This is a genomic window from Dysgonomonas sp. 511 (genome assembly GCF_010501105.1).
In the GTDB taxonomy this organism is placed as follows: domain Bacteria; phylum Bacteroidota; class Bacteroidia; order Bacteroidales; family Dysgonomonadaceae; genus Dysgonomonas.
Genome location: NZ_QVMQ01000017.1, coordinates 1 through 57,671, shown reverse-complemented (window position 1 = coordinate 57,671; position 57,671 = coordinate 1). Strand labels below are relative to the sequence as shown.

Annotated in this window: 35 protein-coding genes (1 of these 35 running past the window's edge); 10 read left to right on the top strand and 25 right to left on the bottom strand. The window is 43.0% G+C overall.

Translation table 11 applies throughout. The annotated features are described in order from the left end of the window. The 21 genes from D0T57_RS09315 to D0T57_RS09215 all read right to left on the bottom strand — a co-directional run. Positions 1-93, bottom strand: the 5' portion of a protein-coding gene (locus D0T57_RS09315; protein ID WP_163273175.1) for a glycoside hydrolase family 2 protein. The gene continues 1,695 nt to the left of window position 1, outside the view; only the first 93 of its 1,788 coding nucleotides appear in the window; its start codon is at positions 91-93; the stop codon falls past the left edge of the window. A 73-nt stretch (positions 94-166) separates the two neighbouring features. Then, on the bottom strand, positions 167-1,453 hold the full coding sequence (locus D0T57_RS09310) for an acetylxylan esterase (RefSeq protein WP_163273173.1): 1,287 nt from the start codon (positions 1,451-1,453) through the stop codon (positions 167-169). Between the two features lie 7 nt (positions 1,454-1,460). Next, complete coding sequence (locus D0T57_RS09305; RefSeq protein WP_163273171.1) at positions 1,461-3,527, bottom strand: alpha-galactosidase; 2,067 nt, start codon at positions 3,525-3,527, stop codon at positions 1,461-1,463. A gap of 137 nt (positions 3,528-3,664) precedes the next feature. Continuing rightward, complete coding sequence (locus D0T57_RS09300) at positions 3,665-5,551, bottom strand: FAD-dependent oxidoreductase (protein WP_163273169.1); 1,887 nt, start codon at positions 5,549-5,551, stop codon at positions 3,665-3,667. Between the two features lie 129 nt (positions 5,552-5,680). Beyond that, a complete protein-coding gene (locus tag D0T57_RS09295) occupies positions 5,681-7,288 on the bottom strand; it encodes a DUF4832 domain-containing protein (RefSeq protein ID WP_163273167.1) in 1,608 nt (535 codons plus the stop codon). A 125-nt stretch (positions 7,289-7,413) separates the two neighbouring features. Then, positions 7,414-9,030, bottom strand: a complete 1,617-nt coding sequence (locus tag D0T57_RS09290; protein WP_163273165.1) for a SusE domain-containing protein — start codon at positions 9,028-9,030, stop codon at positions 7,414-7,416. A 145-nt stretch (positions 9,031-9,175) separates the two neighbouring features. After that, positions 9,176-10,894, bottom strand: a complete 1,719-nt coding sequence (locus D0T57_RS09285) for a RagB/SusD family nutrient uptake outer membrane protein (RefSeq protein ID WP_163273163.1) — start codon at positions 10,892-10,894, stop codon at positions 9,176-9,178. Between the two features lie 12 nt (positions 10,895-10,906). After that, positions 10,907-14,200 carry a TonB-dependent receptor gene (locus D0T57_RS09280; RefSeq protein ID WP_255490558.1) on the bottom strand — a complete coding sequence of 1,098 codons (3,294 nt, stop codon included), beginning with the start codon at positions 14,198-14,200 and terminating at the stop codon, positions 10,907-10,909. Between the two features lie 260 nt (positions 14,201-14,460). Further along, positions 14,461-15,471, bottom strand: coding sequence for a FecR family protein (locus tag D0T57_RS09275; protein WP_163273159.1), 1,011 nt, complete (start codon positions 15,469-15,471; stop codon positions 14,461-14,463). A 71-nt stretch (positions 15,472-15,542) separates the two neighbouring features. Next, on the bottom strand, positions 15,543-16,100 hold the full coding sequence (locus tag D0T57_RS09270) for a sigma-70 family RNA polymerase sigma factor (protein ID WP_163273157.1): 558 nt from the start codon (positions 16,098-16,100) through the stop codon (positions 15,543-15,545). 226 nt (positions 16,101-16,326) lie between these two features. Continuing rightward, a complete protein-coding gene (locus D0T57_RS09265; protein ID WP_163273209.1) occupies positions 16,327-17,553 on the bottom strand; it encodes a glycoside hydrolase family 88 protein in 1,227 nt (408 codons plus the stop codon). Positions 17,554-17,588: 35 nt separating this feature from the next. Then, positions 17,589-19,253 carry a glycoside hydrolase 43 family protein gene (locus D0T57_RS09260; RefSeq protein ID WP_163273155.1) on the bottom strand — a complete coding sequence of 555 codons (1,665 nt, stop codon included), beginning with the start codon at positions 19,251-19,253 and terminating at the stop codon, positions 17,589-17,591. Continuing rightward, the gene (locus D0T57_RS09255) at positions 19,250-21,988 is read right to left on the bottom strand and encodes a hypothetical protein (protein ID WP_163273152.1); all 2,739 of its coding nucleotides are present in this window, start codon (positions 21,986-21,988) and stop codon (positions 19,250-19,252) included. The genes D0T57_RS09260 and D0T57_RS09255 overlap by 4 nt, the downstream gene beginning before the upstream one ends. Positions 21,989-21,990: 2 nt before the next feature. Further along, a complete protein-coding gene (locus tag D0T57_RS09250) occupies positions 21,991-23,916 on the bottom strand; it encodes a glycoside hydrolase family 127 protein (RefSeq protein WP_163273150.1) in 1,926 nt (641 codons plus the stop codon). A 13-nt stretch (positions 23,917-23,929) separates the two neighbouring features. Beyond that, on the bottom strand, positions 23,930-25,357 hold the full coding sequence (locus D0T57_RS09245; protein ID WP_163273148.1) for a glycosyl hydrolase family 28 protein: 1,428 nt from the start codon (positions 25,355-25,357) through the stop codon (positions 23,930-23,932). Between the two features lie 37 nt (positions 25,358-25,394). Then, a complete protein-coding gene (locus D0T57_RS09240; protein ID WP_163273146.1) occupies positions 25,395-27,383 on the bottom strand; it encodes a glycoside hydrolase family 97 protein in 1,989 nt (662 codons plus the stop codon). 68 nt (positions 27,384-27,451) lie between these two features. Then, entirely contained in the window at positions 27,452-29,065 is a 1,614-nt protein-coding gene (locus tag D0T57_RS09235) for a hypothetical protein (protein ID WP_163273144.1), read from the bottom strand. A gap of 76 nt (positions 29,066-29,141) precedes the next feature. After that, positions 29,142-30,533 carry an alginate lyase family protein gene (locus D0T57_RS09230; protein ID WP_163273142.1) on the bottom strand — a complete coding sequence of 464 codons (1,392 nt, stop codon included), beginning with the start codon at positions 30,531-30,533 and terminating at the stop codon, positions 29,142-29,144. 36 nt (positions 30,534-30,569) lie between these two features. Then, positions 30,570-32,138: an Ig-like domain-containing protein gene (locus D0T57_RS09225; RefSeq protein WP_163273140.1), complete on the bottom strand. Its 1,569-nt coding sequence runs from the start codon at positions 32,136-32,138 to the stop codon at positions 30,570-30,572. 30 nt (positions 32,139-32,168) lie between these two features. Then, on the bottom strand, positions 32,169-33,929 hold the full coding sequence (locus D0T57_RS09220; RefSeq protein ID WP_163273138.1) for a RagB/SusD family nutrient uptake outer membrane protein: 1,761 nt from the start codon (positions 33,927-33,929) through the stop codon (positions 32,169-32,171). 11 nt (positions 33,930-33,940) lie between these two features. Beyond that, on the bottom strand, positions 33,941-37,165 hold the full coding sequence (locus tag D0T57_RS09215) for a SusC/RagA family TonB-linked outer membrane protein (RefSeq protein WP_368666912.1): 3,225 nt from the start codon (positions 37,163-37,165) through the stop codon (positions 33,941-33,943). A gap of 666 nt (positions 37,166-37,831) precedes the next feature. Here D0T57_RS09215 and D0T57_RS09210 point away from each other — a divergent pair. Beyond that, complete coding sequence (locus tag D0T57_RS09210) at positions 37,832-40,555, top strand: two-component regulator propeller domain-containing protein (protein ID WP_163273134.1); 2,724 nt, start codon at positions 37,832-37,834, stop codon at positions 40,553-40,555. 323 nt (positions 40,556-40,878) lie between these two features. Continuing rightward, positions 40,879-41,889 carry an NAD(P)-dependent oxidoreductase gene (locus tag D0T57_RS09205; RefSeq protein WP_163273132.1) on the top strand — a complete coding sequence of 337 codons (1,011 nt, stop codon included), beginning with the start codon at positions 40,879-40,881 and terminating at the stop codon, positions 41,887-41,889. On the opposite strand, the gene D0T57_RS09200 is transcribed toward D0T57_RS09205, so the two are convergent. After that, complete coding sequence (locus D0T57_RS09200; RefSeq protein ID WP_163273130.1) at positions 41,890-43,506, bottom strand: phosphoethanolamine transferase; 1,617 nt, start codon at positions 43,504-43,506, stop codon at positions 41,890-41,892. A 351-nt stretch (positions 43,507-43,857) separates the two neighbouring features. Here D0T57_RS09200 and D0T57_RS09195 point away from each other — a divergent pair, with 351 nt between their 5' ends. The 3 genes from D0T57_RS09195 to D0T57_RS09185 all read left to right on the top strand — a co-directional run bounded on the left by D0T57_RS09195 (position 43,858) and on the right by D0T57_RS09185 (position 47,834). Continuing rightward, positions 43,858-46,065: a bifunctional (p)ppGpp synthetase/guanosine-3',5'-bis(diphosphate) 3'-pyrophosphohydrolase gene (locus D0T57_RS09195; RefSeq protein ID WP_163273128.1), complete on the top strand. Its 2,208-nt coding sequence runs from the start codon at positions 43,858-43,860 to the stop codon at positions 46,063-46,065. 255 nt (positions 46,066-46,320) lie between these two features. Next, positions 46,321-46,782, top strand: a complete 462-nt coding sequence (ndk, locus tag D0T57_RS09190; protein ID WP_163273126.1) for a nucleoside-diphosphate kinase — start codon at positions 46,321-46,323, stop codon at positions 46,780-46,782. 5 nt (positions 46,783-46,787) lie between these two features. Further along, on the top strand, positions 46,788-47,834 hold the full coding sequence (locus D0T57_RS09185; protein WP_163273124.1) for a peptidoglycan DD-metalloendopeptidase family protein: 1,047 nt from the start codon (positions 46,788-46,790) through the stop codon (positions 47,832-47,834). A gap of 84 nt (positions 47,835-47,918) precedes the next feature. Here D0T57_RS09185 and ung read toward each other — a convergent pair whose 3' ends face one another. Continuing rightward, on the bottom strand, positions 47,919-48,581 hold the full coding sequence (gene ung / locus D0T57_RS09180; protein ID WP_163273122.1) for a uracil-DNA glycosylase: 663 nt from the start codon (positions 48,579-48,581) through the stop codon (positions 47,919-47,921). Between the two features lie 167 nt (positions 48,582-48,748). Between ung and D0T57_RS09175 the strand changes: the two genes are divergently transcribed. Together D0T57_RS09175 and D0T57_RS09170 are read left to right on the top strand one after the other, a co-directional pair. Continuing rightward, the gene (locus tag D0T57_RS09175; protein WP_163273120.1) at positions 48,749-50,044 is read left to right on the top strand and encodes an MATE family efflux transporter; all 1,296 of its coding nucleotides are present in this window, start codon (positions 48,749-48,751) and stop codon (positions 50,042-50,044) included. 33 nt (positions 50,045-50,077) lie between these two features. Further along, positions 50,078-50,575 carry a flavodoxin gene (locus tag D0T57_RS09170; protein ID WP_163273118.1) on the top strand — a complete coding sequence of 166 codons (498 nt, stop codon included), beginning with the start codon at positions 50,078-50,080 and terminating at the stop codon, positions 50,573-50,575. Between the two features lie 67 nt (positions 50,576-50,642). On the opposite strand, the gene D0T57_RS09165 is transcribed toward D0T57_RS09170, so the two are convergent. Then, complete coding sequence (locus D0T57_RS09165; RefSeq protein WP_163273116.1) at positions 50,643-51,338, bottom strand: YjjG family noncanonical pyrimidine nucleotidase; 696 nt, start codon at positions 51,336-51,338, stop codon at positions 50,643-50,645. 12 nt (positions 51,339-51,350) lie between these two features. Further along, positions 51,351-53,648, bottom strand: a complete 2,298-nt coding sequence (locus D0T57_RS09160) for a DUF3836 domain-containing protein (RefSeq protein ID WP_163273114.1) — start codon at positions 53,646-53,648, stop codon at positions 51,351-51,353. Positions 53,649-54,546: 898 nt separating this feature from the next. On the opposite strand from D0T57_RS09160, the gene proS reads away from it, so the two are divergent. The 3 genes from proS (at position 54,547) to D0T57_RS09145 (ending at position 57,476) form a co-directional block, all read left to right on the top strand. Beyond that, positions 54,547-56,028: a proline--tRNA ligase gene (proS, locus tag D0T57_RS09155; protein WP_163273112.1), complete on the top strand. Its 1,482-nt coding sequence runs from the start codon at positions 54,547-54,549 to the stop codon at positions 56,026-56,028. A gap of 96 nt (positions 56,029-56,124) precedes the next feature. Continuing rightward, positions 56,125-56,838, top strand: a complete 714-nt coding sequence (locus D0T57_RS09150) for a hypothetical protein (RefSeq protein WP_163273109.1) — start codon at positions 56,125-56,127, stop codon at positions 56,836-56,838. A gap of 158 nt (positions 56,839-56,996) precedes the next feature. Beyond that, entirely contained in the window at positions 56,997-57,476 is a 480-nt protein-coding gene (locus D0T57_RS09145; RefSeq protein ID WP_368666913.1) for a DUF3836 domain-containing protein, read from the top strand. The last annotated feature ends 195 nt before the right edge of the window (positions 57,477-57,671 follow it).

The window sequence follows — 57,671 nt, the reverse complement described above, 5'->3', positions numbered from 1 at the left end:
ATATACATTGGCAATTGCCTGTTGAGCTTGTAGGTCGGCGCAGGTCATGCAGCAGATGATAAAGCAGGAAAAGATTATTTTCGTCAGTTTCATAATCATAGGAATAATATATTGTTTTATATATGGTTTATTTCTCTTTTACTTGGATAGGGGCGGGGAGAGGCGATTATTTACCGAAGAACTCCTTAACCCACTTCCACGACTCGCTTCGCTGTTCGGGATAGGCGTAATGTGCCGTATTCTCCATAATGCAGAACTCCTTGGGCGCGCCGATAGCATTGAATGCTGCATACATAGTAGTCGGCGGACATACCATATCGTTGTATCCGAACGAGTAGAAGCCCGGTACATTTATCTGCCGTGCAAAATTTACAACATCGTAGTATTGTGCAGTCTTTATTTTCGCGGGCGTATTGTTCACCTCCTGCCTGAACATATGCGGCCATCCTCCCGCCCTGCCATGCAGGTATCCTGTTAGGTCGCAAAGCGCAGGATAGAATGCTACCAACCCTTTGACCCTGCTGTCGAGCGCAGCTGTGACGATAGCTAATGCTCCGCCCTGGCTTCCTCCGTAAGAGATCAGGTTTTGCCTGTCGAACTCCGGCAATGTGTATATAAAGTCGATAGCGCGTACACAGCCCAGATATACCCGTTTGTAATAGTATTTGTCGCGGTTGTCCATATTGAATGTATGGTAACCTTTCAATGCCCCTGCATATAGATTAGCATATACATCACCCGGCAGGTTTACAGGAATGCCATGTATGCCGATTTCGAAAACGATGTAGCCGCGCGAAGCACTTTCTATGTCGCCGCCGTATGCCCTGATGCCTGCTCCCGGCACTTTGAGTATAGCCGGATACTTTCCTTCGCCGCGCGGTACGCATAGCATGCCGTACAGGCGGTTTCCATCTTCGAAACTTTGTAAGCTGACATGGTAAACATTTACTTTCCCGGTACATCTTTCGGGTACGAGTGTCATTTTAATATCCATAGATACCTTAGCGGCTTTGGCTTTTGCCTGTTCCCAGAACTCAGTGAAATCGTCCGGCAATTGGGTCACGGGTTCTATCTTTTGAGGCGAAACCCCGGCTGTAGCTACGCTTGCATATTCCCGGCCGTTGTGTTTGGCTACGACCCGGCAACGCAGGAATCCCGGTTTTTTCATCGCTCCGGCATTGATAACAGCCGTGCCGTCTTTCAGAACCATATTTTCCGATTTATGCGGTTGCATCATATCTTCTGATATCTCGTAGCGTATTTCCGCATTTTCGACAAGGTTTCCGTTTTTGAAGACAGATACGGTGAACTTTATATTTTGTCCTGTATCGTACAGCATATCGCTGTGGTCGGCGCCTACAACAACTTGTAGAGGCCTTTCTGCCGGTTGTGCCGATAAGAGAGCGGTAATAGCCAGTAAGAACAGTAGGCTTATAATTCTAAGATTTTTCATAAGCGGGTTATTTTTTTATAATTTCATATTTATACAATGCAAAATCATTAATATTCTCCAATTGGGATTCTACTTCTCCGTTTCGGCCTACAACTTGTATCATTTCTTTGCCATTGCCCAATATAGGCGAGCATTTGATCTTCACTCCTTCTTTGAGCCATGTATTGATATAGCCTGTTTTCTCCCTGTTATTTTCCCTGAAGAACAGGAAATAACCGCTGTTGTTGTCTGCGATGGACTGGAATCCTGTCCAAGCTGTGCCCGAAGGCTCGTTGCCAACTGGCAATATAGTTCCCATGTGGAAATGGTGCTGTATCTTTTTATATCCATTGATAAGGCTGCTTATGCCTAGTGCCTCTTTGGGCAGGCCGCTTCCTTCGAACCATGCTAGCGGTTGCCCCGCCATAGTGATGGCAAACAGGTATTCGAACGAATAATTAGCGGGTGCAAATATATCGTTGCCATATTTGCCTGCATTGCGCCACTTGTTGAGGAACTCTATTTGTAGTTTCTCTGCCGGAACATATCTGGATAGCTGCCACAGGTTGCGCAGGGTGTGATAAGGATAATAGTTTTGCCAGTCCGAATAGCGGTTTTCGAGGAAGATATTCCCGTATTCGTTAAACATATGATACCCGGCGCGTCTTCCGGCTGTGGCGTCGAGGTTGAAAATCACATTATACCCCGTCTTTTCCAATACCCTGTCGAATAGCTTTCTGAGGTTGATTTCCGATTCTTTGGTCGGTATTGCCAATCCGTCTATCTTGAAGGTGCGTATGCCGTATTCGTTATAGAGGTCTATCATGGCCTGCGCATCCTTTTGCCAGTCGGCATAATCGTGCTGAACGCTGGGGTTGAACCACAGGCATATCTCCACGCCGAGCTCTTTCCCTCTTTTCACTACAGGATGTAGCCCGTTGGGATACTTCACCGGATCGGGTTTCCAGTAGTCGGGGTTGTCCCATATATTTTTGAACGATCCTTTTGCCACTGCCGAATTAGGGCTTTTGCCTACCTGCCATCCATCATCTATCTGGAAGTGGGTAACGCCCAATTGCGCTGCCCTTTCGACTTCTATGATGCTGAATTTTTCGTTTACTTTCGAATCCTGGCTGCGGTCGCCCCATGTATTCATCATCACCATTTCGTCGCGGGCGGGCAATAACCTGCGTATGTTTTTCTGATAGGAGCGTAGGGCAGATAATGCTTCCAGTTCGCCGCCGGAAAATATACCCGTAACGCACCCGTATGTTTTTACCCATTCATTGGGTTTAATATCTTTTTCGCTGATACCAAGCCCTGTTGCGCAGAAATGCCCAAACTCGGCAGTGAAGTCGTTGCCGTTGTACGCCAGTTGCACGCTCGAGCAAGGAGCTTCTTTCAGAAAGAAAAATCCTTTTTGCTTTTCCGGGTTGCGGGCTAGCAGTATATTGCCCCTGTAAGAGTTTTTGCGGTATGGTATCACATTGGTTTCGAAGACCAGATTGTTGTTCCAGTCGGTAACATCGTAGAACTCAACGGCGCGCATCTGCCAGTGTTTTCCCCCGAAATTGAACTGATCAAGTATAGCCGTTACCTGTCTCGACTTCATATCTTCGCTAAATTCAATATTCTTTTTATCAGCAAGGTTCTCTGGGCGTCCTCCGAAGATGCTGTTAGTTTCGCCTTTGAGGTATGTATCGCAGGCAATAGCCGGACAATCTTCGTAGATACGGTAGATACGTCTGATATCGAGGCTTTCTAAAGAAAAAGCGATCGTCACCTCCAGATAGGCAGGGTGTATTGATGTTTGTGCAACGATGTCCGAAGAATATTCCCCTTTGGCCGTTTCTTTAGCTTTGCTGATATGGAAATCGGGTTTGAGTGTATTATTCATCCAACTCTCGTTTCCCATTTTATCAGTCAGGCAGAAAGAGATGAGGTTTCCCTTGTTCCAGATAAATTTCCGTTCCACGAGGCTGTTCCCGATTACCAGCGTATCGTTTTCGAGGCGGGAATAACACCCTTTTTGGGCGAAAGCCGGTATCAGGGACAATAATGTAAGGAAAGTTACCGTAAAAATGCGCTTAATCATGGTCTGTATATTGGTTTTTTAATTAAGTTACAAGTAGAGTAGGGGTATGAAAGAGATCTTTCCTACGGCTAGAAACAAAGTTCGACAGAGTGCAACGTAGTCAACGGCAAAGAATATATAAATTCAGGCACGCAACTTTATTTGCTTTTCCCATCAGATAACCCACGCGGAGCAGGCAGTGGTTTTTGTTCATTGAACCGTTGGTTGTCCGGCACATCGTGTTTGCCGGCACCCGCTTGCATAAGTGTTTTGAGTTCGGGCAGGTACGATTGGTAGACCCTACGCGGAGTAGTGCCATGTTTTTTGCATATGGATGCAGCCATACCTACTACTTCGCCCATCATAGCTGTTGTGCGCATTACCCGTACTGTGCCCAATGCTACGTGAGTGACGCTGATATCGCGCCCTGCCATGAACAGGTTGTCTACATTGCGCGAGTACAGGCAGCGGTAAGGTACAGCATAGGGATATATGCGTATATGCTTGGTTGCTGCTTTGAACTCCTGTCCGGGAAACTTCTCTGAATTGGCAGGGTCGGGGAAGTGAAGGTCGATACTCCATGTAGTAGCAAACGAAGCATCTTCGTGGAATACATTTTTGTCTATATCGTCCTGCTTGAGTATATAATCGCCCAGCAGGCGGCGCGATTCGCGTTTGCCGGCGATGTATGCCACCCATCCGAGTTCCCTGCCTTTATATTTATCGTTATCCTTCAGTTCGTTTTTCAGGAAACTCCAGTTGGAATAGACCACCATAAGCCCGTAGTCGCGTATGCGCTCAAATTCATCGACCTGATCGAGATTCATGCCTGTCTCCCATTTCCATTCGCCCATCGTAACCTTTTCGCTGTTGTCGTCATCGAAATTTACGCCATACTTAAAGACCGGGAAAACGGCTTTCTTACCTGCATCTACAGAGTACCATTGTACCGATGCACCCATTGTCATGTTGTCGGCTGTTTCGGGAGCAAGTTCTTCACCAAACTCCTCACGGCTTTCGCGTCCGCTGGTATAGTCTGCCCCTGCCAGATATCCGATGGTGGCATCGCCTGTACAGTCGGAGAACAAAGGTGCTGCGAGGCGTATTTCCTTACCTGTCTCTATGTTCTTGATGACGATAGAAGCTATCTTATCACCTTCTTTTCTGACGGAAATGGCACGATAGTTGGCAAACAATGTGATGTTGTCTTCTCCTGCAATGAAGAGGCTCTTTTTCTCGTCTTCGTAATAATCGCCGGGTTTGGCATTACCTTCGCGGCTGTGCCCAAATTCGCGTATCATGCGTCCCAAGCCTTTATTTGGCCCCAGTTCGATAGAGCCGCCCAGGTGTACCCTCACTTCAGAACTGTTGTTGCCCCCCAGTACCGGGCGGTCGTTGATGAGTGCTACGCGACATCCCAGTCGGGCAGCGGCAGCGGCAGCACACATGCCGGCAGTACCACCTCCGACAACTACAAAGTCGAAAGTTTGTGCATCATTCGGTTCGAGAGGGATATTAAGCATCTTCTTGCGGAAGACCGCCAGTTCTGTAATGTCCGATGGCGGCAATTTGCCTTCCTCCGTGGTGAAATAAATGGCGTCGCAGCGTCCGTTGAAGCCTGTCAGGTCGATAAGCGACAAAGATGTTTGCCCTTGTTTGACGGTTACTTTGCCTGCGGGTTGCCAAAACCATTGGTTGCCAGTGTCGCCTAATACTATAGGTAGTTTTTTTCCTGCTACTTTGATGGTAAACCTACCTGCTCCGGCAGTTTGTGTCCACGGAGATGTCCAGTTATAGGTTCTGGCATATACGTAGTAAGTCCCAGCTTCGGCGAAGGTGATGGAGGTGGTAGCGTCGGCTACGGGTTTTCCCATGCCGTGCGCCATCAGGTAGGGCGAACCCATCTGATCCATAAATTGTTGGTCGAGTACCCATCCTCCTTTATTCGTAAAGCTTTCGGCTTCGACTAAAATATTGCCTGCAAAGCTTAAATGGCTTATAGTAAGCAGAATGAAGAGCAGGAGGGTCGGTTTGATTCGTTTCATATCTGATGTTTAAACTGATGCTGATAGGGTATTTTAGAGATAAGAATCCCCGGTTACGATGATAATCGTAATAAAATCAGGTTTATCCTATCGGTATAGGATGCCCTATCAGCATCGTTGATTATAAAATTATTGTACGGTTACGTCACACAGCGTCAACCATCCTTCGGATGTAATATCTTCTCTTGCCGAAATTTGTATTCCTATTTCGTTGTTGTTGCTGGTGTCTACTATGCCTACCGCCCAGATATAGTCGCCGGAGGCAACATTTGAAATATTCTGGGTGAGCCTGTAGTTGCGTGGCCTGCTTTGTAAGCAGTCGGACAGTTCAGGTTCTTGGTTTACATATACATGCTGAGGAAGCAAGGTATTCTTGTCGAGCAGGGCAAAAGCGATTTTATACCTGTCTTTCCATTGCGGTATATTGGTAGGGCAATATCCCCAGCCCAGATTGCACCAGCGATGTGTGATGGTTATAGTAGACCCGTTGCTGATATTCTGAGGCAAGGTCAGCCTATCCGGATATAACCTGTAACCTCCTTCGGCAATAAATTCTTCTACTAGCGGGAAGGCATCGTTGAACCATGAGTAAGTTTCGCCGTTTACTATATCCTTTGAATAGCGAAAATCCATCATGTTTACCAAAGCGCCCTTGGCATCGTTGTATTCACCCTTGCGTACATCAGCATAGGTTGCATAACCATCGCCTGTAATTGAGCTTCCGTGCGAGTTTTTAACCCATCCGCCTTCCATCAGTATAGGGCGTTTGTATTTCTTGCCGCGTGCATAGTTGCGTTCCCAGTTTTTATAGTAAGATTTCATGCCGAAAGCATCGTGGCGCAATGAGTATCCTTTGTCTACGGCACGGTTCAGCAATTTGAGCGATTGGGCTATTTCTGCGCTGCCGTCATCTACCCAGTCGGTACGCGATAGCATACAGCGATGATAGTTGATTACAATAGGTACTTTTTTGAACGCATTTGCATATACATCTGTTACCCAGTCGAAAACCCTTTCTTTTGGTTCGTTGTTTTCGGTACTATAGCGTAGCGAGTGTGATTCGCCCCATTTGCCCAGTCCGGTTCCGCTTATAAATTGCACGAGGTGAGGATCGTCGTATTTCTGTGCAACTGCTTCTACGAATTTCTTATAATATTCTTGAAATACAGCATTGTCGGGATATGGCGACCAAACTGTTACCGAACCTGTCACTGTTTCGTATCCTTCGATGCCCGGAGCATCTTTCACATAGTTGGGAGTGAAGTTATAATGTTTGTCGCGGCTATCGACAATGAACGAAAAGGCAAGTTTCAGGTTTCGTTCTTTCGCTCCCTCTACCAGCCATTTGAACCTTTGGGCAGGTTTGGTATTAACGTCTTCGTCCCATACATATTTACCTTCTTCGGGATTGAAATCAGACCATGCACCACGGATGAATAATGTGGTAGCATAATCGGAAACTTTTACCTTCCCTTTCGGAGAATTGAAATTATCATATTCCTCCCAGAATTTGTCGGACAATCCATCGCCCAAGCCGGTATATATAACCCAGCCGGTCATGGGGTTTTTCAACAATTTGTTCCTCTCCGGTTGAACCAGAACGACATGGTTGCCGGCCGGTTCGCCGGTTTCGATATTATCATCGTCGTCGCTACATGCCCCGAAGGCGATGAGTAGCGCAGTAATAAGACTGTATATCATAAACTTTAGTTTATCTTCTTTAAATGTGTTGTACATAACTAATAGTTTTTTTAGGTTTTACTATTGAAACAGTTACCACCATATCACCTTTACCCCTCAATCAATCTTCATGAAATATTCCCGATCGGATATGGCAATAACTGTTTGCTTTTAGGTGTTCTTTATTGTTTATTATCGAAAACAATAACAAGTTTTTCGATATCCACCATTATATAATTCGTATTCTCAGGAATTCTGAAATATGAATACCTGTTGTCGAGCTGCCCTTCATACAATGTATAAGAACCGCCGTGTACCACATCGAGGAATACCCCTCTGGTGGAGGCTGAGCTGAAGGCATACACATTGCTCATCTTGTTTGTTATACAGAACTTAACGCCGCCCGATTCTTTTTCTCTCGGAAGCACATCTCCTTTGTAAACAAATATGTATGGGTTGGCGAGGCTTGGTGTTAATTTGTATTTTTCGCTGAATCCTCTTTCTGTGGCACTGCTGCCGTCACCAGTCCAGTTGTTGAATCCGCCCCACATCCATAGGTTTGTGATATATACATCTTCCAGTACAGTGGTGCCCGATGAGGTATCTTTATGGCCTGTTATCAGTTTTGGCTGCGGGTCGGTTGCCTGAGAGTAAATGGTTATCATCTTAGTGTCAGCGTTAACTACTATGCGGTAAAGCCCTGCGCTTGGTATATTCCAGTATTTGGTTTCCGCAGCTACATCTGTATCAGCCTGTCCGAATACTACAGCATTGCCATCGCTTATTTCCTGGCTGCTGCCTGCCGGAACAAGGGATTTTTCTTTCTTCTCTTCGAAAAGCATAGGCAGGTATAATTTGCCGGCATTCAACTGGCCGTAGAAAGCATAACAGTTTTCATCTTCGAGCGTTTGGGTCATTTCTATACCTATGTTGCCTACTGCTGTTCCGGCAAGATATATCTTATCAAATTCGAGTATATCGCCCATAGCAATGATGGTTACGGTTTTGGTAGCCGTGTTGACACTGACTCTATATTCTCCTGCTTCGTCGACAATCCATGAGCCTGCTTGGGCATTCTCCATAATGTCTGCATCCATAGCGTCGGGAACAATTGTTTGATCTCCGGCAACAGGGGCGATTGTGGTTACTTTAAAATCTTCGCTATATATTACAGGGAAATTGATTTTTCCTTTAGCCAAGAAACCTTCCCACATGAATAGGGTTTCACTTCCGTTTTTCTTGAATATTTCTACCTCGTCACCTAATGCATCGCCGGCCATGAATAACCTGTCGGCAGCGAATTGCAATGGGCCATAAGTCTTAATCTTTACAGTTATGGTCGATATTTCGGGCAGAACCAGTTTTGGCCCTCCGTAAGTAGCTGTAACGCGGAACTGCAATGTCATAGTTGTACTCGTAGGTTGCCCCCAATGGTCTATCAATAAGTCTTGCAGGTCTTTGTGCGTATAGCTTCTTTTGAATATAAAGTCGTCTTCATATTCTTTGATCACGCTTCCGGTATTGTTCTTGTTGTTTACAAGGTCAACCTCGTACGTGTATGTCGGTTTGTAATCGAGTCCGAGGTCGGTCGCAGGTGTCCAGTTCAATACAAGGGCAATATCTTCGGGCGTGTTTTCATCGAGTATGATGTGCCCGGTCGATGTTGTCAGTTCCAGATTGTACTGGTTTTTTGTATATGCGTTGTCTATTTCATCTTCGCAGGCTGCAAAAAGGCATGGAACCAACAATATACAGGCTAGCTTGATGAAACTCTTCCTTATTCTAAATAGTTTTTCCATAATAATTTGTTTTATGTATTTTTCCAGTCGAATGGAATTTTCTCGTTATCGAAGGTTGTTATTAAAAAGGCCGCCCCGTAAGTGATATATGGAAGAAATCATAAGACGGCCTGATCGTCATAATACCTATGTTGATAACCTTAAATTAATAACCTGGGTTGTTTGGTTTCAGATTAGGACAAATTTCAACTTCTGAGGTTGGAAGAGGCCATAAATATTGGCGTTCGTTCCATTTGCGTTGCGATAATACAGATATTTGTCCGGCAAACTCCATTGCCGAAAAGTCGGCAATACCATCATCGTCGATTTGCGGAGTTGTTGGCCAAAACCATAGGCCCTTAGATGTTACTTGCTCTCTCAAGTCCTTAGCCGGATACAATATTCCGTAATTCTTGGTATTCAGAGCCTTTGTAGCCAGCCGCCAGCGGATAAGGTCCATATAGCGCAAGCCTTCGTTTGCTGTTTCCATGCGGCGTTCTATCCTCACTGTTTTCCTCAATTCTGTCTGGTCGGTACTTGTTACGGCCGGGTATTTTGATACTTCGGCCAGGGAAGCTTTGTAAGCACGTGCGCGTACTTTATTTATGGCATCGAGAACGGTCTGGTCTATTTCGTTCAGTTCTATTTTGGCTTCGGCATACATGAGCAGCACATCGGCATAACGCATGATAAGGTAATCGCGTTCTACCTGTTTCCCGTTTTCTGTCCAGCTTATATCAATACCTTTTTTCCAGTTCAAGGCGTTGTATGAGGCATATTGGTTGTTGGCGCGGTTGTCCTGGTTTGTTTGTTCCTTGCCTGTAGTGTAATTCATTACAGTGATGGCATCGGGATGCGGATTGTACTCGAATCCCATATGTTCCGAACCGAACTCTACTATAGTTTTTGTGCAACGAGGATCTCTGTTTTTAAAAGGATTTTTAGAATCGAAGACGTTTGATTCGTCGATAGGCAAACCATCGGTACACAAGAATGCAGCAAGCAAATCCCATGACGGGCAAGCCGATCCGTAGCCACCCGGGTTGCGGGTCATTTCATTGTTTACAACCCACTGGTCGAGTACTATCGCGTTTGCTATAGAACGAGGTATTGTGAATACTTTTTCTTTCGTTTCATTTTTGGTGCTTTGCAAAAACAGTTCTGCAAAGTCGGGATGAAGGTCATATACGCCCAGATCCATACAGTCTTTAGCTGCTTTGGCTGCTACAGCCCAGTCGCCCATATAGAGAGCGAAGCGGGCTTTCATGGCATAGGCCGCTCCTTTGGTAAAGAGTACGGTTGCCTTGTCGTACGATGTAGGCAGGCCGGCTGCAGCATTGTCGAAGTCGGCATATACTAAAGGTATAACCTGGTCTTTCGCAGTCCTGCCTTTCTTGAACGCTTCTTCTACGGTGATGTATTTGTCTATATATACCACATCTCCGTAATAGGCAATCAGGTCGGCATATTTGCATGCACGTGCAAAATAAGCTTGAGCCTTATACCTGCTGATTTTGTCGGCAGCCACACCATTTTCTTCCGCCCGGTGGATATTGTCGAGCAGGCTGTTGGCTCTGGCTATCAGTTTATAGCTTTGTTCCCATAGCCTGGCAATTTCCCATTGTGTGCCATTTAAAGTTCCATAAAGAATGTCCATCCGGTGAGTATTGCGGTACGAGAAGTTGTCGGTCCATTGTTCCGAGCTTTCGAGAGGGTCTCTCCAATATCCAAGCAGGTGATATTCGTTTACAGCCATGTCCAGCTCTTCTTCTGTGGAGTACCACGACTCGCTGTTTCCTTGTGCAAGTGGCGTCAGGTTCATGTCGACACATGAATAGAGGCTGGCGATAAACCCTAATATGAGTATTGTTATTTTATATTTCATTATAGCATTGTTTTAAAAGTTAACAGATAGTCCGAATACCAGTGAAGTAGTAATAGGATATGCCTTTACTCCCATTTCAGGATCCCATCCTGAAGGATATTTGCTGATGCAGAACAGGTCGGAAGCACTTGCATATACACGTATCTTATTTATTGATATTTTCTGGGTCAGAATTTTAGGAAGGGTATATCCCAATGTCAGGTTTTTGAGGCGGAAATAGCGCCCGTTGAAAATCCAGAAATCAGACATTACATAATTGCTATCCCTGTTGGCGTGCGTGAGACGTGGGTATATTGCTTTTGCGTTTTCTTCGTCGGTATTGAACAGGCTCCAGTATTTTCCGTCGATAATAGCCGGTATATTGCCATAATTGCTGCGTAAAGGCTCTACCATAGCCCTTTCGAGGCGTACGTTTTGCTTGCCGATGCCTTGGAACGATACCGACAGGTCGAAACCTTTGTAGCCTACATTGATATTACCTCCGTATTGGAAACGAGGCAATGAATTGCCTAGCGGAACCATGTCATATTCCTGCGAGATTATTCCATCAGGCACTCCATCGGGACCGGATATATCGCGATACCATAAGTCGCCGACCATGACTTCATCGTTCAGCCTTGCCGAGTTGTCTACCTGGTCTTGAGTCTGGTATATTCCTTCGCAGATGTAGCCATACCATTCGTTGAACCCTACGCCGTCTACTTTTATCTTATTGTCTTTTATTATTTTTGTGTTTTGCATATAATCTACAGTAGAGATGAAATCGGATAGGTTGGCCGATATACCATAGCTCCAGTCTCCTTTCCTGTCGTTCCAGCCTATTTCGAGGTCGAACCCTTTTGTCGACATCTTCCCTGCGTTGGTCATAGGATCGTTGTATCCCATAAATTTAGGGATTTTGGTTTCCAGAAGCATATCTTTAGTCTGTTTCCAGTAATAATCGGCTGTTACGCGCAATCTATTGTTTAAAAATGCAAGGTCGATACCTATATCGGTCGATTGTGTCTTTTCCCAACTGATATCTGCTACAGCCAAGACACGTTGCGATGCAGTCTTGTCCGATATGATAATCTTGTCTTGATAAAACATTGTATTGCCAAATGTCATAAGAGCCATATACGGGAAATAGGAGCTTCCGATACGTTCGTTGCCAAGCGAACCCCACGATGCTCTGAGTTTGAGGAACGAGAGCCAGTCTATCCCTGCATTTTTGATAAATGGTTCTTCGCTGGCAACCCATCCGGCAGAGAACGAAGGGAAGGTTCCCCATCTGTATTTTTCTGAAAAACGGGATGAACCATCGCGCCTGACATTTGCCTGGAAAAGATATTTGTTGTCGTAATTATATATCACACGTCCGAAAAACGAATTGTAGGTATATTCGGTTCCTGTTCCATTGTTTCCCCAAAATTCTTCGGGGCCGACATTGAGGTACGGATATTGGTCGAGTGTATATTGGTCTCTGTATGCACCGAGCTCTTCCCATTTTTGGTAGAAATTTTCGAAACCTCCCATCAGGGTGATGCTATGGCCGTTGATGGTCTTCATATAATTGGCGATCACCTGCGAAGTTACGCGGTAGTCGTCGTTGCGTTTTTCAGATAGTTTTGTTGTACTATATGATTTTCCTCCATCTTCGAACCATCCGCCAAATACATCGGGATCGTCGGCAGAATTATAAAAAGCTTTTTGTTGAAACTCTTTTTCTTTCGTGTAATTGATATATGGAGCAACAATCCCCGAGAGGGTAAATCCTTCAAAAGGCTTGAAGTCGATCGAGGCTTTTCCTCCTATTTGCGTGCTCCATGCGTCAACGCTTCCTCCCATTTCCATAAGACCGTATGGGTTTCCTCCCGATTTGCCGGAAGCCAGGCGTCCGTCCTCCCATGTTGCCGGATAGATGGCGGGGGTTAGGCGCATAGTCGAGAACGGGCTATAAATCGGGCGATGGTTTTTTGCACGCCTTACGCTGAAGTCGAGTGTAGCGCCCAGCATCTTGTTTATCGTGAAGTCGTTGTTTACACGCAGCATATAGCGTTGGAAATAACGGTCTGAGTACAACCCGTCTACATCATCGTATGTCAGTGAGGCTTTTGTGCGGACAGTTTTATTTCCTCCTGAGATATGCACCGAATGAGTCTGGCGCGGGGCCGAACTTTTCAATATAAGATCTGTCCAATCGGTAATCGGATAGTTGTTAGGGTCGGTTTGGTTGTATTTCACCCAGTTCTTAACTTGGTCGGCACTGTAGGTCGGAAAGAATCCTCCCGCCGGGTTATCGTTATATCCCAATTCGTTTACCATTTCGAGATAGCGGGTCACACCTACCATTTGTGGTTGTTTGGCAGGTATTTCCAGTCCAAACTCGCCTGTATATGTAAGGTTGAGGTCGGTTTGGTTGGCCCTCTTGGTTGTTACCAGGATAACCCCGGCTGCTGCCCTCGAACCATAGATGGCGGCCGAAGCGGCATCTTTCAGTACCGATATGCTTTCTACATCGTTAGGGTTTACATGGTCTATATCGCCCGGTACACCGTCGATAATAACCAGTGGGCTGGAGTCGCCTATTGTTGTTACACCACGGATGTGCATACTTCCGGCCGATGCTCCCGGTGCGCTACTTTCGCGCCTGACCATCAGACCGGCTACCGAGCCTTGCAAGGCTGACGACAGGGTTGTTGTCTTTTTCACAGCCAGATCGTCGCCCTTTATTGCTCCAACAGCTCCGGTAAGGTCTTTCTTCTTTACTGTTCCGTATCCGATAACGACTACTTCTTCGAGCCCGTGGGTGTCTTCCTGCAATGTGATATTGACCGAAGACTTGTTTGCGACATTGATTTCCTGTGTAACCGAACCTATATAAGAAACTACAAGTACCGACTTTTCGGGAACTTCTATCTGGTAATTCCCGTCTAGATCGGTCACTGTTCCTATATTTACGCCTTTTACGCGGACAGATACGCCGATCAGTGGTTCGCCGTTTTCGTCTATAATTCTTCCTGTCACAGTCTTCTTCCTGTCGGAAGGCGACTGGTTGTTCCCTTGCGATTTGAGGAATAGCAACACTTGCTTGTCTGCTTTTATTTCGTAAGAAATGTCGGTTCCTTGCAACAGTTTGTTCAAGGCATCGTTGATGGTTGTGTTGCTTAGATTAAGGTCCTTCTGTAGATTAAGATCAGGCATTTCGTTTGTGTAAAATACACTGTAGCCACTCGCCTTTTCCAGTTGTGGAATAATTTGCTTAATAGTTTGTTTTTTAACGGATAAAGTTACTTGAGCAAATCCATTTACAACGATAAATAGCATTAGTAACATTAAAGCGCATGTCTGTTTTACCAATTGTTTTTTTCTCATGCTACGAATATTAGATTTTTTATTAACTTTACACTTTACAGAATAGCAAAGAGAGCCTGTCTCTGACGCGAATCAGAGTCTAAATCTGTGTTTTTCTGTAAAATACTTAACTAAATTTGTTACACGGAGCCAGCTTTATCAGGGGTGGTTCCGTTTTTTTTGTCAGGATTTTTAGGTTTTCATTTTTCAATATAGATTTTAAGTTAGGTCTTTTATTTTTTGTAAATTATAATAGTATTTTCCGATGGTATAACTTCGTATTTTATAGGTGTGGTCTGGCTGATAAATTCCATAACATTGTCGAGGCTGTTGTTCTTTATCATACCCGAATAAGTATAGTGTTTGATAGATTCGGATTTGAAAATGAAATTCCAGTTGTACATACGGGTCAGGGTCTTACATATTTCTTCGAGCGATTCGCCATAGAATACCAGTTCCTTGCTTCTCCATAGCAGTTGGTCGGTATTCGGGTGCAATTCGGTCTTTTGAGCCGATTTGGTCAGCAGGTTATATTCCAGCCTGTCGTTTGGATTCAGGTATTCTTCTTTATTATCATATCCTACTTTCACTTTACCCTCTATCAGTACTACAGCTACCGATTTTTCGTTTTTGTGGGCTTTTACGTTGAAACTGGTTCCGATGGCTTCTACCTCTATTCCGTTTGCTTTTACTATAAACGGATTGTTTTTGTCTTTTGCCACCTCAAAGTATGCTTCGCCTTCGAGTACGAGTGTGCGGTTTGTCTTATTGTAAGAGTTGTCGTATGTTATTTTCGAGTCGGAATTGATATATACATGGGTTCCGTCGGAAAGGGTGATGTCTGCCTTTTGCCCGTTTTGTACAGCCATAGTGATAGGAGCATCTGCCGAAAGCATATTTTTTTGTCCGAAAAAGTATGCTCCTATTCCTACTACGATGGTTATGCAGGCAGCGATCGCCGCGTAGCGCAGCATTGTAGTGTATGCTATTTTCCGGTTGTTCCTTTTCTCTTTATTGTTGGTGTTTATATTACCGATTTCGTCGATAATATTGGCGAATATATCATTTTGGATAGTGCGATCCATAGTATCCGAAGCCAGATGCCAGCATTTACGATAATATTCGTTGAAAATATCTTTCGCTTCGGGCTGTCTGATCCAGTCTCTTAAGACGTCATTTTCTTCTTCGGTGGCTAATCCCTGGAAGAAACGGTCGAGTAATTCTATGTAATATTTTTTGCTCATCTATATTTAATATCTTTTGAGGAAGGTGAATACTCAAAAAAAACCGATAATTAACTTTCGTTAACTGTTTGCTAGAATAAAAGCATCATATAATCTTTGAGTTTCTCCTTAAGGATTTTCAGTGTCCTGTAGAAATGAGCCTCTACCGAACGTTCGGTAATGCCTAGTTCGTCGGCTATTTCCTTGGTCGAGAGGTTATCGTCTTTTTTCATCAGGAAAATCTTTCTGGGTGTTTCGGCCAATTCTTCTATCAGCCGGTTTATGTAGTCTTCGAGATAGGTGTTATTTACATCTTCGACAATGTTGTCTTCGAAAATATCGGAATGGGTTAAGGTTGTTTCTACAAATTTATGCTTCAATACCAGGCGTTCGGTTTCTTTGTATAATAGGTTGCGGGCAATGGTAAACAGGTATGCCGAAATACTTTTTTCGGGGTCGAGCAGGTTTCTTTTTTCCCATATCGTCAGGAAACTGCTCTGGGTTATATCTTTTGCAAGGTTTTGGTCGTACGAAATCAGTGATATGGAGTTGTACAGCTTCGCACTATATTTTTCGTATAGTACTTCGAAAGCAAGCTTATTGTCTTCTTTTAGCTTGGTAACCAGAAAGCTGTCGTCATTTCTCCGCATAGTTTGATTGGATACTATTTAGCAAATTTAATGCTAAATATACAAAAAAAATGACTTTTGTTTTAAGTAGGTATTATAAAAGAGTACATTAACAGAATAAAGGGAAGCTATATGTGTATTTGGTAACAGACTTAATAGTGTGAAAAGTAGAGGGATACCTCCGGTCTGGCACCTGTAGGTATCCCTTTGAAAGAATTATTAGTTTTTAAGTAACTGTTATCTGATGTTATGCGTCCTTGAAGTTTTCCGTCACCTTTATTCCGCTAATCAATTTCTTATACCTCACCAGTGCCTCGATATAATAATAATCGGCATAATTAATGGCAGCGTCCACTTCCGATCCTTTTGGCCAATGCCCGGTAGAATGCAAAAGGAATGAAGGCTTGCAATCTCCTCCTTGGTATTTGTCGGACGATAATTCTACCAGCATATTTATTGCAGCGGTTTTATATTCTTTTGCTTTTTCTTTGTTGTCTTCCAACTGAGATAGTTCGAGCAAGGCAGATGCCACAATTGCTGCCGCCGAAGCATCGCGAGGTTCGTTTGGTATATTCGGCGCGTCGAAGTCCCAGAAAGGTACATACTCATCTTTTGGCAGGCGGCTGAGATACAGGTCAGTTACTTTTTCTGCGAAGCGCAGGAATGTTTTGTCCTGTGTTTCGCGGTAAACCATCGTATAGCCATATATCGCCCAAGCCTGCCCCCTTGCCCAAAGTGTGCTGTCTGCATATCCCTGATGAGTAACGCCTTTAATGAAGTCGCCTGTAATGGTGTCGTAAACAGCTACATGGTAATTGCCCCCATCTTCACGGAAATGGTGTTTCATCGTGGTTTCAGCATGTTTTGTAGCAATATCATAAAGCTTCTTGTCGCCACCGTTTTTGGCAGCCCAATACAACATTTCCAGATTTATCATATTGTCCATGATGGTATTGTGCGGCCAGTTGTTAGGTTCTACTTCGCGCGGCCACGACAGTATTGTACCCACTTTGGGGTTGAATAACAGAGCCAGCGTATCGGCAGCATTGAGGACGATCTGCTTGTATTTTTCGTTCCCGGTCAGGCGATAGGCGTTTCCATAGCTGCAAAATATCTGGAATCCGAGGTCGTGGTCGTATGGCGGCAATACGGTCAACGGTTCCAGCAGGTCGGTATAGAATGTAGCGGCATCGGCATTGTTCATGTTTTCCGTACTCTCGTAGTTGTACCAGAGTATCCCCGGCCAGAACCCTGCGGTCCATTCGCCTATTCCTATTGGTACTAGTTTCCAATGGGTAAGGCTGTCTGGGATATTGCGCGGCATCATCTTGCGATTGCCCAGCTCGGTCAAAGTCCTATGTACTTGTTTGTCACAATAAGCCAAGTGCTTATCCACCTCAAAAGCTTCTGTCTGTTTCCGGTTGCACGCCGAAAAAATTATGATAAAAGCTAAACCCCAAATAACATTTTTAATATTCATATGATATGTTCTTCTATTTATTTTCTTTCTCATTTTTCAATCCTGAACCAATCTATGTCAATCCACGAGCGCAGTGTCTTTTCTGTTTTGTTTAAGATAAACATACCTGTTTTTGCTCCGATCCACTTCCCTTGCCTTGCTATAAACTGTTCGCCAATCTTTTGATATTTCTTTCCGTCGGTACTATAAGAGAATGTGCATACTCCTCCGTCTTTAACTTGTATGCGGAAATAGAATTCTGTATTTTCAATCTCGGTCTGGTAATTGTATTTTATTTCGGTTTTCAGGTTTTTCAGGGGAACTCTGGCTATTTCTGTTTCCGGTGTTTCCTGTTCGGCATCCTTGCATTCTATTTGTTCAAGCTCATAGCCGTCTTTGGTTTTTACCAGTGCGATGTATGAATAATCCCATCCCATCATAATCAGTCCCGCTTTATCCCCTTCATTCCGTAGTACAGCGGTTGCTTTCATTGTAGCTGTAAATTCGGGAGCCGCGAGTTTTTGCATCAGCAGGTTTGGTATGTCCCAGAAGTTTGTGAAATTTTCAGGGTAATATTGTCCGTACATCCGGTAATAACCGAGACTTGATGCATAACCCCAAGTCTGTTTCGGATTGGCGTGCCATGACCATTGCAGGCCTAGTTTCGGAGAATTAAACTCATCGCTTTCCTGCGGTGTTTCTATCGGATAGGTTTTTCCTACGTTTGGTTTCTTATATGTTAGTACGGGCTCGCCGCAATAATCTTTATCATTTATACCCATTACAGGCCAACCGTCTTTCCATGTCACAGGTTGCAGATGAATAATGCGGCCATATACCCCTTTATCCTGAAAGTGCATAAACCACCATTCGCCTGTCTGGGTTTCTACCAATCCGCCTTGATGAGGCCCATTGATATTCGTATTGCCTTGATGAAGGACTTTCTTCATTTCGTAAGGGCCGTATATGTTTTTCGAACGGAGGGCTATCTGCCAACCCATTGCAACTCCTCCGGCGGGAGCAAGCAGGTAATAATAACCGTCTTTCTTATAGAATTTACCACCTTCTGTTGTATGGTTGCCATGCAGTAGTCCGTCGTAAATAAGGCTTTCTTCACTGATGGCCTTTGTTCCGTCTTCATTCAATTCGCAAAGTGTCATTATACTGTTCAAACTGGCACGGCTGCCTGCCCATGCGTGGGTGAGATAGACTTTGCCGTTATCATCAAACAAAGGGCTTGGGTCTATCCTCCCTTTACCCGGCAATACAAGGATTGGTTTATCCCACTTACCTAAAATATCTTTTGTCTTCACTACGTAGATACCAAAATCGGGATCACCCCAATAAATCACATATTCGCCTTTGTGGTAACGAATACAAGGAGCCCATACTCCTTTGCCATGCTGTGCCTTATCGAAGAAATTAGCTGGCTCTATGCCTTCCATGTATATGTTTGTAAGGGCATAGTTGACAATTCTCCAGTTAACTAAATCTTTTGAGTGAAGGATAGGTAATCCCGGTACACAGTTGAAGCTGGATGCGGTCATATAGTAATCATCGCCTACTCGTATTACATCGGGATCGGAGTAATCGGCATATAAAACGGGATTCTTATATGTACCGTTACCTTGGTCGGATACCCAAACCTGAGATTTGTATTGGGCATTCAGCAAGGTGCATATTAACAGTCCTGTTATGATAATTAGTTTCTTCATAGCTTTATCTTCTGATACGTAGTTTTATTTTTTTTGATTTCTTTCCCTTTTGCTGTTCTTATAATTACAGGCTTATCACAAGAGATGTAATATTCTCCGTTCTTATATTCGAAGATTACATTCGCTTTTTCACTAGTTTCTATAGCAATACCTTTGGCTTGGATATATGTTCCATTGCCTAAGAACAGCGTAAAATCCTTTCCATTCTCACTTATCACCGCATAAGTACCATTTGCAGCCATGTTGTTATAAAGCACCCTTTCATCCTTTACCGAAGAGAAAATATAATCGATCCTGCTTGATTTACTTTTTACTACCAGTCCGACAAAGTCAGGAGATGCGTTAGCCACCTCAAATGATTGTATTGATTCGATTGACTTTCCTCCCTTCTCCGTTGTCGGTTCAAATACCGATACAAACGGTTTGTTCCAAGCTTCGCCATGCTGACGGGCAGCAATAGTAAGGTAAGGCGATTTATTCACTTCATAAGGGAAATCATTGTTGTAGCGGAAAGCCTTACATGAAGGTGCTTTTATAGAAAATACTTCTCGCCCTTCCTGCCCTTTCATCCACAGATTCATGTAGATATGGTTATTGTCAGGAAAGCTCATTTTCCATACGGCCTGATAGTCTTCATTGGTCTTTGCCGATTGCTTATCCCACATATAATCCAGGGCAAAGAGATGCCCTCCTGCAAAGGCCATTTCTTCGTTTGGTTGCAGGTCGAGGTTTTCGCCTTTCGTGTTTTGGATAAAAAGCTCCTGCCCCAGATTATGATAAAAATAATCATGGAACTTATCGCCTTTTCGTTGCTTTTTCGAACGGAAAATATCCACGTAATATCCTGTTGTTTCTCCTGTACTGACAATACTCAATAAACGGTTCTGGTCGCTGCGGCTTTCGGGTTCGAGGAAATAGACTTCCGAATAGGTTATATCTTTATAGTAACCGTCTTTTTGATTTGATTCGGGATAGTATGAGAGCAAGTCAAACGGATGGTTACTTAGCATTTCGGGATATTTGGATATACCGTCCACCATTACCGTATTGTGAGCAGGGAACTGCGAATAATATTCCAAATACGGCTTTTCGAAGTAAGAAGAGCCGATACCCGATTCTGCCCCCAGTATATATCCTTTGCCATATAGTTCCATTGCTACGCCATTGCTGTGCGCATGATTGCCATACGATGCATATTGCGATATCATCAACCCGTTTTGCTTGTCATCGTATTTATTACGCTGAACAAACCAGCTTACATTCGGTGCATAGAAGGTCTGGGTAATATAATCGCTTAATTTGCCTTTTTCGATATTCTTATCTAATGCTAGTGGCTTGCTTGTAAAGAATGAGGCTACCTGTGGGGCTAATTTTTTAGGTGTCGTGCTTTGCTGTCCGGCATTTGGCTCGAACAACTTGTACATTTTAGTAAATAACACTTCATTATTCTTGTTGCCATACTTCTGAGCCATTCGTACCATATCGCTCATAGCTTCCGTGTTTATACCTCCATAATAGGTATCTCCGAATGCTGTGATCTGATTGTTGGGGAATAAGTATTGAGGCAGTACTTCCACTGCTTTTTCCATTACAGGGGTATATGCCAATAAATTTTGATTGAAAGTATTGTCATAGTCACGGATAAAATTGGTCAGGTCTTTTGTTACTCCCTGGGCATACCCTGGGCATTCGTTCCAGATGCCCGTATTGTAGTCGTACCCGTATTTCATAAAGTCGGTTAATGACCATTGGCGGGCGGATGTTTTATTCAGTATATAGTCGATATAATATTCCCGTCCTTTATTGTCTGCATAGTTTTTATTGTCCTCCAGAACCATTGCTACTTTAAGGATAAATTTGGATTTATGCAGATTCCAGTTATTATGCGGTACACCGTTCTTTATACTCAAGTCTATCCATTTTTTTAATGTAGCGGCATACATATCCATCTTATCGCTATGTTTCGCTTTTACATAAGGATAGGTAAAGTCGTAGAGGTAAGCTAGTTCGTTCAATATCCTTTCCTGTATCACCTCGAAAGTGGAAAGTCCGGCCAATGTATTGGCATGGCCGTTACCTAAGTCTATCGGCTCGGTGCGGTAAAACATCCCTGTTATATAGGTGTCGAACAGGTCGAAAGCAAACTTGGCATATTTCTCATCACCTGTTATCCAATAAACAAATGCTGCGTCTTTGCCTATTCGCATTATCTCTTCGTTGACACTTTCGATGCTGGAACCGGACACATTGGCTTGTTCTGTCCATTCAAGGGGGTTGCCTTCTTTGGATGAGTTATGGAAATATACACCTTTGGTATCGTCCATATAAGGGATAATATCTTCTATCTTCGGACGCTTAAAAGATGATGAAACTCCACGTGTACTGCCGAAACGTACGGTAGGCACGGGCGCTTCGCCGTCAGCGTGGGAATAGACTCCTCCGTTGATATATACCTGTGTAGCATGGCTTTTCCAGTACATCATCAGCCGGGAATAAAGCCAGTCGGGCTCTGTCTGTGTTTTTTCTACATACGGGTTTATCCTGCCTAATATACCCTGCATCACTTCTTTTGCCCATGCTTCTTCCTTAATCTGTTTTTGTAATACAGTCTTATTTTCCTGAGTAGTCAGCAGGCGTGGATGGCCTTGCGGCAGGTTTTCGGGCAATGGTATTTGCTGCCCGTAAATCAGGTTACAGGCAAGGATTAATAGTAGTATGGCGGGTAATTTTTTCATGGTTATTTATTTTTCACATTCCAATAAACAACATAGCGTTGATGGTGTATTTTATGAATCGGTTCTAAACGGATATTATCTTCTGTAATAAAGGCAAGTCCTTCTCCCGGGATTGGTTTTATGCTCTGAGTAATATTATTTTTATTGACATTCAAGGTTGTTTTAAAATTGCCCGGCACTTTATAATCATATGTATAATAATCGTTTCGAACGTTGGGGTTCGAGAAAGGGGCGGGAGCTATCATCCCTTCTGTCCCCATTGCTCCTGCCAGGACAAGCGGGCCATACATTACGGCAGCCATATCTGGATTATCATTTGTTTCTGCCAGATACAGGTTCATCGGGTAATTTACTTCTATCTTGTCCCCGTTCTTCCAGATTCTTTCTATTGTAATATAGCTTGACGGAATTTGTTTTACCTTAACCTTTTTGCCATTCACTTTCACTTCTACATTATTGGTCCATTTTGGATAACGGAGGTAGACAGGCATTTTAATGTCCTTATCCGTATTGATTGTCAGTTTTACATTTCCATCTTCAGGAAAAGCTGTCTCCTGCTTCATTTTCACTCCTTTTTCTTTCCATGTCAGTACGGATGGGATAAACAGGTTTACATACAATCCGTCATTATCGTGATAATAAATAGCCTCCCCATATTTCGCATGATTTTCGAAGCCTGTGCCCACACAACACCAAAATGAATTTTCGGGGGTGCTGTACACTTTATGAGCACCCGGTAGCATCGGCAAGAAATATGCAACCATTCCCGATTGTGGGTCCTGTTGCCCGAGAATGTGGTTATACAACGCCCTCTCGTAATAATCGGCATGTTTTGGGTTTGTATCCCAGCAAAACAAGTGACGGGTAAGCTTTAGCATATTATTGGTGTTACAGGTTTCCTGTGTGTAACCTGTCAGGTTTTTCGAAATACTGTCGGAATGAATAAATTTTTCTTTATGGCTATTACCTCCTGTACAATAAGTCTGATGGTCTATTACTGTATTCCAGAAGAAGCTGGCTATATCTTTAGAACGGTCACTATTATGCAGTTCGTAATTACGGGCTTCACCTATCACTTTAGGTATAAAAGTATTGGCATGTTTGAAATAGAGATCTGCTTTATGTTCAGCCAGTGGGTCGATAACTGCCGAATGATAAAAGAACTCAGCCAGTTTCTTATGCTCCGGGTTTCCTGTTATCGCATATAGATTATAAAAAGCTTCGTTTACACCGCCAAATTCGTTGCGTAGCATAAGTGCGCGTTGTTCTTCGCTTAATGGCATTAATTTCTGGTATGCCCATGAAGCGGCTTTTTCCATAATATCTAAAGCCTGTTTGCTATCGCAATAAAGATATTGGTCGATGAGCCCGGCATATACTTTATGTAGGGTGTACCACGGAGCCCAGACACTTTTGCCTGCAATATTGCGGTTTATGAGATTTTCAGGATAAGCACTGATATATCCATTTCGAGCAAGGGTTTCTTGTACCTCAGCTAATCCACCAACGATGCTATCTGCTTTAACTTTATACTTTTCATCGCCTGTAGAAGCATATAAATATGCTAATCCCGACATGATATGGCCAGTACTATGTCCGCGTAGTTCACAATCGAGAGACTCCCAGCCACCCAATTTTTTTATGGTCATATAGCCGCCTTCACGACCGGCATACTCCCCGGCCGTATTGCGGAAGCTATGCAGAAGCCTGTCTGCACCGAGAGATAAAATCCACTTGGACTCACGTTCCATATTCTGGCGGAAAGGGGAATTTAAAAGACGCACATCTTTCAGGTCGAAACTGTAAGCTTTTATATGGCCTGTCAACGGCTGTTTTATCTTGCCTTCGTGCTGACCGGGGTAAACCGACTGGCCTTTTATGGCAAGTTGGAAAAAAAGGAATAATATTATGATGTATATATATTTCATATTGTTTATAGTCTTATTTGCTAAAAGTTACATTCTCTACATGTTCGCCGACAAAGAAACGTGCAAGGTCGGCTGTCTTGTAAAAACCGGGTTTGCCGGGCATATCATCATAGATAAGCTGTCCGTTGATATTCAGGTTTTCGAAACGGATATTCTTCACTTTGCGATTTTCATCATATCCTGCAATTATAGATATTTCAGCATTATCGCCTGTATATGTTATGCCTTTGAACAAGACATCCTCAATGCCTCTTCCCGGAGCTTTACAATACTTCGGATTGTAGAAAATACGCACATTGACCAACTGTCCTTCTCTGAAATTCTCAACACGGATATTCTCGAAACGCACTTTGCGGATCAGGTTGTTGTCGCCTGCGTTGATTGCCATGCATCCCTGATAATCTATCTGTGTTTCCCTATGATCCAGAATATCTATATTTATATAATTCAGGTTTTCCAGAATTTCAGGATTGCCAGCATTGCCATGTATGCCGATAAAAATAGGATGGGCTACATCTGCCCAAAGTACAGAGTTTTGCATCGTGATGTTTTTACATCCGCCTTCGTAGCCTTTTCTTGTTCCATACACTGTTGTGCAATCGTCCGAATTGCGGCAGAAAACGCCATCGTGCAACACATTGTTGCTGGCAAATACATTCATGCCGTCTCCCCAACTATAATAGCTAATGCTTTTCACGTTGCGGATTGTCACACCATCCGATCCGCCTGCCGAACATTGCGTCAGGATTATTCCTTCCACCAGAATGTTTTTAGAGTTAGATATTTTAACTCCTCCTTTTATAGTATGACATATCATTCCTCTTCCTAATATTTTTACATTTTCGACGCTATCAACAGCTAAGCGAAATTTTAAAATAGCTCCCCCTGCCAGATATACAGTTTTTCCGGATGGGATTTTGAGTTCCTCGTTCGCTATTTCGTGTATTCCCGGGGCAAAATAAATAAGGTCGGGATCTTTGAGATCGGGGATGTATTTGTCTATCGGATTGGCAAAAAGATGCAGGTTGTGGTAAATATCGCCGTTCACTTCTATCGACAGGTTACGCGGCCGATCTAACCTGAAAGTTATGGTGTTGCCTTCTATCCGGTGGGCTATTCCATAAGACAGAGGGCGAACTTTAGCCGAATTTATAGCCCCTTTATTATAAGTAACAGATATTTCAACCTCTCCTTCGAAATCGAAATAGGCGGCAGACGCATTTTCTACGGTACGTTTCAGTTCTTTTACTGCTTGTACTTTAATCAAATATGAAGGGATTTCATGCCACTGTAGCCCCGGTTGCCTTACCTTTATGGTAAAATCATCGTTTAGCATAGCCCCTTTGGGGGCGGGTGCTGTAACGAGCTTATCTTTTGCATAAGTTTGCAAAGGAATGATTAATGCAACGAGTAATAACAGGGTTAATAGTTTTCTTTTCATATTCTTAAATCATCGTTGTTATGGAAAAAGCGGATGCTTAAAGCAATTGGTTTTTCTTATATGGCTTATATTTTTTCAAATCCTCTTTTGTAGCCGGAGTAAGGTAAATGGCACATCCCCCGCTAGGTTTTAAACTGAATGAAAGAACAGATGTACTGTCTACAATCAGACGTGTAACCCTAACCTTCGTTTTCGTTTCTGCCTTATCGTCGTCGGTATAGATGCTGGCAATATATTTTTGTCCGGCATGGAGAAAGGAGAGGGGTGTAGCGATATTGCGGGCGTCGTTATTGCCTAATGTGCCTAAAAACCAATCTTTGTTGCTGCGACGGGCAATCGTCACATACTCCCCTATATCTCCGTCTATAACCTTTGTATCGTCCCAAACAGTTTTTACTTTATCGAAAAATTCTATTTCGGGTTCGCCTTTGTATGCCGATGGCTGATCGTACCAGTACATAAACTGTAGCGGACTGTAATAAACTGCCGCCATAGCCAGTTGGTGGGCGTGGGTCGTTTTTATCCTGTTGTTGTAGTAACAGATCGTATAATCTCCCGCCCCTGCAAGGAAACGTGTGAACGGTAATATCGTATTGTGTGTTGCATCAGGAAATTCTTCGTTGCCACGGATACCTTCCTGTGTCATCAGGTTGGGATAAGTACGGCTGAATCCTGTAGGGCGGTATTCATCGTGTATATCTACCAGCATTTCATATTCGGCACATTTCTTTATCGCATCGTGCAGCCATGTGCTCCAGTGCTGGTTGCCTATCTGTACAAAGCCGAACTTTATACCTTTTATTCCCCATTTCTTGTAAAGAGGAAGAATCTCGTCAAGTTGTTGTACAAGTGCGCGTTGATTTACATATACCATCAGCCCGATGCCTTTCGATGCTGCATAGGTTGTTAGTGCAGGTATGTCGAAGTCTCTGTTTTCGGCTACGGTAGTAGCGTCCGAGCTCATGCTCATCTCTGGGCCGTACCAACTGGCATCTATATGGATGTATTGCAGTCCGCGTTCGGCGGCAAAATCGACACATTTCTTAGCGTCTTCCTGTGTCAGTTTAGATACACGGATTACCTTTCCGGGTTTGATCCATGAGGTGTCTTTTATCTTATTTTCAGGGTTGAGGTTTAGTATTATGTCATTATTTACTATCAGTTCGGTAGCCTTTTCGGCTGCCATAATCACTCGCCACGGAGTATTATATGGGGTAATCGCATCTACTGAACTATACAATGAAGCCTGCAATGTATTTGCGTTCTTATCGTTCAGGCGGAATTTCATCCGGGCATAATCGACCATCTCTGCTTCTGCAAGGGCTACTGTAAGTCCGTTTTGTAACTTCATTGTCAAAGGGCGTTCGCATTCATCTCCCCAATCTTTCAATGGTTTTAAGGAATATGCCCCTTGTGCCCAACGTTCGTAATATGCCATTGTACCTTCGGGTAGGGTAAACTGTGTTTGTTCGCCTGTGATGTGAAGGAACAAGCCGTTTGTGGCCTCAGGAAAGTGATAACGGAAAGCTACCCCTTCGTTATAGGCGCGCACAACGAAATCCATCATATAATAACGTCTTCTGTCATATCCACCTTCATGCCCGCCGGGATTATCTTCTCCTTTGAGAAATTTTAGGGTCAATTCGTTATAATGATTTCTTATTGTATTGCGTTCGCCATATACAGGCTTCCATGTTTCATCTACAGTATTTGTCTTTTTATCAGTCAGGTTTAGATTTTCGCCCCATATTTTGCTCGTGTCGTTTGGGATGCCCAGAGCCGATTCGAACAGTTGGTTTTCGATTAATACTCCTAGCTCCGATTCTTCAACTACTGTCTTTCCATTATATGCCAGGGTGTAGTATAATTGTTTTGTCCCTCCCGGAAATTCTTTTTGGTAGACTTCGAAAGAATATTTGCCATCGGGAGAAGTTAGATGCGAATGGGTGGAATTGATGACGGCTTGTGCCGATAGTGTTCCACTGGTGATTAGAAAAAAGGATAATATGGATATTAATTTTTTCATGAAAACAAAAATATAATGATTATCTGTTAGGTTATCTGTTAGTTTGTTGCAGATATATAGCCTATTTGTTACTTTATATAAAAACTTCGTTCCACAGCCTCAGCTGTTTGTGTTTTTTCGCCTGTAAGCCGTCCGTACTGCCATGCTACAACGGAAACTTTCAGTGGCAATTTGGCGCGTGGCGGCATTTTAGTGAAAATGAGTTTATTCCCTTCTATTCTTGCCGGCCCTTCTTTTACATAATAATAGACGGGTAGTCCGCTATCTGCAATAGCATCCAATGATATGGATTTAGTACCTTTCTTTACATCCGCCGGAGGCGTAAATGTTATATGTTGTTTTTTCCCTTCCTTGTTGGGATATGGTATGCGTATGTTGATCTGCTGCACTGCGCTTTTGTAAATCTTGTCGCCATCGTGGTGCGCAATCAGCCAGATATCGCCGGTGCGTTTCGGGTTGTTTAACCCCATCCGGTAAAACTGCACCATAAAAGTGGTATCATTTGTTTTTTTTATGGGGCCGTTTATCCGGTCTATCTTTATTTTTCCTTTCGGGGAGTGGCCTGCGGTTTGTTGCCTATGCAGTGAATCGGTAAAAACAGCAGACAGATGGAAAGTCAGTCCATCTTCTTCCGGTATAAATTTAGCATTGTAGCGCGAATGGGATTTTTCGTTGAAATTCAATAGCTGTCCATTCTGCACAAAGCCTATATATTGGTCTTTCTTTCCTCTTGACTTTTCATAATATTTTTCGGTCAGTTCTGCCATTTCTTTGTCAAAATACCAGAATGCGTCATGACGATTGCCTTTATACTCCGCATATGGAGCGGTATCGGCTCTTCTTTCCTGATTCGGATGCCAGCGTTGTGCCAGCCAGCCTTTTTGATTATTAATCTTCGCTAAATCCGGTTGCTTATCTGGTGATTGATTGTCCGGTAACCTATATTGCGCTGCTTTCTTCAAAAACAAGGAAATATAACTTACAACTTCATCCGATACATCAAAATGGCCGCGTCCGGCATCACAAAGAAACGAAATGCAACTTTCGGGATACATCATCCTAAAGGCTAAGGCAGGGTTTACCCGGGCTTCCCACCATTCATATTCACCCTCTATCATCAGTCCGGGTATGCCATCAATATTACGGGTTCTTCCCCATTCCAGGTTACTACCTCCATAGCCGGTCAGATTTGTACGTGGAGCATCTCCATGATATGAAATAACTGCTAATGTCCGTTCTGGATTCCATGCAGCAAAGTTCCATGGAAATGTGGCCAGAGCTGAATGGCCTAAAGGAACAATTGGTATGTTTTTAAGTTCAGAATAACCACTTACTTCCGCCAGATCTGCCAGCATGGTGTCGAATTGCGTTTGACAACCAGACGATACATCCCAGGACTGGTTGATGATAGGAGTTATCCAGATAATAGCAAACCCCATGTCAGCCATTGTTTTTCTGAAAACAGGATGTTCGAATATGGTTTCTTCGCACATATTATGTTGTCCGACTATAACTGCCCTTACTTGTTTGCAATTGGAAGGTATCCATAAAAAGGCGCGTGGATTACTATTCGTTTCGCCCGATATGGCATTCTTTATCTCTACAGACCATTGCCATTCGGCAGCCCATAGGTTGTTGAATATAAGAAGTAGTATGAGGAATGAAAGTATTTTTATTTTCATGGCTTTTTATGTTTGATAAGCAAGGGGCTTCCCTATAAAGGCTCGCCCCTTGCCATGCTAATTATAGAAGATTGCCTTATGGACGATACATCATCAGGGTACCCCATCCCAGTTGGTCAAATGCGCCACTGTTGGGGCCATAGCGGTTGTCGCCAGATCCACCTTCCGGACGTATTTTGTCCGATATTTGCTTGGAATAATGGAAGCCACTGCTCAGTCCTTTTACTTTGGCATAGTGGTTATATAATATCTCCCATCCCGGACGGACACTGCCACGCCCGGCATCGTCGGCAACAGATGTATGTGTTGCTCCGTGATTCTGATCCCTGCAACTGCATCCTATACAGTACTTATATTCATTAAATGGCATTTTGGTTGCAGTAATTAGCCACGAACCTGTTGCATTTGCATTGTCATTTCCATTCCTTAAGTTGAATAGAGCTGTATATTCGCCCATTTTCATTATGGCATTGTCGTTGGCAGCAAAGAAATCGAGTTTCGATACCGACTGATTGTTTTGGTAAAGCGTATAAGCCATCTGGCAGAGATTGGCAGCTACAGCTACCGACATGGAAGCATGGCCCTGGTCGCGACCGCTTTCCTGATTCTGGCTGATAAATACGCCTGTATTCAGTGGGTCGGCAAATGTACCTTGTATCATATTCTTGATGCAGCCATTGCCTACGCCATTGTGAAAATAATTCACGATATAGTTTACCATATCATCATTTTCGGTAAGGATGCCGATGGCCAGATATGAACACATATTCACCAAATCCCAGTTCGACCAATAGTGCAGGGCGCAGTTGTTTGTACCTTGATGGTTGGTCAGGAAGTCTTTGTTTTTAGAAGCAAAGACGCGTACAAGCCACGACTTGACAGTAGCAAGGTCGTTGGCGTTCCATCCATCATAAGTTTGCATTATTTCGGCAGCATTGGCAAATGTATAGCCCTGGCAACCTGCAGCAAGCATATGGTTGGCGTCGTTTGAAGCAATTTCGGTACATGTTGCCGCCCAGTCGTTCATTATTTTTATAGAGCCTTCGGCGTATTGGGCATCACCTGAGAGTTTCCACAAAAGAGCCTTTTGGTATGCCGCAGCGGCATCGCGCATCGCATAACCGTAATTCTCGCCGGGAAAACCTGTACCTGTAGCATCGCCACGGACTATTTTCGTTTGCGGAGTATGTACGTATCCAGGTGCAGCAAATGTGCTATTCTTCAAATTCTGGAACTCATCTTTTACTGCCTGTGGAGCAGTACCATCGTCTAACATCGCTTTTACGCGGTCGAAATCGGCCTGGTTGAACATCGCACTCGGGTGATTGTAGGTATACTGTGCTTCTACCGGTTTTTCCACGTCACCGGGCATTGTCAGGTCAACTGTGCCATGTTCATTTTCCTGACAGGATGTGAGTACTGCAAAAAGCAGTACCACACCTGTTATTATAATAGAGAATTTATTCATAATTTTTTTCTTTTTCGATTAAACAACTCTTTGTAATTATTTAATGATATCGTAGGTTAATCCTTCGGATGTAATATAGGCTTTTACTTCGTCGATGGTTTTGAAAGTTTGCACCCAATGTACGTCATATGTGATCTGCTCGGTCAATGTGCGGATATCAGCGTACTTAAATTGAAGTGTAGGGAAAGTTGCGACCTCATTTGTAGGTAGCTTACCTCCATTAGCCCAACCTTGCGCAGTCATATCATAAATAAATACATGCGTACCATCGCTACATTTATAATCGTGAAGCCATTTATTATTGTTTCCATTCAATCCACCACTGAATGATGCTCCTCCACAAGTCCCTGACCCATCCAATGTAATGGCACGGTAAGTAACTTCGGCATATAAATCCATAGCATCTTGCATACGAACTGCAATAATCGGATAATTGCCTGCGTGCAGCCATGTCTTAGGACTCCAGCATTTGAAGTCGGCACGCTGGTTCGTTGCATTTTGCTTATAAGTCTTCACTGTTACTTTGCCATAGCTCCATACATGCGAAGAAGATGTTCCGTTGCCCGATTGAGATGCGTTGTACCATGTGTAGTTGTTCTGGTTGTGGAATAGTTCGCGTACCAGTCCTGCTGCCAGGTTCAACTTGATAGATGCACTGTTGCCTCCCGGACAAGTAGCAGTAATCGTAACATCGCCGAATACACCATCCTGATTATAGGTAACTACACCACCCGATACAGTAGCAATAGCTTCATCGCTCGACTCCCATTTTACCAACGATTGGGTAGCATCTGCCGGTACTGTAGTGAAGTCGAGGCTCAGCCCTTTTTCGTTAATAGCACAGAGGTAATTGTTGATAACCGAATATGTCTGGTCTATAGTAACACTTTGAGGCTCTATGATCTGCTTGATCGTAATGGTTTTAGAGCCTGAAACCTGAGCGCCATCCAGAGAAGTAGCTGTTATAGTAACAGGGGTAGCGGCAGCTCCGGTTTCTTTTCCGGTAACCAATCCATTGTTGTCTACTGTGGCTACAGCTTCGTCGGAGCTTGTCCATTTTACGGTCTTGTATGTGGCATTTTCGGGCAAAATCGACGCCGTGAGCTGTAATGCCTCTCCTGCAAATACATCGTCTTCGGTAGAGCTGACAGTAATAGATTGAGCCTTCACTAAGGTGTTGGAAACAACCACTTTCAATGTGCCATAAATATCGCTGCCGGCAAAAAGAGGATCGGGGGCAACTTGTATAATTGCATAGCCTGCACCATCGCCACTAAAGGCTGTCAGGTTGTTATTCTTATCGACCGAAGCTACGTTGGCATCGCTCGAAGTCCAGTTTACATCTTTGAAAGTGACGTCTTCCGGAGAAATGGTATAGCTCAATGCCACGCTTTCTCCTTTTACCATAGGCAATACCTTGATGCCCAGTCCTTCGTCGGTATAGACATACTGCTCCAATTCTGCCGGAATATTTATCACTACGGATTTCGGATAAATAGCAGAGGTGAGATTTGAAGACGCATCGTCGTCGCTACAAGAAACCATTGCTATTAAGATTGTTGCCAAAAGCAAGCAACCTAAACTATATTTCAATATATATTTCATAAATATCTTATACTTAAAGATTAAACATGTTTAGTTTCCCCATCCCGGATTTTGTCCCAATTGTGGATTCAATTGTCGTTGGTCGGACGGTAACGGATAAAGATAGTGCTTACTTTCCCATACTCTGTCATTATATAGAATAATGCAGCCATCGTTGTTCAGTTGGCGGCTTTGTGCAGCCCAGTTTGCTTCGAACCATGTGCCGGTAAATTTAACGCCAAGTTGTTCTTGCGGCATTTCGGTAGCAGCAGTAGCCCAACGCTTGAGGTCGTCGATACGGAAACCTTCGAGGAATAGTTCGACTGTACGTTCCCTGCGGATTTCGTCGCGCATCGACAGGCCGTTGGCGGAAACTAAATCGGTGCTTAATTTCGGCATATTTTTATTTACACGCTGGCGAACAAGATTGAGAGAATAATCGAGGTCGGTATTCGAAATAGAATGGTTCAATTCGTAAACGGCTTCGGCATAATTCAGCAACACTTCTGCATAGCGGATAACGGGGAAGTCTATCGACTCGTAATAGTCGGCTACCTGACGTTCTACAGCCCATTTGTTGTTTTGGTAACCACTGTTGGAGCGGACGTTGGCTGTCAGATATCTAGACTTACCCTCATTGTCTAATCCCTTATCTTCGTCGTTCCATTTTGTGCGCCATTTACCATCGTTGTTCCAGTATTTTTGCCCGTTTTGCAACATTGTATTGCTCATACGCATATCGCGGTTTTGGAACTCGTCGGTTGCTCCTGTATATCCTATGGTAAAACGAGATTTGCCTATAGGCAGCCCATCGGCACAGAGATACGTATTAGCCAGTTTGCGGGTGATATAAACTACATTGCCTTGCATGGCGTGTGTAATGTTGATTGCCAATTTATCGCCCTCGCGGTGACGGTGTGCCAGAATATACTCTGTGTTGTCTTTCTTTGTCAGCCCGGCAGGGTTACACTGGGCATCTTCGAGAATGAACATATAGCGATAGCTTTCGTCGCCCAGTATTTCGTTATAAAACAGCTTGTACTTATTATCTTTTATTACATCATTGGCTGCATTTTTGGCTATAGTCAGCAATTCTGTACTACGTGTAGTGTTGGTCATTGTAGTGCTACCCCCGGTGTGGAATTTTTGCCATGTACCTTCGTATAATGCTACGCGCGACAACATAGCCAGTGCGGCATATTTGGTCAGCCTACCTTCTTCTGTAGCTGTTTCGGGGAGAACATAAGATGCTTCCTGCAAATCCTTTATAATGTGGTCTATTACTTCACTCCGGCTATTGCGTGGGGCGTATAATTCCGGTGCGTCGGTATCCAATACCTTGGTTGATAGTGCGACGTCTCCCCATATCTGAACCAGTTCGAAGTGCAGATAGGCGCGGAAAAACCTGGCTTCGGCAATAGGGATTGCTATTGCACCCTTGTCGCCAAATGATTCGGCCCTGTCGAGCAACAGGTTTGTATAATATATACGCCTGTAAAGTTCCTCATAGTTCTTATCTGTAGCCGGAATTGTGTTCGTACCCTGGCTATAGGTGTTCACCGACGAAGTAGCTATCAGGTCGGAGCGGTAATCGCTATGTACGCCATCACTTAAGCCGGATCCATAGTCTACACTCATTTGAAAATCGCGTGTCCAGCTGTAAAACTGATTGGCAAACAATTGAAAGTTCTCAGCTTTATTCCAAAGCAGGTTATCACCCAATTGTGACTTTGGGTCAAGATCCATGCAGGATGTCAAAGCCCAGGTTACGAGGGACAAGCAAGCTATTTTTATATAATATATTTTTTTCATGCTATTTATGATTAGAAAGTTAAGTTAAGACCAAATGTGAAATTACGGGTAAACGGATAGCGTTTCACACCTTTTCCTGCCGATCCTGAGTCTGTTACAGCTTCAGGGTCCCATCCGTCTTTTATTTTGGTTGTTTCCCAGAGATCTGCACCTGTTACGTAAATACGGGCACCTTCAATGGACTTCGTTTTCATTAGCAGGCTGCGAGGGAATGTATAACCCACAGTTATGTTTTTGAGGCGGAGATAGCGGCCATCCTGTGCAGTGAGAGTCGATGCCTGATAGTTATAGTTGTTTATATTGCCATCGTTGGTATAAGGTGCATAATACGCGTCGCGGTTGTTTTCGTTCCATGTATTGCCAATGGAAGACGTAATGGTATTGGTATAGTTGGCACGGAACGGAACAGTCCAGTTATCGATGCCGCGATATACGAAACGGTTAGCAGCTCCTTGAAATATTACATTAATATCGATGCCCTTATAGCTGGCGCCGAAGTTGAAAGAGTAAGAGATTTCGGGAGTATCGCTGCCTAAATGTATAAAGTCTTTTTCGTCGAGAACTCCATCCCCGTTTTCGTCGCAATACATATTGTCGCCTACGCGCAGGTTGCTTGGCATATTTATGCCATTGTTGTTATAATACTTAGCATGGTATGCCGCCAATTGTTCTTCGTTTTGTATCTTGCCGGCATAACGAAGTCCGAAAACAGACTTCAACGGGTATCCCTGCATTTGGTTTATAAAACCGGATCTGATAACAGTAGTACCGCCATTGTCAACTAATTTATCGCGGACGAAAGTCAGTGTTCCTCCAGCATGGTAATTGAAGTCACCGATCTTGCCACGGTAAGACAGATTTCCGTCTACCCCCCATGTCTTAAACTTACCTTTGTTGGCTGTAGGTGCTTTATCTCCTAATATTGCAGGATAAGAGACATCTATCAGCATATTGTTGTTGCGCTTCATAAAGAGGTCGACAGTACCACTCAAGCTACCTCCTAGAAATCCGAAGTCTAATGCGATATTGTAATTCTTTACGCGTTCCCATTTGCGATCTTTTGTAGCCAGATTGCCATCAGTTTTGAAATAAGACGCATTGTTGGAACCTAAATATGCGCCCGAATTTGTCATTAAATCGTAGAATATAACACCATCATAATTGCCCACTCCGCTTTGATTACCTACCTCGGCATAAGATAAGCGGAGTTTGAGATCGTGTAGCCAGCTTACATCTTTCAAGAATGCTTCTTGTTGTATTCTCCATCCCAGTGATGTGCCCCAGAAGAAGTCCCAGCGATTTTCCGGTTGGAATTTGGAAACTCCATCGTAACGTCCGTTTAGTTCAAATAAGTACCGTTGATCGTAATCATAATTGAAACGCCCGAAATAAGAAAGGATTGAAGTCTGCCACCTGGTTTTATTATCTTTACCGACGTTGGTTTCTGATTTGACTTCGCCCGAACCGTTTATTATTTCCAGCCCATCCTGAATACCCTTTACTGTAGTACCATAATATACATATTCTTTAAATTCGTATTGAGCACCTGCCGTGAGGCTGAAATTATGCTTTTTGGCAAATGTGCGGTGTGCATTCAGGTAACCTGAGAATGAATAAAAGTCGGTGCGCGCATCTGTTTGGAGGTAAGAAGAGCTTGCCTGTGTAGGGGTTACCAGCACTTTCTTGTTGCCGGCGTAGTTGTAATATGTTATCGAATTTTCTACGACGCTGCGGTTGGCAGAGTTTGTATTATAACCAACTTCGCCCGTAGCATTCAACCAATCTGTTATATTGTATTTCAACGATTCGTTGATGTTGATGGCCGATACAGAAAGCTTGTTGTCGCCGCCTTCTTCGAGTTTGGCAACCGGCGATCCCCATGTACCCCAGGCATAAGCCTTGCCATTTTGCGAGCGGAAAGGCAGGCCGGGCATAGGCATACTGGTAGTCAGCACCGAGCCAATGCTGGTAGGTGTAACCTGCTGTTGGCGATTGTAGGAAATAGAAGATTCTAAAGTTACCTTATCGCTAAGCTTGTAAGTGTTGTTAACCCTGAAATTGTAGCGTTGGTTCTTGTTGTTCCCATATTGCAGGGTAGAGCCATCGTATAGGTAGCTGAACGATACGCGGAACGACGAACGGTCTGAACCTCCCGATACGCTCAGGTTTTGCTCTGTAGACCATGTGTCGCCAAATAGAGAATCGAGCCAGTTGGCATCGTTATCAAATACAAAGTCGCTAACATCGGTAAATGCCGCTGTGCCGAAAGGGTTGTTGCTTGTAGCCAGGTCTATATAAGAACCTTTATATTTTTTTGCCAGCTCGGCAAAGGTGTACCAAACATCGGAGGTCTTATCATCATTCCTCAATGCAGTCATCACACCGTCCGACCATTGGTCGATACTCATAGCCGAAGGCATCAGCCCGACGGTTTTCAGTGTGGCCGAACCGCTATATTCTATTTTGGTCTTTCCTTTAGCACCTTTCTTTGTTGTGATGAGGACAACACCGCCGGCAGCCCGCGAACCATAGATGGCAGCCGAACCGTCTTTAAGGAAACTGATAGTTTCGATATCGTTTGAGTTGAGGTTGCGCAAATCGTTTACGCTACCAGATGCTACCCCATCTATAACAACCAATGGTTCGGTCGAATTTTTGGAAGATGCGCCGCGCAGGCTCATGCTCCAGCCTTCGTCGCCGGGAGCAGAGGATGAACGGGTAACCATTACTCCGGCCACTTGTCCCTGCAATGCCTGCAACGGGCTCGAAAGCCCTCCTTTTTCTTCAAATGCTTTGGAGTCGACAACTGCAATGGCGCCGGATAGCGTTTCTTTTTTCTGTACACCATAGCCTACAACGACTACTTCGCTGAGCATTTCTTCGTTTTCGCGTAGTACAACGTCTATTACAGATTTGCTTATCTGTATTACCTGTTCTGTGTAGCCTACATAGGAGAAGCGCAGGCGGGTTGCTTTTTCAGATACATTGATGGAATAAAAACCATCGACATCTGTCATTGTCCCGTTTGTAGTCCCTTCCACAACTACCGAAACCCCGATTAAGGGTTCTCCGGCGGCATCGGTAACTTTTCCTTTTATAGTCCGGTTTGTTTGGTTAGTTACAAGTAAGTCGTTGGTAGACGATTCTGCATATAGGGACGAACATAACGTTCCTCCGAGCAAAATTGCAAAAGCAAGTAATACCTTGCGTTTTAAGAATTTTGATTTAAATTTCATATTCATACATTCTTTGCTTAGATTAAAGATTCCTTTTTTATTAAACTATGCCCGGTTCGAGGATAGTAATATCGTATTAGATAGAGTGGATGTGCCATATCAGCATAATAATATGCCTACAGATTTGTTCGTTGTCTTGTGCATGGTAATAGGGTTTATGAGTCATTCATTTTATTTTTTTTGATAGTTTGATGTTGATTGGTTAACAAAACAAAATTAATCGTACGGATTTAATAATTGCTTTCTGAAAAAGCCTAATGAGTCCGTGAAAAATATTCTGGATTAAAATTATAGAGTGCAAAAATATTTACGGACTAATGTAATGCGTTTAAAAACAAGTGGTTCGGGAAGGGTGGAGGTGGGGTGTTAAACATCCTGATAGATAATCTCTTTTACCATAGCTAAACCTGTTTTGGGCAAAGGAAAGCATATTGTAGGAAAGTGCCGTCAGGTCGTTGCCGAAAATGGATGTAAAAGTGAAAAAATCATATATACATTGATATCAATAAAATATTTCCTAATTTAGATTCTTCTTTGGTCAGAATATTCTTCTTCGAATACTAAATTTGAAGTACAAAAATATTTATGGAACAATAAAAATGAAATCCGTCCGGTGATATGTGCAGTTTTTAACTCCGAAAGCTTAAATTTGCGAGACTGAAAAAAATGAAAAGAGCAATTCTTATATTTCATACTTTATTGTTTAGCCTGGTTCTTATTTCTTCTGTGAACAACACCTTCGTAAAACTCACAACAGAACAAGGCCTGACTAGCAATACCATTAACTGTATATATAAGGATAGCCGAAACTTCGTCTGGTTGGGTACGGCCAACGGGCTTAACCGGTTCGATGGCTTTAATACCTTGTCTTTCGGTGAGTTTAAGGATAAATCCATTGTCGATATACAAGAGCCTGATAGTGTAGTCTTATATATCGTATCCGAAAACGAACTGTACAGGTACAACCGGAAAATACGCAGCAATATCTACATACCGTTTGGTACAGACGCCAACATTAAACTAAAAGCATCATCGCTCGATAAGGATAAAAACCTGTATATCATAAGCAACAAGGGCTTGTTCTGCTACAATAGCGATATGGAAACTCCCCGGCAGGTGACCGATAATGTATTGCAAAATAAAGTGTTGACAGGAATCTGTATCGACGATGGCAATATATGTTGGCTAACTACTTCCGATGGCTTGGTAAAATACGACCTGAACACAAAGCAGATGTACAACTATAAATGGCAGGGAGAAAATAAATTCCTAAGCCTGGCCCGGAACGGGACAACTCTTTATATTGGCACTCAAAACAACAGGATATTATCGTTCGATACCCGTAATAACAGTTTTTCGCCGGCAATACCTCTCGATGCTACTTATATACAGACTATTTCGTACCACAATAATAAGCTGTATATCGGCACAAATGGAGATGGGCTCAAAATACTAAACCTTAAAGACAAGGCCATATCGGAAATAAAACATGATTCGAACAACGCTCAAAGCCTGAGTGCAAATGCTGTATATTCGATATTGGTAGACGATAACTCCCTATGGGTGGGTACTTTTTCGGGAGGTTTGAATTATATCCCTACCCAAAATACCCTTTTCAAAACATTCTATATGCCCGGCGGTATTGATACCCGAAACATAAATATCCGCTCGTTTAGGATATGTGAAGACGGATGCGGTATTTTCGGTACGCGAAACGGACTCATATACAATAAAGATGGCAATATACGCTGGTATAAGACAGATAATACTCCAGAATTAAAATCGAACATCGTACTTAATATTTATCCTTACAACGAAAATTTCTTTATCGGCACATTTGGCGGAGGACTGAATATATTTGATACGAAGACAAAGACTGTCAGGAATTTTAAGGAAGAAACGGTCTTTACCGAAAATTCCTTTTATTCCATTATCCGCGACAGCGAAGGCTTTTTCTGGTTTGGTACATTGTCGGGATTGATAAAATACGATGAGCGGAAAGATGTATATGAGATTTATAATACCTCAAATTCAGATCTCCTTTCAGATGATATATATTCTGTGCTGGAAGACTCGTTGGGCAGGATTTGGATCGCCACGCGCGAAGGGGTATGTTATATCGAAAACGGGAAAATAAAGAATCTGCCGTTCCACGAGTTGCTGTCGATAGGTATCACCCGTTATATTTACGAAGATTCGCGGCAAAACATCTGGCTGGGATGCGAAAATCAAGGGTTGATAAGAATAACAAAAGACCTGCAATCTTTTGCTCAGTACACCAATCAGGATTTCCTGCCCGACAATTACGTATCTTCGATAATAGAAGGCACGCCGGGGCAGATTTGGATAACCACCACCAAAGGTATTACATTGTATGACGACAATACGTCCGACTACTCTATATTCTCGCTATACGATGGCATTCCCAATTACGCATTCAACGATGGTGCAGTACAAAAAACAAATAATACGATCTGGTGGGGCAATGAACGGGGACTTATCTATCTAGCTTCTCTTGACACAAAAGAACCTTTCGAAAACAAAATATACATAACAAAGATAGTGGTTGACGGTTATCCCGAAGATGTAGCGATCAAAAAGCTGGAGTTTGCTCCCGAATATCTGAGTAGTATAAAACTGCCGGCGTCTCAGAAAAATTTTATATTCAGGTTCTCCGATTTTATATACGATTACCCGTCCTCTGTTGTATATGAATATAAGTTGGAAGGAGTGCAAGACAGGTGGCAGAAGGCTTTGGTGGGCAATGATATCTTAATTACCGATGTACCTGGCGGTAGCCATGTGTTGAAAATAAGAAAGGCAGGGAATGACGGGGCAGTAAAAACGTTTCTGATAATCAAAGATAAATCATATATTCTCTATTGGGTAATCTTTTTGTTTATAGCGATAGCTACTGTTTTCTTTTTCACGTATAAGTGGTTTATCAAAAAACTGAGAAAGTATAAAAATTCGTTGAAAGAACGCGAAGCTTCGAACAAGGCCAAATATCAGAACCAGAAAATAGAAAAAGACGAACTGGAGACGATACAGTTGCAATTGATGAAATATATGGAAGAAGAAAAACCATATCTGAACCCTGAATTGAAACTGGATGATATAGCCAAAGCCATAAATTGCTCTAAATCGAAAATATCGCAAGTGTTGAACCAACATCTTGACACCAATTTTTCAAATTTTGTTTCCAAATACCGCATCGAGATGTTTAAGGAGAAGGCCGCCGAGGGGCTGCTTCAGCAATATACATTAAGCGCCCTTGCCCGCGAGTGTGGTTTTAGTTCGCGAAGTTCATTCTTTTCTACTATGAAAAAACTGACGGGGCAGACTCCTTCCGAGTTTTTGAAGGATTCGGGAATCAATGTAAACGATTGACAGGAAATTGGCATCCGGATAAAAAACAATCAGAAAGAAACACATTCCTGTAATTTTATTTTTGTAGCTTTATCTATATAGTGCGGATAATAAGCGTATTGTCGGGTAAAAAGTAACAGCGTAAAAAAACGGGGAATAGTGTTACTTTTGTTACTTTTTTTACCACTCTCCCTTTGGCGCAGAGCTGCAAACCGCGACAAGAAAGAGAAAAAAGGAACAATAGAAAAAGGTGCGAAGACTGTTACTTTTGTTACTTTTTCCGTTTTCGAAAACCTGACAGGCGAATGCCTTTTCAGATATTTATAGTTAAATTTGCCACCGATATGGAAACAAAAAGAATACTAATCACCGGCGCCAGCGGTTTTATAGGCAGCTTCCTTGTAGAAAAAGCGTTGAGCGAGGGCTACGAGGTGTGGGCAGGCATACGCAAATCAAGTAGCAGGGAATATCTGAAAGACAGCAGGATCAGTTTCATAGACCTGAATTTCGGCGACGAAGATATGCTTATGCGGCAACTGGTAGAATTTGTATCGCAACATGGCCGATTCCATTACGTTGTGCACAATGCAGGTGTTACCAAATGCTTGAACCCGGAGGATTTCGACAAGGTTAATTTCCAATATACGGCAAACTTCATAGATGCCCTAGAAACTGTAGCGGCTGCCGACAAGTTCGTCCTGATGAGCAGTCTCAGCGCATTTGGTGTAGGCGATGAAATAAATTACACACCCATAAAGCTGACCGACACCCCTAATCCGAACACGGCTTATGGCAGGAGCAAACTAAAAGCCGAGCAATATTTACAGGCGAAAAAAGATTTTCCTTATATCATCCTCCGCCCGACTGGTGTCTATGGGCCGCGCGAAAAAGACTATTTCCTTATGATAAAGACCGTGAGGTCGGGATTGGATGTAGGCGCAGGCTTCAAGCCCCAGCACCTTACATTTATATATGTAAAAGACCTTGTGGATGCTGTCTTCCTGGGGTTGGCAAGCGAGGTGAAAAACAAAGCTTATTTTGTAGCCGATGGTGATGTATATACCGACAAAGAATATACCCGGCTGGTAAAAGAAGTTATCGGCAAAAAGCATGTGCTAAGCCTCAAAGTACCGCTATGGATACTGAAAGGGATATCTGCAATAGCCGAAGACATGTCGAAAATCACCAAAAAGCCTTCGACCCTCAACCGGGATAAATGCAAGATAATGAAGCAGCGCAACTGGGAATGCGATATCGCGCCGCTGGTCAATGACTTAGGGTTTTCACCAAAATATAATCTTCGCAGGGGACTGGAAGAATCGGTAGAGTGGTATAAGGAGAACGGCTGGCTCTGATCAGTCCTTTATCTCGCTATATGGCGAAAAACTTTGGTCGGCATGCCTCACAAAGCGTCCGTCCGAAACAGCCTTTTCTATATATCTGTGAGGAATGGAATAGCCCATTGCTTCGGCTAATATATAAACGATATTTGAATTATTTACCAACCCGGTTTCCTTATCCTGATATTTTGCGATAATGCGGCCGGTTGGCTGCACCCCGTTTTCGATGGCTACAAACGGTATGTCAAACTGGGCTACGCCGTCTTTCCACGGGCCATGCCCCTTGCCTACTATTTCGCCGTGGTCGGAAAAGAACAGCAGCAATGCCGTAGAGTCTTGTGTCATTACCTGATATATTTCGCGCAATACCCTGTCGGTGTGATGTATAGAGCGGTCGTACTGGTTTGTTACAGTATTGTTTCCGGATATGGTTTCGGCATCTGTTTGGTCGTACCTGTCGGAATAATCATTGTGGCTACCCACCAGATGAAGGACAAAGAACTGCTTTTCCTTCTCTTTACGTTCTGCTCGAAGTATGGAGAGTAAGACGAAGTCGTCGTTTGCCATATAATTGCCTTTGGGATAAATAGTATGGTTGGCACTCGCCGCGATATAGCCCAGATAGGAATCTTCGATAGCCGATGAGCCCTGGTTCGAAATCCAATAGGTAGCGTAACCGGCATCGTTTGCCATATTTATCAGCGTCTTATTTTCATAAAACGGCTGCAAATCGACCGGCGAGGCAAACGATAGAGCCATGCGCAAAGCGTTGCGGGTAAAGGGTGCAGAGGCTATGCCATCGTAATAATACATTTGCTGTGGTTGCACTTGCGAAAGACTGTCTATAAAAGGGGTCGTCTTTACCGGATAGCCGTATAGTGACCAATGTTTGCGATAGGCGCTTTCACCTATTACCAGGTATATCTTCTGGGGAACGGGAAGGGTGTCATTTAATACGATGCCTTCGGGCAAAGTCTTATTCGTGGGATCGGAAAACTCCCTCAGCATTGCCATTTCTTCCTGATAAGCCAATATGGTGAGTATATTGCCATATAATATAGGGGCATACATATTCACTTTGTCCTGAACCACTTTTAGCGGAGCCTCGGCCATAAACTCAGCTTGCCTGTCCCACTTTATCCGCTTGTAGCAAACTATTGGCAAGAACAGCAGCAGATAGGCTAGCAACAGCCCCAACGAAACTTTGCGGGATAGGGGAGAGCCTTTCAATTCCCTTTCTGCCAGATAAAGCAGACCTGTGGTAGCAGCCAATCCCAGCAATGCGCCCAAAAGAACGCCCCCTTTGAGCATACTCACGGCCTCGGCTGTGTGCGTCTCGAAGATGGAAGCCATCACCTCCAACGAGACATCTGTGCCCAGAGCGAAAGCAAAGTAAGCGTTAAATGCCAGTATAAAAGCCAACAGGAAAGTGAGGATGAATGTGTAGCGGGTTTTCGCCAGAATATTGACCAGAGGTAAAAAAGACAGTACGAGAAGCAGCATAGGGATACTGGGCGCAAACCGGATAGGGATAAAGGCTATCAGCCCGATGTATGCCAATGCAACTATTGTGAACTTGTATTTATAGATTGCCTCTCCAAACTTTTTGGCAAGGTGCTTTTTCTCAGGCATGATATGTAAAGTCTATTTATTCAGGTACGAAGATAATACTAAATTTATTTCCGCTCGTAGTTCATTATAAATTCTCTACAAGAAACTCCCTTAATGAAGGGACACAATGACATTCTATGTATAATTTACATTTTGGCAACATTCGTTAAAAATCAATCCTGCCGCCGATATATTTTATCTATATAAAGTCCGGTTTTTCAGGAAGGAAATCAAAAAATAAAAACCTGTTTAACGTGAGTTCGATTCAATTTGTTTACAAAAGCATAAGCAGAAAACAAGAAAAGCATTAATTTTGCTATGTTTTATGCTGTGAGACAAGCAATATTTTCTAAATAAGGGCAGATAACAATTATGAGCAACCAATCTACATATAACAAAAGCGGGCTTACACTTTCCAGATTCAAGAGGCTGATGAAAGGATTGTGTGCAAACCTCACCGCCGATGAAATGCAAAAGTTGAAAAAGGTTGTAAAAAAGGCTATTGCCGCCAAAGCCTACGACGACAACAAACGTATCGGCAGCATCGCCGACCTGACCGTCAGCACTTGCATCATACTCTTAGAAGAACTGGGTATGAAAAGCCCTTCCGTCATAGCCCTCATACTATACCGCCCTATTGTAAGTAAAACGACGGATATAGAAGAAGTTAAAAAACTCTTCGGGAAAGATGTCGCAGATATTGTAACAGGGCTGATAAAGGTAAATTCGCTGGAAGCTACCCAATCGGCAATGGCTTCCGACAATTATATAAAGCTGCTGATATCGCTGGCCGAGGATATGCGGGTTATACTCATCAAAATAGCAAGCCGCCTTTACGAAATCAGGTGTGCCGAACGATATAGCGAGCAGTACCGTATGCGTCTGGCGATGGAAGTGTCGTACCTCTACACACCTCTGGCCCATAAGCTCGGACTGTACAATATAAAGACCGAAATGGAAGACCTCTACCTGAAATATACAGACAAAGAGGCTTACAACTATATAAAGGAAAAAATAAGCGAGAGTAAGGCTGCCCGTGACAGGTATATCGACGAATTTATAGCGCCCATCGACGAGAAACTAAAAGAGACAGGGGTAAAATATGACATAAAAGGACGTGTGAAATCTATATCGTCGATCAACAATAAACTGAAAAAGCAGAAGGTGGATTTCGAGTCCATATACGACCTGTTTGCTATCCGTGTCATCCTCGATTCGCCGCTGGATAAAGAAAAAGCCGAATGCTGGCAGGTATATTCCATCGTTACCGACCTGTACACACCGAACCCCAAACGGCTGAAAGACTGGCTCTCGATACCTAAAAGTAATGGCTACGAATCGTTGCACATCACAGTGATGGGCCCGCAATCGCGTTGGGTGGAAGTGCAGATACGGACACGCCGGATGGACGAAATTGCGGAGCGGGGGCTTGCCGCACACTGGAAATACAAAGGGGTGAAAAGCCAATCGCGGATGGACGACTGGCTGACCAACCTGCGCGAAATGCTCGAAAATAAAGATATAGAGAGCGACGAAAAACTCGAAAACTTCAAGCTCGACCTTTACGACGACGAGATATATGTCTTTACCCCCAAAGGAGACTTGCATAAATTGCCTAATGGTGCTACAATACTCGACTTTGCATTCTCGATCCATTCGCGCGTCGGTTCTACCTGTGTGTCAGGAAAAGTGAATGGAAGGAATGTGTCTATACGCCACAAGCTGAAAAACGGCGACCAGATAGAGATAATAACTTCGCCAAACCAATCGCCAAAACGCGACTGGCTCAACTTTGTTGTCACCTCGAAGGCTAGGAACAAAATACGCCAAAGCCTGAAAGAAGAAGCAAACAAACAAGTTGAAATAGCCAAGGAGCAATTCAAACGGCGGGTAAAAAACCGCAAGATAGAAATAAGTGAAGGCACACTGATGCGCCTGATAAAAAAGATGGGTTTCAAGACCATTACCGATTTCTATATTAAGATTGCCGAAGAAAGCCTCGATGTAAATTCGGTGATAGACCAATATCTGGAACTGGAACGCAAAGAAACCGAAATACACGAAAAGCACGAAACTGTAAGTGCCGATAAGTTTGTTCCGCTCAATATCGAAACGGAAAAAGATCCCGTCCACAGCGAAGAACTGGTTATAGACCAGAATCTTACAGGAGTAGACTACAAGCTGGCTAAATGCTGCAACCCTATATACGGGGATGAGATATTCGGTTTTATCTCGTCGCAAGGCATCAAGATACACCGGCGCAACTGTCCCAATGCCAACGATATGCTGTCGCGGTTTCCGTATCGTATGATCCCGGCACGGTGGTCGGGCAAGTCGGGATCTACCTATACAGTTACGCTCAGGATTATAGGCAACGACGATATTGGGATAATCAACAACCTGACATCCATTATAGCCAAAGAAAACGGCATCTCGATGCGTTCTATCAGTATAGATTCCAACGATGGGCTTTTTCATGGTAATATGTCCGTTACGCTCAACAATACAGATATGCTAAACGGGTTGATTAAAAAGTTGCGTGCCGTGAAGGGGGTAAAAGATGTAAGTCGTTTAAATTAAGTATTTTTCACCTAGGAGGAGGGTTTTGATTGAGAAATGTGGAGTTAAAAAAAGTTAACGAATAGAACAATAATAGTGTTGTGTCAATTGCTTGATTTTTAGTGTGTTGATAGCGTGTTGCTGCAATTTGGTTCTCAATCCTCTGCTGTTAAATACCTTTTACTTTTCCCTATTGGCCTTGCATACCTCTGATATATATTTTATATTTGAAGATTACATAAGAATCAATCCTAACTTAATATAAATAATTAAAATATGGAGAAAACCCTTGTCATTCTGAAACCTTCATGCGTACAGCGCGCATTGATGGGGGAAGTTATTTCCCGTTTCGAGAAAAAAGGTTTACGTTTGGCCGGGATGAAAATGATGCAATTGAGCGATTCCATATTAAACGAACACTACGCACACTTGAAGGATAAGCCCTTTTTCGACCACGTGAAAAAATCTATGCAAACAACCCCCGTCGTAGTACAATGCTGGGAAGGAATTGATGCAGCCAAAGTTGTACGTTCTCTGATTGGTGTCACCAATGGACGCCAGGCAGCAGCCGGAACTATCAGGGGCGATTTTTCGGTGAGCGCACAAGAAAACATCGTTCATGCTTCCGATTCAGCAGAATCGGCAGAGATAGAACTGAAACGATTCTTTAAAAAAGACGAGATTTTAGAATACAAATTATCTATACTTAACAGCCTATACTCAGGTGATGAGATTTAAATAATATGAAAGAATTTAGAAACATTCTGGACAAAAATTGCAAAATCCTAAAACTATTACCATTAGCAGCTATTTTTTTATTGCCGATGAGCAGTTTTGCCCAAACAAATACAAACACAGAAGACCAAAACAGGGCGGAGCTTAAATACAAGCAACGTCACAGCCGTTCTACAGGAAACAATTTGTATGCCGACGGAATAAAGATAAAAAGAGACCTCTCCATCCTAAAGGAAGCACAAGAGGAACGCATCCTCAGCGAAAGCGAAATACCTGCCGACGAACTTTACGGAGGGATGTGGAGCAATACCGGTGTAAAATCGGCTTATACCTCTTTAACCAATTTTCCCGACACATTCACAGTCGATCTTGGTAACTTCTCGATGCCTACAATGGGGCATGTAACATCTAACTTCGGTGCGCGCAGGATCGGCCGCAGGGGAACCCGTATGCATTATGGCATCGACCTCAAATTGCAGACAGGCGATACTGTTTACGCCGCGTTCGAAGGCAAAGTACGTGTACGCCAATACGAGAAGCGTGGATATGGTTACTATATCGTTTTGCGCCATCCTAACGGATTGGAAACTGTGTATGGCCACTTATCCAAGTTTCTGGTGAATGAAGAACAGGTTGTAAAATCGGGCGAGCCTATCGGTTTGGGTGGAAATACAGGACGTTCGTTTGGTTCGCATCTACATTGGGAATTGCGCTATTTAGGACAGGCCATCAATCCGCGCGATGTAGTGGACTTCGATAACAAGGTTTGCCACAAAGACAGTTATACAGTTACACCTGCAACATTCAACTATGCCGGGTTAAGTTCGAAGAGTTCGGTACGCGCTGCAAGCTATGCCAATTCGGCCACACGTACCAAAGCAAATGCTACCAACAAATATGCAACCGGTAAAGTTAACTACCACCGCATAAAGAAAGGGGATACGCTGGGTGGAATAGCCCGTAGGTATGGAATCACAGTCAGCAAACTTTGTTCGTTGAATGGTATTTCTACCAAATCTGTGCTAAGGCCGGGTAAGACATTAAGGACTTCGTAATAACAAAATCAATAATAAAACGAAAGCCGCAAGAACAATGTTACTGCGGCTTTCGTTTTTCGTAAGTGTGTTATCGTCAGTGTATTACCACTCTATCGGAGTGAGCCCTTTCGACTCCAGGTATTGGTTCGCGTTGCTGAAATGGTTGTTGCCAAAGAATCCGTTGTGTGCCGATAGCGGCGACGGATGTACCGATTTAAGTACCAGGTGTTTATTCGGGTCGATAAAGGCAGCTTTCTTCTGTGCATAAGCACCCCATAGGATGAATACAAGATTTTCGCGCCCTTCTGCCAAACGGTGTATCGCTGCATCGGTAAAAGCTTCCCACCCCTTCCGCTGGTGAGAACCTGCCGTATGAGCCTGAACAGTAAGTGTGGCATTGAGCAGCAACACCCCTTGGTTAGCCCAGCGGGTAAGGTTGCCCGAAGGAGGAACGGGAATGCCCAAATCGCGGTTTATCTCTTTAAATATATTCACAAGGGACGGAGGAGCGGGTATGCCATCGGGCACAGAGAAAGAAAGCCCATGCGCCTGCCCGTCGTTATGGTAAGGGTCTTGGCCGAGAATAACGACCTTCACCTTGTCGAAAGGGGTATGCTCGAAGGCATTGAATATCAGTTTGGCAGGAGGAAATATCTTCTTTGTCCGGTATTCTTCGCGCACAAAGTCCGTCAGTTTCGAAAAATAGTCTTTCTCAAATTCATCTTTCAGCTGCTCCTTCCAGCTTTGCTCTATCTTTACGTCCATTATAGTATATATGTTTATATAAATATTATTGATGCATTATCGGTGCCTGAAAGAACGACCACGTTGCCGTATTATATGGCAATAAAGATACGATATTTTAGAATAAATCGCCTATTCTGTTTTAACATTTGTTTCTCTCGCCGGGCAATCGTAATTTTGCCGCTATTATGAACAGAAGTATCTTACAACTGGCAATCCCCAATATAATATCCAATATCACCGTACCCCTGTTGGGCATGGTGGATATCTATATTGTGGGACATCTCGATTCGGAAGATTATATAGGTGCTATCGCCCTGGCTACTATGATTTTCAACTTTATATACTGGGGATTTGCTTTCCTGCGAATGGGTACCAGCGGCTTTACTGCACAATCATACGGGGCAGAAGACAAGCAGGAGCAGGTAAATATACTGATGCGATCGTTTGCAGTAGCCATGATAGCAGGGATGCTTATCATCCTGCTGCAATGCTTCATTGCCAACGCCGGTTTCTACCTGCTGAATGCAGAACCAACAGTAAGGACGTATGCGCAGGAGTACTTTTCTGTATATATATGGGCTGCACCTGCCGTATTGGGTATGTACACCTTCAACGGGTGGTATGTAGGAATGCAAAATGCCAAGATACCGATGGTGGTAGCTATCGGGGTCAACATTGTGAATATCGCTCTCAGCTTCTTTTTTGTCTATGGCTTTGGTATGAAGATAAAAGGGGTTGCCTTTGCTTCGGTTTGCGCCCAATATACAGGCTTCATTTCTTCGCTCGTCATCTGGAATATCAAATATGGAGGGCTGAAACAGTTTGTAAATACAGCTATACTTACAAACCTGAAATCGTACATTCCGTTTTTCAAGGTAAATACAGATATCTTCATCCGCACAATGGCACTTGTGACCGTCACTACTTTCTTTACTTCGGCATCGTCGAAAGAGGGAAAAGACATTCTTGCAGTAAACGCCCTATTGATGCAGATGTTCATATTGTTCTCGTACCTGATGGACGGGTTTGCCTATGCCGCCGAAGCATTGACGGGGAAATTTATCGGGGCAAGGAAAAGGACAGAATTGAAGCAACTGGTAAAATCCCTTTTTGTATGGGGAATAGCCATAGCAGGCATCTTCACTCTTATATATGCATTATTCCTTGAGCAGATACTCGGCTTCCTTACCGACAAAACGAGTATTATCAGCCTGAGCCGCAATTACCAGTTCTGGATTATGCTTATTCCTATAGCTAGTTTCACCGCTTTCTTGTGGGACGGCATATTTATCGGGGCTACGGCATCGAAGCAAATGAGAAATTCCATGCTTGTGGCTGTTGCCGGCTTCTTTGTTATCTATTACTTATTTTATCCTTATTACGCGAACAATATATTATGGTTTGCGTTTATCATATATCTGGCATTAAGAGGGATAGTGCAGAGTTTTATGGCTCCCGCTATTTTGAACAATTCCAGATAGTATTATTAACGCTTTCTATTTTTTTAATTTGTTATGGGTAAAATTGCAATAATTTACGGCTCATCTACCGGAGCCACCGAAGCGGTAGCAAAGAAAATACAAGAACAGTTTGACGGAGCCGACTTGTTTAATACTGACAGTGTAACTACCGATGAGTTGAAGCCTTACGATTTCTACATCCTGGGTGCTTCGACTACGGGCGTAGGCGACCTTCAAGACGACTGGGATATGTTCCTGCCTAAGTTTGAGAAGATGGATTTCTCAGGCAAGAAAGCTGCTATTTTCGGATTGGGCGACAGCGCATCGTTTTCTACTAGCTTTGCCGGAGCGATGTATGTGCTCTACAAAGCGCTGAAAAGCAAGGTGGACATTATAGGTTCGGTATCGGCCGACGGATATACTTTCGACGAATCCGACTCGGTTGTCGATGGCCGTTTTGTGGGTTTGGCTCTCGACGAAGACAATGAGTATGACGAAACAGCCCCGCGTATAGAAGCTTGGGTAAAAGAATTGAAAAAGCAACTGGCATAATTACCAGTTCAGTATCTACACTAAATTGCGGAAACGGTAAGGCTTTTTGTCTTATCGTTTTTTCTGTTTACAGGATACGTTTTATCTCTTCCAACCTGCCAACAATATAAGTAGGCACTATTTCCGGAGAAGGCTTATTGTCAGGATTGAACCATATCTGGTCTATGCCACTGTTGTATGCTCCTATTATGTCCGTTTGCAGGTTGTCGCCTATCATTATCACCTTATCGGCTGTCGCCTGTATCTCGTTCAGGCTAAAAGTAAAGATGTCGGGATGAGGCTTGTTTACTCCCACTACGTCCGAAAGGATAATGTTGTGGAAATAGGATAAAGCAATGCCTGCGCTGTCCATCTTCTTGTACTGCATTTCGGTGAACCCGTTGGATAGTATATGTATCCGATATCTCGGTTTCAGATAATCGAGTATATCTATCGCTCCTTCTATCAATTCGCCCTTTGTCATTATACGCTCTATATAGTCGAGATTGATAGTGCGGATATGCTCCTCTGTCATTCCCGGCAGATGGCGAAGCGATACGGCAAACCGTTCTTGCTGAATCTCGTCTTTGCTTATCTCGCCCTTGTTGTACATCACCCACAAGCGGCTGACATTGGTATAATAGAAAGTGAAGAAATCGGCAAAGGATGAGAAATGAGCATCCAGCCCATAATCGTAGTAAATCTCTTCTACCGTCACTTTCGTATTGGCGGCGGTGTCTATCAGGGTATCGTCGAGATCGAGAAGTATATCGGTATATTTCATATTTTGAGGGTGTTAATCGACACTGAAATGAACCAATTTGCCATAGTTGATAGTAGCACCGACCCGGTCTGTAGACCATTCGCCGGTGGCTTCGTTATAATATTCGCCATCGGCATAAAAATCCCTAAGTTTTCTTCTAAACTTGAGAAGCCAGATGCCTGTCTCATTATCAATGCTATAATAGTATGTATAATTGCCATCAGGCGACTTTTGATAATAATGATATCGTTTCCAGTCTTCCTCCTGCCAATTCCACAGGCTGATATAGTGAGTGCGGTTATAATCATTGTCGTATTCTATTTCCTCTTTTTTGTATGGCAGCCATTTATCGTCTTTCCAGATGTACATTGTGCGTTCATCAAAAAGCATCTTCTTATTCACCCAACTGCCGGTTATAGAGTCGTATCTGGCTGAGGCTTCCTTCTTCACTTTTCCATCATACCATCTCAGGTATTTACTTTTGCCCACCCAGTCTTTTTTCTGGTCGTGCCATGTATATGTAACGTCTAAATGGCGTAGGGTGCTATCCTCGTATTTTCTTGTAAAGCCTATGTATTTACGGCTTGCTTTCAGTTCTTTTGTGTCATAATCCTGATAGAATTTTTCTTCTACTTTGAGGCTGTCGTCTACCACATACCATTTTTCATGGCTTGTTATAAGCAGGCGATTGGCATCCCTGTCCCATTCGGAAACGATAGACTCTTTATTGTTTTCCGACTCTTCTATTACTTGTGTCGATCTTACCGGTTGCCATGTTTCGCCCTTCGACAGCCATTGAAACCGGGTAGATTTTTTCGAGTTACCGACATTCTCGTATTCACTTTTTGTATCATTTGTCCACTGGCCGTTTTCGCGGTTCCATTTGTAGACAGTTTTTTCTATCATGTTTCCTGCCTGATCAAAAACTTTTGAGTAACTGGTATGCCCTCTCCATTTTTTATCCCATTTGTCCCAATTATAGTTCTTGAGAAGTGTTATCCGCCCATTATTATCATATTCTGCATATGTTTTATAATTATTCCCCCACTTGCCTTTGTGATTGGCTGTAGCGTATTCCCATTCGAAAGATTCAGTATAAATTAAACGCTTCTTATCATCATATTCGTAAAGTTTATATTCTTCGCCTTTCCACCCTTCGGGATAATGATAATATTTCTCTTCTTTTATGATATTGCCATAAATATCGTAATCGTAAATCTCCCTGGTATGATTCTCAAATACACCATCAGGTTCATTTTTGCGGAAAGTGGCTTCGTTTGTCAACTGCCCTTTCTCATTGTATTTATATTCAAACCTGTTGGCTTCGTTAAAAAGCCCGTCATCGTCATCATATCTTGTCACAATAACGGTTTCGGGTAAGTTAGCTGCATTATATATAATGTCTGTTTCCCTCGTTTTTATCGTATTTTTCTCATCTTCTTTTCGGATATAATAAGCGGCAAGCTGGTGGTCGCCTTCATAGCCGATGGTATATTCTACAAGATCGACGTGCCGCTGTATGGCTTCGGGTATTTCTATTCTTCTTTTGTCTACTATTGTGCGTCCTCTGCTGTCGTACGACAGGTGTGCTTCGAGCATAACCATATCACCCCTTCTGAAATATTGATGTGTAATCCGCCCCTTGTCGTCGTAAGCTATTTCATACAAATAATTGACTTCATAATCTTCTTCGGGGTCTTCGCCTTCGACGAAGTTCTCTTTGAAGCGGGTATGTATATCCGTTTGCGAATAGGTGGTTTTATTTTTATCATACTTAACAGTAAGCCATCCTACTTTTTCATATCCGTTCCAATCGCTTGCAAAGATTTCAGATTTGGTGCATCTCCCCTGTTTGTCGTATGTATAAAAAGTCTTTAAAGGTTTTTCGTTGCTAATATTAGCATAAAATGTGTAAGACGAGTCGGGCTGTCCCCATCTATTGAGATAATTGACTATTATTTTATCGCTAATGGGTCTAATTATTCCATTGTGAGTAGACGCGTCGGCACTACTTACTCTCAATGTATCAATATTCTTTTTGTCATTATGGGAATAAACTATATTATATACTGAATCCATCAAGCTAAAGGAACCCTTTTTAGCCATTACATTAACCTCTGTTAGTCGGTCTTCCGAGTAAGAATAGGATGTCTCGGCATTTAAGCCCCAACTGCCATCGTATGTATCACCGACATAAAGATTCTTCTTTACCGGACGTTTGTTGTCGTCGTATGTATATTCTATTTGCAATATACCGCCTATTGTATATTTCACGGCCTCTCCTCGTTCGTTGTAATGCGGATCGCAATAGAACTGTTCGGGTTGTGACATTTGTTGCAAGAAGTATGGCAATTGGGAATATAAGTCTTGAGCACTTAGTACGAATGGCAAGTAAATCAGGCTTATGAGAAGAAATAAGCATTTATTGGTCATATGCAGTTTTTGATTGAGATGTTAGCTTGGTAAAGATAGTAATAAATATTACAGTTTTTTCAAGTTCTTGCCTTCGCCACCGGTAAACACATGAGATTTATTCGAACTCAATTTTGAGCTTTGTAGGGGCGAATTATCATTCGCCCGCTGATTTTTTCTATTTCGGGCGAATGATAATTCGCCCCTACAGTAGTCAAAACGGGGATATTATTTTTTTATGCGTTTGTCCTACCCTCGCCACATTCTCTTTTATACCCAATCTTAAAGGATAGAAAAAATAAGCTACCCTCACAGCACATGACAAAAAATGATATTTTCTCGAAATACTTTTGACACCCTCGATCCTATCGACGTGCGAATAACATTTCCTGCTGCATTTCCCCTTTCTCGTCCCTGCATAAAACGATACAATCTTTATCTTTAGTATAGGAAAAGCCGGCTCAGTTGCAAAGTAAAAAAGTAACAATACAAAAAATGGCTAAAAAGTGTTACCTTTGTTACTTTTTCAGCATAAGTTGCTGATTATGGGAAAATAAAGCACGCAAGGCTAAAAGCCAAAAAGTAACAGCAAAAAAACAGGCGAAAAGTGTTACTTTTGCACAGTACATGACAAAAATTTGAATCATTGTAATATGAGCTTTGTAGGGGCGAATTATTATTCGCCCGTCGATTGTATCGGGCGTAAGATATTACGCCCCTACAGGCTTTTGAGGAAATATCTTTTTTTTGTCATATACTGTGTACTTTTGTTACTTTTTGAAAAGAAGCTACAAGACAACAATAAAACTAGAATAAAATGGCAAAAGAATTGAAAGAACTGACGCCAAGAAGTCAGGATTACAGCCAGTGGTATTTAGACCTTGTAACGAAGGCCGACCTGGCTGAAAACTCAGCAGTACGCGGCTGTATGGTTATCAAACCTTATGGTTATGCTATCTGGGAAAAGATGCAGCGGCAGCTGGACGATATGTTTAAGGAAACAGGACATGTGAATGCTTATTTCCCGTTATTTATACCAAAATCGTTCCTTAGCAAAGAAGCCGCCCATGTGGAAGGCTTTGCCAAAGAATGTGCAGTAGTGACCCACTACCGCCTGAAAAATGATCCCGACGGCAAAGGGGTTGTAGTAGACCCGGAAGCCAAACTGGAAGAAGAGCTGATTGTACGTCCTACTTCCGAAACAATTATATGGAACACTTACCGCAACTGGATCCAGTCGTACCGCGACCTGCCTATCCTTGTCAACCAATGGGCTAACGTTGTGCGATGGGAAATGCGTACCCGCCTTTTTCTGCGCACAGCAGAGTTCTTGTGGCAGGAAGGGCATACTGCGCACGCTACCAGCGAGGAAGCTTTGGCCGAAACTGTGCAAATGATAAATGTATATGCCCAGTTTGCCGAAGAGCATATGGCTATGCCGGTTATCAAAGGAGTGAAGTCGGCTTCCGAGCGTTTTGCCGGGGCTGTAGACACTTACACCATCGAGGCGATGATGCAGGACGGAAAGGCTTTGCAATCGGGAACTTCGCATTTCCTCGGGCAAAACTTCGCCAAGGCATTCGATGTGAAATTTGCCGACAAAGAGGGTAAAATGGACTATGTATGGGCTTCTTCGTGGGGGCTTTCTACCCGTATGATAGGGGCGTTGATAATGGCTCACTCCGACGACAACGGGCTTGTACTTCCTCCAAAGCTTGCCCCGTTCCAAGTTGTTATCGTACCTATCTATAAAGGAGAAGAGCAACTGGCTGCCATCAACGAGAAAGTAGACGGCATCGTAAAATCGCTTAAGGCATTGGGCGTAAGCGTGAAATATGACAATGCCGACAACAAGAAGCCGGGCTGGAAATTCTCGGAATACGAGTTGAAAGGTGTTCCTGTACGTCTGGCAATGGGTGCACGCGATATGGAAAACAATACCGTAGAGGTTGCCCGTCGCGATACGCTGACAAAAGAGACTGTTTCGTGCGATGGACTGGATGTGTACATCAAAAATCTATTGGACGAGATACAGGCTAATATCTACAAGAAAGCCTTCGATTTCCGCGCCAGCAGGACTATTACGGTAGACACATACGATGAGTTTAAAGAAAAAATAGAAGAAGGTTACTTTATCCTCGCCCACTGGGATGGTACTCCTGAAACAGAAGAAAAGGTGAAAGCCGAAACCAAAGCTACTATACGCTGCATTCCTCTCGAGGGTGATAAGACTCCGGGTGAATGTATGGTAACAGGCAAGCCTTCGGCTCAGCGCGTAATATTCGCAAGGGCTTACTAAAAAATAAGAAGGTATATCGTTAGGGAAACATTCGTTTTTGTCTCCCGAAATGATATACCTTCATTTTTCTATAGCTAATCGTAAATATTGACCACTATGAAAAAGCTTGTATCCTTATCGCTTTTCTTTTTTATTAGTTATTTAGCAGTCTATGCAACTATCCAGATCCCGGACAAATTGATTTACAATGGAAAGGAATATAATCCGGGCAACTTTTATCTGGAAGATTTTTTTATAAAAAATCCTGATAAGAAACCTGATTTTCAGCTGACTTCTACTGCTCTTTGGAGAGGCTATATTGCAACATTCGAAATAGAAGACGATCAATTATTCTTAACGAATGTGGAGACAATATCATATAATGAAACAGACTCGACGTACCATATAAATTATACTAGTGTTTTGCATACAATTTTTCCTGACTCTAAAAGAGTAAAAGCCGATTGGTTTACTGGTATTTTCTGGGGAGGAAAAAATAAAGAAAAGAGTCCTATGCCTTTTGAATATGATGAATATTGTATGTTTGAGATAAAAGATGGAAATATTGTAAAAGAAAAGAATTTGAAGAGAAGCGAATTTAAAAATTTTAAGAAGCAACAACTTAAAGCTTTTAAGCAAACAGATAAATATCAGCAGTGCATAGAACAGCTAAAAGAAGATTACTCTAAACAAGTAGAGGTGCAAAAGCAAATGATGGAAAGTATGGGAAATACAGAATACAGAGAAGAATCTTCTACATCGCTTGGCAAAAGAGCTAAGAGGTTTATAGATTACAACATTTTCAATTTCATACCGGAATTTATAGAATAACAATATTATATTACATAAATATAAAAAGAATTAACATCCATATAATAAGCATATTGCGATAAAAATGCATTTTTTCTGATATTTTTTATCTATAATTTGTAACTTTCTTAATACTTCTGTCGTCATATATATTGAAAGCGCTTCAATAAGAAAAATTAATTAAAATTTATCGAGCAACTCTCAAAAAAACGACAATCATGAAAGCAAATATATTATTGGTTACACTTTTGGCAGCATTTTTATCAGTAGCAGTACTTAATGCCGGAAACCCAAACAAAGTTGTCTATTCGAATGTATCAACAACCGATTCGGGAACAATTAAAGAATACGTGGTGTACGACAAGGAAATGGGCAAGGCCGAAAAGAAATGTGTTTATAATTACGACAATGGTGGAAACCTTCTGTCTAAACTCGAATACAAATGGGATGGCCGCAAAGGATGGCTCAACGCATCGAAAAGCGAATATGAATACCGGGATGGAGTAATAGCTTATGTCACTCATACCAAATGGGATAAGAAAAACAACAAGTGGGCAGACCAATCGGAGAGGATGGTTTACGATTACGATAGTGAGGGCGATTTTCTTGCCGTACAACAAGTAAATGTAAACAATAACGACCTGATAGCCCAGCGTTGACGATATACATACACACTACTTTTCTTTCCAAATAAAGGTCTGATACATAGGATAAACTCCGGGTTCAGGCCTTTATTTTTATTTTAGAAAAATATGTAGGGTTCACTGAATAAATACAACTCATTGATATTTAACAAGATACTCTTTTTTTTCATTGTTATTTAGTGTAAAATAGTTATCTTTGAGTGTTAAAAG

What these genes read in the sequence shown, in the direction of transcription:
- D0T57_RS09310 (WP_163273173.1), bottom strand. Translation starts at nt 1,453, where the DNA reads ATGAAAAATCTTAGAATTATAAGCCTACTGTTCTTACTGGCTATTACC.
- D0T57_RS09305 (WP_163273171.1), bottom strand. Translation starts at nt 3,527, where the DNA reads ATGATTAAGCGCATTTTTACGGTAACTTTCCTTACATTATTGTCCCTG.
- D0T57_RS09300 (WP_163273169.1), bottom strand. Translation starts at nt 5,551, where the DNA reads ATGAAACGAATCAAACCGACCCTCCTGCTCTTCATTCTGCTTACTATA.
- D0T57_RS09295 (WP_163273167.1), bottom strand. Translation starts at nt 7,288, where the DNA reads ATGTACAACACATTTAAAGAAGATAAACTAAAGTTTATGATATACAGT.
- D0T57_RS09290 (WP_163273165.1), bottom strand. Translation starts at nt 9,030, where the DNA reads ATGGAAAAACTATTTAGAATAAGGAAGAGTTTCATCAAGCTAGCCTGT.
- D0T57_RS09285 (WP_163273163.1), bottom strand. Translation starts at nt 10,894, where the DNA reads ATGAAATATAAAATAACAATACTCATATTAGGGTTTATCGCCAGCCTC.
- D0T57_RS09280 (WP_255490558.1), bottom strand. Translation starts at nt 14,200, where the DNA reads ATGCTATTTATCGTTGTAAATGGATTTGCTCAAGTAACTTTATCCGTT.
- D0T57_RS09275 (WP_163273159.1), bottom strand. Translation starts at nt 15,471, where the DNA reads ATGAGCAAAAAATATTACATAGAATTACTCGACCGTTTCTTCCAGGGA.
- D0T57_RS09270 (WP_163273157.1), bottom strand. Translation starts at nt 16,100, where the DNA reads ATGCGGAGAAATGACGACAGCTTTCTGGTTACCAAGCTAAAAGAAGAC.
- D0T57_RS09260 (WP_163273155.1), bottom strand. Translation starts at nt 19,253, where the DNA reads ATGAAGAAACTAATTATCATAACAGGACTGTTAATATGCACCTTGCTG.
- D0T57_RS09255 (WP_163273152.1), bottom strand. Translation starts at nt 21,988, where the DNA reads ATGAAAAAATTACCCGCCATACTACTATTAATCCTTGCCTGTAACCTG.
- D0T57_RS09250 (WP_163273150.1), bottom strand. Translation starts at nt 23,916, where the DNA reads ATGAAATATATATACATCATAATATTATTCCTTTTTTTCCAACTTGCC.
- D0T57_RS09245 (WP_163273148.1), bottom strand. Translation starts at nt 25,357, where the DNA reads ATGAAAAGAAAACTATTAACCCTGTTATTACTCGTTGCATTAATCATT.
- D0T57_RS09240 (WP_163273146.1), bottom strand. Translation starts at nt 27,383, where the DNA reads ATGAAAAAATTAATATCCATATTATCCTTTTTTCTAATCACCAGTGGA.
- D0T57_RS09235 (WP_163273144.1), bottom strand. Translation starts at nt 29,065, where the DNA reads ATGAAAATAAAAATACTTTCATTCCTCATACTACTTCTTATATTCAAC.
- D0T57_RS09230 (WP_163273142.1), bottom strand. Translation starts at nt 30,533, where the DNA reads ATGAATAAATTCTCTATTATAATAACAGGTGTGGTACTGCTTTTTGCA.
- D0T57_RS09225 (WP_163273140.1), bottom strand. Translation starts at nt 32,138, where the DNA reads ATGAAATATATATTGAAATATAGTTTAGGTTGCTTGCTTTTGGCAACA.
- D0T57_RS09220 (WP_163273138.1), bottom strand. Translation starts at nt 33,929, where the DNA reads ATGAAAAAAATATATTATATAAAAATAGCTTGCTTGTCCCTCGTAACC.
- D0T57_RS09215 (WP_368666912.1), bottom strand. Translation starts at nt 37,165, where the DNA reads ATGAAATTTAAATCAAAATTCTTAAAACGCAAGGTATTACTTGCTTTT.
- D0T57_RS09210 (WP_163273134.1), top strand. Translation starts at nt 37,832, where the DNA reads ATGAAAAGAGCAATTCTTATATTTCATACTTTATTGTTTAGCCTGGTT.
- D0T57_RS09205 (WP_163273132.1), top strand. Translation starts at nt 40,879, where the DNA reads ATGGAAACAAAAAGAATACTAATCACCGGCGCCAGCGGTTTTATAGGC.
- D0T57_RS09200 (WP_163273130.1), bottom strand. Translation starts at nt 43,506, where the DNA reads ATGCCTGAGAAAAAGCACCTTGCCAAAAAGTTTGGAGAGGCAATCTAT.
- D0T57_RS09195 (WP_163273128.1), top strand. Translation starts at nt 43,858, where the DNA reads ATGAGCAACCAATCTACATATAACAAAAGCGGGCTTACACTTTCCAGA.
- ndk (WP_163273126.1), top strand. Translation starts at nt 46,321, where the DNA reads ATGGAGAAAACCCTTGTCATTCTGAAACCTTCATGCGTACAGCGCGCA.
- D0T57_RS09185 (WP_163273124.1), top strand. Translation starts at nt 46,788, where the DNA reads ATGAAAGAATTTAGAAACATTCTGGACAAAAATTGCAAAATCCTAAAA.
- ung (WP_163273122.1), bottom strand. Translation starts at nt 48,581, where the DNA reads ATGGACGTAAAGATAGAGCAAAGCTGGAAGGAGCAGCTGAAAGATGAA.
- D0T57_RS09175 (WP_163273120.1), top strand. Translation starts at nt 48,749, where the DNA reads ATGAACAGAAGTATCTTACAACTGGCAATCCCCAATATAATATCCAAT.
- D0T57_RS09170 (WP_163273118.1), top strand. Translation starts at nt 50,078, where the DNA reads ATGGGTAAAATTGCAATAATTTACGGCTCATCTACCGGAGCCACCGAA.
- D0T57_RS09165 (WP_163273116.1), bottom strand. Translation starts at nt 51,338, where the DNA reads ATGAAATATACCGATATACTTCTCGATCTCGACGATACCCTGATAGAC.
- D0T57_RS09160 (WP_163273114.1), bottom strand. Translation starts at nt 53,648, where the DNA reads ATGTCACAACCCGAACAGTTCTATTGCGATCCGCATTACAACGAACGA.
- proS (WP_163273112.1), top strand. Translation starts at nt 54,547, where the DNA reads ATGGCAAAAGAATTGAAAGAACTGACGCCAAGAAGTCAGGATTACAGC.
- D0T57_RS09150 (WP_163273109.1), top strand. Translation starts at nt 56,125, where the DNA reads ATGAAAAAGCTTGTATCCTTATCGCTTTTCTTTTTTATTAGTTATTTA.